Genomic DNA, 57,671 nt, shown 5'->3' on the forward strand with positions numbered 1-57,671 from the left:
CGGTCTGATCTCCATCGGCTCGAACCGCTTACTGTCGACATGGTTCATCAAGAACGGCAGCAATCCGCCGCAAGGCGCGCTGAGCCTGATCACCTACGATCCGGCCACGCATGCCGCAGTGGAACGCGATCTGCTGACGGGCCTCGGCAAACCGGTCGGCATCGCGACTTCGGGCGACACCGTTTATATCTCGGATCAGGCGAACAACAACATCGTCTCGGCAAATCTGAGCACGTTGCTTAGCGCACCCCAGCCCGTCACGCTGCGCACGGTGTTCGCGCAGATCGACGGGCCTGACCTGATGGCCGACGGACCCGACGGTGCGCTCTACACGAAATGCAACGCCACCGGTTTATGCCGCGTCGCGCGGGACGGCACCGTCAGCGTCCTCGCCAACGACTTGCAGAACGCGCGCGGCGTAGCCGTCGACGCATTGCGCGGCAGGCTGTACGTGATCGACCGCGCGAGCCATAGCGGCAACACCAGCACGCTGCGCATCTTCCCGCTCAAGTAATGCATCACGTGCCACATCGCCACCCAACCTGACGCAATGGCGTCGTAATATATCGCTCTTCATAACGTATCGGGGTTTTCGCATGATTCGCAAGCTGCTCGCCTCTCTCGTCGCTCCTGTCGTCGCTGTCACCTGTGTCGTGACGGCCGCGCCCGCCTTCGCGCAGGACAACACGGTCAACGTGCTGTACGCCGGCTCGCTCGTCAACCTGATGGAGCGCAGCATCGGCCCCGCGTTCGAGAAGGCCACCGGCCAGCATTTCCGCGGCTATGCGGCGGGTTCGAACAAGATCGCCAACGAGATCAAGGGCAAGCTGCGTCGCGGTGACGTGTTCATCAGCGCAAGTCCGAAGGTCAACACCGGCTTGATGGGCGAAGCGAATGGCGATCACGTCACGTGGTACGTGAATTTCGCCGAGTCGCCGTTGATGATCGGCTATAACCCGCAGAGCAAATTCGCGTCGCAATTCAAGAGCAAGCGTTGGGATCAGGTGTTGCAGGAGCCCGGTATCCGTATCGGCCGGACCGATCCGAAGCTCGATCCGAAGGGCGCGTTCACCGTCGAGATGATGACGAAGGCGGCGGACCTTTATCATCAGCCGGACCTGGTCGAGAAGACCCTCGGCGCGGCGGAAAATCCCGAACAGGTGCTGCCTGAGGAAACGCTGGTTGGCCGCCTGCAATCCGGTCAGCTCGATGCCGGCTTCTTCTACTCGACCGAAACCTCGGACCTGAAGATTCCGGCGATTCGCCCGGCGCCTGAATTGCAGGCCAAGGCCAGCTACACGCTGACGATTCTCAACGACGCGCCGAATCGCACCGGTGCGGTCAGCTTCGTCGATTTCCTGTTGAGCGAACAAGGCCGCACGCTGCTCAAGCAACACGGCGTGGACGTCGTCAAACCGACTGTAAGCGGTAGCGTGCAGGCGATCCCGCCGTCGGTGCAAGCCGTGATCGACGCCGCCAACCAGTAACGCAAGCTGCTGGTGAAACGCGCTGCCGCGCGACCGCTGCTGTGGCTGGCGGCGCTCCTCGCTGTCTATCTGTGCGCTCCGTTTATCGCGAGCGTGCCGCAACTCGGCACCGCCGACTGGGCGAACGTCGACTGGCGCGCGACGTGGTCGGCGGTCGGGGTATCGGCTGCGAGCGCGACGGTCGCGTCGTTCGTGATTCTGCTCGGCGGTGTGCCGCTCGGCTATTTCCTCGCGCGCTCGAACTCGCGGAAGATGGCGCTGCTCGGCTTCGTCGTGCAGTTGCCGCTTGCGCTACCGCCGCTGACCAGCGGCGTGCTGCTGCTGTTTCTGCTGGGACCGTATAGCTGGATTGGACGCCTCACCGGCGGCATGTTGACGGACTCGTTCGCGGGCATCGTGCTCGCGGAAGTCTTCGTGGCCGCGCCGTTTCTGATCATCGCCGCGAAGTCCGCGTTCGCCGCCGTCGATCCGGTTCTCGACGACGTCGCCGCCACGCTCGGCCATCACGCGAACAGCCGCTTCTTTCGCGTGATGCTGCCGGTGGCGTGGCCCGCGATCCGCGCCGGACTCGCGCTCGCGTGGCTGCGCGCGTTCGGCGAATTCGGCGCGACGGTGATGGTCGCCTATCACCCGTATTCGTTGCCGGTCTATACCTACGTGGTATTCGGCGGCCAGGGGCTGCCGGCGATGATGCCGCTGCTGCTGCCCACGCTGGCGATCGCCATTGTGTGCGCGGCGTTGTCGATTTACAGCTTGCGGCAAAAATCGGGCTCCGCCGACCTCACCGAAAACGGCGATGACGCGCTCGACGCGGCACGTTCCGCCGACCTCACCGCGAGCCGCGGCGACACCAGCGATCTGCGTCTCGCCTTTCACTTGCGCCGTCAATTGGGCGCATTCGACCTCGACCTTGCGTGGTCGCCCGCGACGCGACGCCTTGCGATCATCGGCCCGTCCGGCTCGGGAAAATCGTTGGCGCTGCGGCTGATCGCGGGCCTCGAATCGAATGAAGCGTGCCATGTGCGGCTAGGCCCGACCGACCTGCACACGCTGCCGCCAGAGCGTCGGCAAATCGGCTATATGCCGCAGGATTACGGGCTGTTCCCGCATATGAACGTCGCGCGGCAACTCGCTTTTCCCGCCGATGCCGACCCCGCCAGTGCACGTTACTGGCTCGATCACCTGGGCCTTTCGCCACTTGTCGCACGCTTGCCGCATCAGTTGTCGTTCGGTCAGCGGCAACGGGTTGCGCTTGCGCGCGCGTTGACGCGTCACAGCGAACTGCTGCTATTCGACGAGCCGTTCGCCGCGCTGGATACGCCACGGCGACGTCTGTTGCAGCAATCGCTCAGAGCGTTGCAGCGCGAGATTTCGGCGGTGACGATCATCGTCACGCACGATCCCGACGAGGCCGCGTTGCTCGCCGACGAAGTGCTGGTCGTCGAGCAAGGCCGTGTGTTGCAGGCAGGCGCAATCGATGCGGTATTCGAGCGCCCGGCGTCGATGCGGGTCGCTGCGCTGCTCGGTCTTCACAACGTTGGCGAAGGCTCGATCAGCGCGAATGGACAGGTTGAACTCGCGCGCGGCTTGACGATCGGCGCGGCAGAAAGCGAACCCGCACTCGGTGAAGGAGAGAAAGTGATGTGGCGCGTGTCATCGCGCGCGCTTCGGATTACACCGGACGGTGCTCACGCAGGCCACGTCGATTCAGTCGAATTGCGCCGTGGCGAGCGCTATGTCCGCTTGAATATCGCCGGAATCCGTTTCGATCTTGCCAGCGAGGACAGCCGTTTGCGCGAGGGTTCGGCGTGCCGGATCGATATCGATCCGGCAGGCGTAGCGGTATGGGCGATGTGAACGGTTGAAGGAAGCCTTCGGATCAGGCTTCGCCCGCGTGCGCCCTGCTTCTGATCTCGGCTAGCGACATATCGACCAGCAGCTTGCCGGAATCGAACACCGTCACCAGCGCATCTTCCCAGTCGGCTTCGAGCGTATCGGCGTCCCACGCGAGCGGCAGTGTCGCGGTTCGGTAGTCGCCCGTGCGGCGATTTTTGAGCAATGTCAGGCGCCCTTTCATCGACCGCTTCCCGGCATCGGTGACCGGGTCTTTGCGAACGTCGTGCCATTCGTCGCCGAGACGGATCGCCGAGCATTTCATCGCAAAGCGCTGCGTGTCGCGGTTGATCTGCTGCAACAGCGCGCCGCCCATGCCGAACACGATGTTGTCGGCGGCGAAACCGGCTTCGTCCATCGCGGCGAGAATCGCCTCGATCGAGTCGGGATTCACGCCGTCGCCCTGAATCACGCGCACGTTGTTGAGTACCCGCCGCCCTTTGCCGTTGAGCGCCGAACCGAACGACGCGTCCAGTTCTCGCAGCGTCTGCAACACGATGGTCAACGGATCGCCCGAATCGGGGCGAATCACGAGCATGCCGCCCGAGTCGATCACGGCCTGCTTCAACTCCGTGCCCCACACTTTCAACGCGGCGAACAGGTCGTACGAATCGGACACCACGGAGACGATCGCGCCCGGCTTGCCGAAGCGCGCGATCATGTTGCGGAACGCGTCGGTCTCGCGCTCGCGGCCCCACGACGTGATCGTGCTGTGCTCGGCAGCGGGCACGGAAAAAGCCGCCATCGTGTCGTTGTAATAGTGGTTCGCCGCTGCAACGCCGAGCACCGTGTCGGAGCCCATGAAGCTGACCAGATGCGCCGCGCCGCCAATCGCCGCCGACTCCGCGCTCGACACGCCGCGCGCGCCGAAGTCATGCAGTTTGAACGGCAGTTGCGTGAGATCGTCGCTGCTTTTCTGCAGCGCCGCGCGGATCGTCCCGCGCAAATGCCAGCTTTGCGTCGCCACCGTGATCGGGTACCACACGCGCAACAGCATGGTCTCGAGATACGACGCGAGCCAGAACACTTGCGGGTCGTCGCATTCGACGGTGACCAGCACGTTGTGCGTCGGTACGACCAAACCTTCCGGCACCGCGCGAATCCGCACCGGCAAATAGCCGCCGTACTGATCGACGATATGACGCCAGCCCGCTTCGTTGAACGGCTCGCCATGCGCGGTGAAAAATGCTTTGGCCTGATCGATCATGGCCGGCGTGATGGGCCGGCATAGATATTCCTTCAGCAGCATCTGCAAACCGAAAAACAGCGTGCGGTCGTAGCGGCCGCCGCGCGACTCGATGTATGAAAACATCGCCGACGCCTCGGGCGGATATTGCAGATAGTGCGAGGCCTTATACGAATCCGTATTGAGAATGGGATTGGACAGGATCGACGCGATGTCGTTGAGTCCGCTGACGGCGTTTTGCATGGACGGTGCTGCGCTCACGTAAGTCTCTCGAAGAATAGCCGGTGAGTATCCGGCGAGTAACCGGACGGGTCAGGCTTTTTAACATACACCATCCATCATGGCTGACGTCGACGCGTCGACTACCCGATCGGAACCGGGCCGTCGCGGCTCGTCAAAACACGCCCGGAATCACCCGGAAGCGCACTTTCCTTCGATAAGCGCAGTAGCTTTCGTCATCCGACAGAAGCCGCTCCTCGCGCACGATGCGCCCGATCTGCAACGCGAACTGGCAGCCGTAGACAATCATGTTTTGCACGCCAAAGTTCACCAGCAGAAATCCGACATCGGTGAGGAAATAGCCAAGATACATCGGGTGCCGGATAAAGCGGTACGCGCCGCGCGACACCACGCCGCGATTGGCCGGCAAAATTCCGAACGATCTGCGCAGCGACATCTTCGCGAACAGCTCCCAGAAAATCCCGAGCAGTTGCAGCGCGGCACCGACCGCTTCGGGAATCAGTTGAACGCCGGGCGAAAGCCGCACCGCGAGAAAATAGAATGTGCCGCCGATCGAGCAGATCAACGCAAACGGCGTCCAGTCGCGTCTGATCGGCACACGTGCGAACAGCGCGAGACCCATCGACATGAACACGCCGACTACCAGCAGCAGCAAAGTGATCCGCGTGGGGTCGGCGTGCCACCGCCTGACCGCAGCGTAGGCGAACAGGGCCAGCATCAACGCCGCACCGAGACGCGCGAGAATTTCGATCGACGCCTCGCGCCAGCCGACAGATCCGGGCGACACTTCTTCGCTAACTTTGTGGATTGGCACAGCAGATGTTTCGCCCCTGCTCTCTGCCTCGGCGGATGAGCGGCGTTCGCCGTCCGGTTGCGCGGGCGGATTGGTCCTGGTCATTGAAGACTCGCTTTTTCGATGCGAATTATTGTTTTTCCGGCCGCATCAGGGCAGCCGGACTCTCAGAATTCGCAGCGTAGCAGTCGGATCAGATCACTGTCCACAGCCGCCGGAGCAAGCCCGGCGTGAATGAATCGGCGCCTGATCACGCGTCGTCTTTAGAGGCTCAAACCCCAGGCTTCAGTTGTGGCGGCAAATTCGGCCACGTCGCCAGCAGCCGGCTCAGCATGCTGCCTTTGCGACGTTCGATCACCACCGGCCACAGCATGTCGCCGAGCAGACGGATGCCCTGCGCCAGTGCGCTGTCCCGCGCCGACGTCACGAGCGGCACGCCACGGCTCAGCGCATCGTTGACCTGGCGGTCGTCGCGCGGAAGCTGGTGCGCGACCTTCGCGCCGAGCGTCTTTTCGAGCGTCTGCAGATTGATCTGCGCGTTCTTGTCGTATTGATTCACCACCACGCGCACCTTGCTCGCCGGATAGCCCAACTCCCGGAAAATATCGAGCATGCGCCGCCCGCCGTGCATATAAAGCAGGTTTTGCCGCACGACCATGCAAATCGCATCGCTGTGATCGAGCGCGTGAATGGTCAGCGGATTCAGGCTCTGGCCGACGTCGATCAGCACCGCGTCGTATCGGTCGCGCACCAGCGTCAGAATCTGCTCGAATTGCGCGGGCAGCAGCCCGGCGGCCTTGAGCGGATCGCCCGCCCCTGCCAGCACGTCGAGATTCGGATGAACGTGCATCACGCAAGAGTCGAGCAGCGCGGCGTCGAGGCGCTCGACTTTCGAGCACAGATCAGCGAGCGTCGCGGGCGGCGGCTTGTCGGCCATCAACAGGCTGGCATCGCCGAATTGCTGGCTCAGGTCGATCAGCAATACGCGCCGGTCGCGCTGTGCGGCCAGCGAACAGGCCAGATTGACCGCGATCAGCGTCGTGCCGCTGCCGCCCTTGCTCGACGCCAGCGACACAATCCGGCCTGCGCGGCGCCCGGGTGCATTCTTCTTCGCGTCGATCTGGATCATCGCGTTGGAGATCGCCTGCGAATCGAGCGGCCACGACAGCACGTGCCGTACGCCAACGCGCATCGCCGCGCCGAGCAACGCGGTGGACGGCGACGGCGTCACCAGCACGCAGTGCAGCGACGGCGAACAGGCCAGCGCTTCTTCCACGCCGTCCAGTTCGCGTGCGTTCATTTCGTCGTCATCGATGATCAGAAGATCGGCGCTTTTGATGGCGCGTGCATGCGCGCGCATCTGCTGCGCGCTGCCGTAGGCCGTGCGCAGCCGGTAGCGCACACCGCTCTCTTCAAGACGCGCGACGATGAGTTGCGCGTGTTCGATGCTCGCGGAAATCAGGAAAATGGCGATCATGTCAGGTCTCCGCCGGGCTGAAACCGCCCGCTTGGCGAGGCCACGTCGACTGCGGCCGACGCTTGCGTGAGTTATTCGTCGAAATCGGCGGGATTGTTCCAGCCACCGCGTTCGTCGTTGCGTGTGTTGTTACGGTCGTCGTTGCGTTCCTGCTGGACCGGCATGTCGTACCGATACGCCGTGTCGCGAAGCACTTCGCGCTGAAGTTCCGCCTGCGCCTTGCGCTTGATCTCCTGCGCGATGACCAGCGTGGTCAGATCCACCGGCGGCGCAGCAAAAAGTCGCCGTGACGCGCCGACATGCGGCCGGTAGGAGAGCCCGCTATTACCGTTGAAACTCAGTCGATCCAACGCGCCGATGGCGCTGCCGGCTTCACTGGTTCTGTTAGTTCTGTTCATGACACCCCCCAAAAGATGAGTCCTGACCCTGCCGGGCCACGTCCAGGCGGCCGTGCCCGTGTGAATCCACGGACACGGCTCCCAGTTCACCTCGTATTTGCGCTTCTCTATGGAAGCTATGGCCTGGTTCTCCCCGCTTCTTCGCGCCGGCCGGTCCTGATCCGAGCGCTGAGCTTTCCCCGTCCGGCGCGTTGCCCGCCAACTGCGCGGACGGCGCCTGTCGTTATTACGCGTTATCGCTATTCACTTCGTCACCGTCCTTAAACGACGGAAAAATGGCGATTTAACGCTTTACATCGTCCAGCCGCGAATGATCGAAAATTTTTTACCGATCATTCGTGCCGTTTTATTCGACATTCTTTTTAAGTTGGCCCCGCCGCTTCCTCGCAAGACACATTGGCCTCCCGACCGTGCTTACGACATCCCGCGAATATCTATCGAATCTCCGTGCATTGAATTTCATGCATCGGATTCCGTGTTGGCCGCCGGTATGTTTCCCCGTATTACCCCGTGCTGTGGACCGGTCGGCAAACGCATCCGCTGTGAATCTCTTATTGCAACGGCTATGCCATGCGGCGCAAAACCTTATCCACCGTAAGCCTGGTTACGCCAGAGAGTTAAATCAGTCGATTGACGCCGCGCTTTGATTCGTCCGTGAGACGTGATCGCATCCGCCTTTAGCGCGCCGCAACATAAACGGGTGCTGCGCGTGCGGGCGGTGTAATCGACCGTCATCCCACTGGCTATGGATTACGCTGGGGCCAGGTCAAATGTGCCGGTGCTTGCGGATATCCGATAGCGCTTGCAAGGACGTGCCCAAGATGTCGCAAGCTTGAGACAAGCTGAATCGCAAGCGCCTTTAGACCGTCGCGATAATCCCGATTGAAATGCAAAACTATGTGGGATGCCCCGCATAAAAGGCTTGACGGGTTATTTTTAAACGAAATGCGCTGTATCATTCCGCGGCAATCCAGATCGCATTCATGACTCTTTGTATGGCGCTTCATGGCGCTTTCGCTTATCTTTAGACCATGCGCCAATTAGAGCGTATTACCAGGCCTTAGAGGCAGAAGCGATTGCCGTGATTCGGGGATGAAAAAGTCTGGCGGTTTCAGTCATGAACACTCTTCCGCTATCCGTCCATGTTGTAGCAAGCCGCGCGTCGCGCGGCCCGCTCCATGCCTCCGCTTTCCTGCTATCGTGAATGCGCCGCGTGTTCAGGAACGGCAGTCGCCGTGAGGCCTGAACACCGTGGCTTTGTGTCAGGCCCGCGAGGCCCGGTTCCGTGCAAATGGACCCGAGCCTGGTTGGCCGAAGGTCGGCGTTGCCTGCCGGTATGTTGAGTATGTCGAACTTGCAGTCCTGAGAGCAGCACCGAACCCGGGGGTTACATGACTACGATTTGCACGCCTGTCGACGCGGAACGCACCGTTCTGTACGTGTCGAGCTCGCCCGATCAGAAACTCGCCGACTTTCTGGCAGCCTCCGGGTGGCAAGCCGTGCATGCAAAAAGCACGGCGGTCGCCGAACGCATGCTCGAGCGCGGCAACATCAAGGTCGGCCTCGTCGAACTTCCCGGCGACTGCACGTCGCAACATCTGTCCGCGCTTGCGTCGTGCATGCGGCGCGTCGAAACCAACTGGGTCGCGCAGATCGTGCCGGGCCAGGCGGAAAACGAACTGGTCAGCCGTTTCATTCTCGATTACTGCTTCGACTTCGTTACCCGGCCATGGCTGAACGAGCGGCTCGTGTTCGCGCTCGGTCACGCACACGGGCTGTCGAGCTTGCGCCAGGCTCCGCCCGTCGCGCCGGAACCGTCGCTCGGACGGCACGGCATGGTCGGCCAGTGCGAGGCGATGCAGCAGCTTTACCGGCGTATCGACAAATGCGGCGTGACCGACGCGCCGGTGTTCGTCGCCGGCGAATCGGGCACGGGCAAGGAACTGACCGCGCGCGCGATTCACGAGCGCTCGCCGCGCGCCGGCCGCACTTTCGTCGCAATCAATTGCGCGGCGATTCCGCCGAGCCTGCTGCAAGCCGAACTGTTCGGCCATGAGCGCGGTGCGTTTACCGGCGCGTTGCAACGCAAGATTGGCCGAATCGAAAGCGCGCACGAAGGCACCCTTTTTCTCGATGAAATCGGCGACATGCCGCACGAGTGCCAGGCCGTTCTGCTGCGCTTTTTGCAGGAAGGCACGATCGAGCGTCTCGGCGGCAACGGGCCGATCAAGGTCGACGTGCGGGTCATTTCGGCGACTCACGTCGATCTGGATAAAGCGGTCGAAGACGGACGCTTCCGCTCCGACCTGTATCACCGGCTCTGCGTGCTGAGGCTGGTCGAGCCGCCGTTGCGCGAGCGCGGCGGCGACATCAAGCTGCTCGCCAACTATGCGCTGAGCATGTACAAACAGGACGGCGCGCGCAAACTGCGCGGGCTGTCGAGCGACGCGATCGTCGCCATGTCGAATTACCCGTGGCCGGGCAACGTGCGCGAGCTGATCAATTGCGTGCGGCGCGCGGTGGTGATGAGCGAGGGCCGCTTCATTACCGCGAGCGACCTCGGCTTACCGGAGACCGATCACGGGCCGGCGGTGACGCTGGCGGAAATCCGCAGCAAGGCCGAAAAGGACGCGATCGAAAACGCGTTGCAGCGGCACGGCTACAAGCTGTCCGAGGCAGCGGCGGAGCTGGGCATTTCGCGCGCCACGCTGTACCGGCTGATGCACGCGAACCGGCTGCATCAGGAACCGGCGGCGGCCGCGCGCGCGTCGAGCGCCAGCGGCGGCACCGATTCCGATGACGAGGCGGAGCAGCAGGCGTCGTCGGTGGTGTAAGTGGGATTGGGGGCGTGGTCACTAAGGCAAGTGCGGTGAGCGATCGGTAGTTTGCTGTGAGCCGATGCGTGGGGTGGTGGCGTGGAAGCGGTTTCGCAGTGCGTGGCCGCCGGCACTCCCCAATCAGCCCCGTCCAGCCCGGCGTCACTCGCGCCTGCAAACCACCTCCGGCGCTACCCGCCCGAGCGGCCCCGCCACCATCCTGAAAGCCCTTCAGCCGTAACGGAGTGGACTTGGCCGATCAGCACGTCGCGGACTCACCTCCAGATTCCCAGCGCCGCTCCGCTTCTACGCTGCCCGCTCAGGCTAGCCCTTGCGACGCGCTCGTCATCCGCGCGCAGCCGCTTAGCTCAAATCATCCCTGCCGACGTAAAAAGCTCGCGCTGGCCGCGACGATTCTCGGCTCCAGCATGGCGTTTATCGACGGCTCCGTCGTCAACGTCGCGCTGCCGTCCATTCAGACCGAACTCGATGCAAGCGTCGCCGCGATCCAGTGGATCGTCGATGCATACCTGCTGTTCCTCGGCTCACTGGTGCTGGTGGGCGGCTCGCTCGGCGACAAGCTCGGGCGGCGCACGGTGTTCCTCGCCGGGATCGTGCTGTTTACGCTGGCGTCGGTGGCTTGCGGGCTGGCTCCGGGCGCGGGCGCACTGATCGCGGCGCGCGCGGTGCAAGGCGTCGGCGCGGCGCTGCTGGTGCCAAGCAGCCTCGCGATCATCGGCGCGGTGTTCGACGACAAGGAGCGCGGCCAGGCGATCGGCACCTGGGCCGGTGTCGGCGCGATCACGTCGGCGCTGGGACCGGTTGCCGGAGGCTGGCTGGTCGACGCGTTTTCATGGCGCGCCATCTTCTTCCTGAACGTGCCGATTGCGTGCGCGACCGTCGCGCTGGCCATCGTCGCCGTGCCGGACAGCCGCGGCGACGACATCGGGCGAAACACAGCGCTTACGCCAGATCAACCGCTCAACCTCGACTGGGCCGGCGCGGCGATGGCAGCCACCGGACTCGCGGCGCTGACCTACGGCCTGACCCTCGCATCGACGCACGGATTCGACGACCGCTGGGTGCTCGCGTCGATGTTCGGCGGCCTGATCGTGCTGACCGGCTTCGTGCGGCTCGAAGCGAACACCCGTGACCCGATGATGCCGCTCGACGTGTTCCACTCGCGCGATTTCGTCGGCGCGAATCTGGTGACGCTGCTGATCTATTTCGGTCTGGGCGGGGCGCTGTTCTACCTGCCGTTCACGCTGATCCGCGCTTACGGTTACAGCGCGACTCAGGCGGGTGCGGCGCTGTTACCGGTGCCGGTGACCATCGGCCTGCTGTCGCGTTTTACCGGCGGATTGACGAGCCGTTACGGCGCGCGGGCCTTGCTGGTCGCAGGCCCCGTAATCGCAGCGGCGGGTTTCGCGATGCTCGCGTTGCCGTGGGTGCGCGGCGCTTACTGGAGCGGCTTTTTCCCGGCGCTCGTCGTACTGGGACTCGGCATGACCATCACCGTTGCACCGTTGACCACCACCGTGATGACCTCGGTGACCGCCGCGCGTACGGGCGTCGCGTCGGGCATCAATAACGCGGTCGCGCGGGTGGCGGGATTGCTGGCGATTGCAGTGCTGGGGATCGTGTTCATGTGGTCGCGCGAAGCGGCACTCGACGCGCGGCTCGATGCGTTGCATATCCCGCATACGGAACACGCGGCGGCGAATCTCGCGGAGGCGGACGGTGCCGCATCGTCGGACGCATCTGCGGGAAGCGCGCAGCAAGCCACCGTCAAGCAGGCTCAGGCCGAATCGCTGGGCGCTGCGCTGCGCGCGGTCGCGCTGGTCTCGGCGCTGTGCGCGCTGGCGGGTGGCGGGTTGGCGATGCTGACCATTCGTCCGCGACGCGAACCCTGATCGTAAGGACCATGCCAAGCATGGCCAGCACCGCTGTCACACAACTTCAAATGGTTTCGGCTTCCGCCCTCACCTCCGGCAAACCGTCTTTCACCTTGCCCAGCCCGACCCGCGCCAGATGCTCGGCCTCGCGCCATCCTTCGATCCGCTCGGTATCCAGCCCGAACAGATCCAGCGCGCGGCTCACCGAATGATCGACCAGATCGTCGATGCTGCCAGGTTTCGCGTAGAACGCGGGCACCGGCGGAAACACCACCGCGCCCGCTTCCGTCACCGTCAGCATGTTGCGCAGATGGATCAGGTTCAGCGGCGTCTCGCGCGCCATCAGCACGAGACGGTTGCGCTCCTTGAGCACCACATCGGCGGCCCGCGTGAGCAGCGTGCTGGTCACGCCCGACGCAATCTCGCCGACCGTGCGCATCGAGCACGGCACCACCAGCATGCCGAGCGTGCGGAACGAACCCGACGCGATCGACGCCCCCACGTCACCGATCGGATGAACCACATCAGCGAGATCGTGCAGCTCCTGACGGCTCAGCGACGACTCGTATTCGCGTGTCAGTTCGGCTGCGCGGCTCATCACCAGATGGGTTTCGATATCGAGTTCGCGCAACATCCTGAGCGCGCGCTCGGCGTAAATGATGCCCGTCGCACCCGTCACGCCGATAATCAGCCGGGGACGGCCATTTCCCATGCGCTTACTCATGATCGGCTCCTTCTTCAGCGTCCTGGTCGTCGAAAAGATGCGGCGCGAACGGACGCGGATCGACCTCCTTGAACTTCGCGCGGACGAACTCGTGGCGCAGCGCGAACGGCGCGGTGCAGTCGAAAATCGTCTTGCAGGTCACGCCGCGCGCGGGCAACGCGGGGTTGAACTCCGGCGTCTGCGACGGATCGAGCACGTGTCCGTTGACCTTCGGCAGAAAGACCGTGGACAGATCGCCCTGGAAACGCGTGGTCATCGCCCACAACACGTCGTCGCTATCGAACGGATCGACGTCGGCGTCCACCAGCATCACGTGCTTGAGTTCGGAGTACACGCCGAGCGCGATGATCGCGGCCTGGCGCGCGCGGCCGTCGTCGAATGCGCTTTGCTTGTTGACCTGCAAAATCGCGAGGAACTTGCCGCCGCCGGCGGTATGCGCGTTCACCTGGCTGACGAACCCGGGCATCGCGGCTTCGACGGCGTTGTGGATGCTCGCCTCGGTCGGGATACCGGCGAGGCTCGTGTGCTCTTCGCCGGGGCCGACCAGCGTTTGCAGAATTGCGCCATGGCGCATCGTGACGGCCTTGACCCTGATCACCGGGAGCGCCGGATTGGCCGGCCCGTTATAGCCGGGAAACTCGGGCATGGCGTGACCGGTGCCGGTGTTCTGATCTTCCGCGACGCGCACGTTCGGCAGAATCTCGCCTTCGATCACGATCTCGGCCCGCGCAATCGACTTCTGCGCGACGCTCACGCAATTCACCAGTTCGACCGGCTTGCCGCGCAGTCCGCCCGCAATCGACAACTCGTCGAACCCGAGCGGCGTGGTCGGCGCTTCGAAGCATGCGCCAATGTGGATCGCCGGATCGAGCCCCATGTTGATCGACACCGGCAGCGCTTCGCCGCGCGCTTCCGCCTTCTGACGGAACGTATCGATGTGACGGCCCGGCGCGAAGAAAATCGACAGTTCGTCGCGACCCTGCACGCACAGGCGGTGGATCGTCACATCCGTGTGACCTTCGTCGGGATCGCTGCCCAGCACGAGGCCGAGGCAAAAGAACGGGCCGGCGTCGCTTTCGGTGTTGGTCGGCGCGGGCAGCAGCGTGCGCAGATCGAACGCGGGATCGCTCGCCAGATGCACGACCTCCTGACACGGCGCGTGTTGCGCGTCGACCGTGACTGGCGCGATCGCGTTCTTGACGGCATCGCCCATCCGCTGCGTGAGCTTGCGCGGCTCCGATTCGAGCAGCAGACCGACGCGCTTGCGGCTTGCCATCAGCCCGACCAGCACGCGGCTTCCCGGATACCCCTTCACGTTGTTGAACATCATCGCCGGACCCGTGCGGGTCGGGCGCTCGACCGTGCCGCCTGCGCCGATGCGCTTGTAGACGCCCGCCAGTTCAGCGTGCGGGTCGACTTCGCGGTCGGTTTCGTGAAGCTGGCCGGGATAGGCCGCCAGCCGCGCGAGCGCGGAGCGCAGGTCGTTCACTTCGGCGCTGGCTGCGTCCGCTGCAGGAAGAAGCTGTTCGGGTTTGGCGTTTGCGTTCATTGATGGGCCTCGTCTGGTGTCGTATTGCATGGGTCGAACGTGCTTTTGTTCAACCGAGGCCCCTATTTGACGCGTCGCAGCATTAAGGATCAAGCAAGGAAAACCGGCGTTTTTGATAAGATAAACTTATTTCATAATCCTGGCGGGGCTTCGCGCCCCCTTTCATTCGATGGATTTTCGCCACTTCCGCACCTTCGTGATCGCCGCCGAAGAACTGCACCTTGGCCGTACCGCCGAGCGGCTGGGAATCGCCCAGCCGGCGGTCACCCAGCAGATCAAGGCGCTCGAAGCGTCGCTGGAATTCAAGGTGTTCCGCCGCGTACGTCGCGGGATCGAATTGACCGAAGCGGGTGCGGTTTTTCTCGAACACGCTAAAATCGCGCTCGACAATGCGTCGACCGCCGTGCTGGCGGGCCGTCGCGCGAGTCGTGGCGAACTCGGCAAGTTGTGCGTCGCCTACGCTCATTCGGCGATGCTGGAACCGGAATTGCCCGCGCTGCTGAAGCGCTTTTCGCTGGCGCGGCCGGATGTGGAACTCGAACTGATCGGCATTGGCGTGCAGGAGCAGTTGAGCGCGCTGGGCGAGGAGCGGATCGACGTGGCGTTCCTGCGCTCGCCGGCAGGCGTTGCGCCCGCGACGATCAGGATCACGCCGTTTTCGCACACGCCGCTCGATGCCGTGCTGCCGCGCGACCACCCCGCCTGCGCGGCCACGGAAGGAAGCGCGCTGTCGCTGCGCGAATTGGCGCGCGAACGGCTGGTCATCGTCGACGACCCCGCCGGGATCGGTATCGGTCATCGCGCGCTGGAGCTGTGCCGCGAGGCCGGTTTCGAGCCGCGCCGCGTGCTGCGTGTCGCCGATTCCGCGAGCGTCGTCGCGCTCGCGGCGGCCGGGCTTGGCTTCGGCCTCGTACCGCGCAACCTTGCCCGCTATGCAGCCGACGGCGCAGTGTTCAAATCGCTCGACATGGCAAACTGTTTCACCGAGATCGTCATCGCGACACGGGCGTTCGACCGCTCGGCGTCCACGCGCGAATTTTTGCGTCTCGCGGCCGGCGGTGCTGAAGGCGGCTCTGCTTGACGGGCAAGCTTCGTGCTACCTGAAGCGGGTCGGGCGTGCGGTTCGAGGTGGGCTATCGTTACCCATGAGTCGACCCACGAACCGACGCATCACACCAAGCCTGACACGCCGTGATGCGCCGCCCCGCCGCATTTCCGAGGAACTTGTACGACCTGACCCGTGTCGGTTCATGGTCACGCCGCCGAAGCCCCCTTTGTCCCGCCACCACTCTCGGCACAATCATCTGCACCTGGTACCTCGCTTTACACCCTATGCGCAAATTACTTCACGTCTGGTTACTTCTACTTTTCGCCTTCGGCGTGTCATCCGCCGATGCCGCCGTTGCCGCCACCGCTGCGGCCAAAGCAGCGTCCACGTCACCCGCTTCCGGCGAGGCCGTCAGCCTGACGCCCCAGCAGGCCCGCGCCGCGCTCGACGTGCTCAACGATCCGAAACGCCGCGCGCAGGTCGCCGACACCCTGCAGGCGATTGCCGCCGCCGGTGCGTTGAGCGCGCCGCCCGCATCCGCGCCGCAAGCCGCGTCGGCGCCCGCTGCGGCTCCGGCAAGCGGAGTGGCCGCGATTGTCCCCGACGCCTTCAAGTCCAACGGACTCGCGTCGCAACTTGCCCGTCAGGGCGCGCATTGGGCGGTCAAATTCGGCAAGTCGCTGCGCGGGTCGGTCGCGGCGCTGCTCGACGTGACCTCGGTCCACGCGTGGTGGAACTGGCAATCGAGCAACCCAGAAGCACGCGCGACGCTGCTGCGCGTCATCGGCTCGCTGCTCGCGGCACTCATTCCCGCGTTCGTGCTCGAATGGCTCGCGCGGCGGCTGTTGCGCCGCGCTTATCTGGCCTTGGCCGCACGCCGCGAGCGTAACGAACAGGACGAAGCGGCGCGCGCCGATCTCCCCGTCGATGTCGTGCCGCCGTCCGCCGATGCACCGAACGCCGCACCCGCGCTGCCGGTTTCACCCGCCGCGCCCGGCACCGCCGGCAAGTCGCCCGCCGACAGCAAGGTGATCGAAGCGAAAGGCAAGCAGAACGCGCGGCATCACTGGACGCTGCTGCAGCGTCTGCCGCGCGCGCTGTTCATCACCGTGTTGCGGTTGCTGCCGCTCGTGGTTTTCGTCGGCGCGGCGAGCGCGCTGATGTCGATCTACGCCGACAACGGCACGGCGCAAGACCGCGCCCTCGATTCGCTGATCGACATCTACGTGTTGTCGCGCGTCATCGTGATCGGTTTCGGGTTCTTCCTGCAACCCACCGCGCCGCGTCTGCGGCTGCTCAACATGAGCGATGCGTGGGCGATGTTCGTGCAGCGCTGGATCGTGCGGATCGTTGCCGTAGTCGGCAGCGGCGTCGCGCTCGCCGAAGTCGCGCAGTCGGTCGGCCTGAACGATGCCGCGCATCTCGCGTTGCTGAAGGTGGTCACGCTGGCGGGTCACGTCATGCTGTCGGTGCTGATACTGCAATGCGCACGGCCGGTCGGCGAGTTGATCCGCAAACGCTTTGCCGCGCACGCGTCGCTGCAGATGCTCGGCAACGCATTCGCCGACGCGTGGGCGTGGTTCGCGGTCGCGATCGTGATGGCGCTGTGGGTCGTCTGGGCGTTCGACGTGCAGAACGGTTATCACACGCTGCTGCATGTCGGCGGCCTGTCGATCGCGATCCTCGTCGGCGCGCGGGTCGTGTCGATCGTGATTTTCGGTGCGCTGGCGCGGCTCTTTCACGTGGAAGACGAGTCGCAGAAGTCGCTCGTGCATCAGCACGCGTACCGTTATTACCCGCTGTTGCGCCGCCTGATCGGCTGGCTGATCGGCATCGCGACCGCCCTCGGGCTGCTGCAGGTGTGGGGCGTCGATGTGGTCGATCTGTTCGGTGCGGGCACGGTCGGGCACCGGCTCGCGTCGGCGCTGGCGACCATCGGCGTGGCGGCGGTGATCGCGCTGGTCGTATGGGAAGCCGTCAACGTGTCGGTCGAACAGCGGCTGGACCGCTGGACCACCAGCGGCGATCTGGTGCGCGCCGCGCGCCTGCGCACATTGCTGCCGATGCTGCGCAGCGCGCTCTTCTGCGTGATCGCGCTGGTGGTCGTGCTCACCGGCCTCAGCGAACTCGGCGTGAACATCGGGCCGCTGCTGGCGGGCGCGAGTATCTTCGGCGTCGCGCTGGGCTTCGGCTCGCAAAAGCTCGTGCAGGATTTCATCACCGGCATTTTCCTGTTGATGGAAAACGCGATGCAGGTCGGCGACTGGGTCACGCTCGCGGGCGTGTCGGGCACCGTCGAATATCTGTCGATCCGCACGGTGCGGCTGCGCGGTAGCGACGGCTCGCTGTTCACGGTGCCGTTCAGTTCGGTATCGACGGTGAACAACACCAATCGCGGGCTGGGCAATGCGGCGGTGCGGGTCAATATCGTGTTCGGCCAGGACACCGATCTCGCGATCGACACGCTGAAGGAAATCGGCGCGGCGCTGCGTCAGGACGACAAGTTCAAGGACGGCATCCTGTCCGACTTCTCGTTCTGGGGCGTCGATGGCGTGGACGGCTCGGCTGTTACGCTCGCCGGTCAGATTCAATGCCGCGACACGACCCGCTGGGGCGTGCAGCGCGAATTCAACCGGCGCATTCTCGACCGGTTCCGTGAGTTGGGAATCGAGATTGCGAATCCGCAGCGCCATCTTCTGACGTGGGACCCGGAGAGCGTGCCCGCGCAGATCGGCGGAGGCGAAACGCGTGCGCCCGAGGTGAAGGATGACGCGGCACCCCCGCCGTCGCCAGCAGATGTACCGCGAAAAGACGACGACGGCGATGCGCCGGTCGAAGATCAGATTCCGGTCGATCCGCAACCGGCCGGTGGCCCGGGAACGCCTGCGAATCCAGGCACGCCCTCGCCTCACAAATAACGCAACGACGCACGGTGCGGTAGCGCGAACCTACCGCACCACCCACCAGCGCGGCAGCAGGCGCCGCACTTCGGGGCGCCGGTAGCGATCGTCGATCAGATGCACCACGCCACGGTCCTGCTCCGTGCGGATCACGCGCCCTGCCGCCTGCACCACTTTCCGCAAACCCGGGTACAGGTACATGTAGTCGTACCCGCTGCCAAACTTCGCGTCCATCGTGCGGCGCATCTGCTCGTTGACGTCGTTCATCTGCGGCAAGCCGAGCGTGGCGATGAACGCGCCGATCAACTGCTGGCCGACCAGATCGACACCCTCCGAAAACGCGCCGCCGAGCACCGCGAACCCCACGCCCTGATTCATGGTGCGGAATCGCGCAAGAAATGCATCGCGCGCGGCTTCGTCCATGCCGGGTTGCTGCGCCCACACGGGCAGATCGGGATGCCGCTCGCGCATCAATTCGACCACCTGTTGCAGATAATCGAAGCTGCTCAGGAACCCCAGGTAATTGCCTGGCCGGCTCGCGTACTGCGTGGCGATCAGATCGACGATCGGCGCGAGCGATTGTTCGCGGTCGCGCCAGCGAGTCGATACGTTGGCCGCCACGCGCACTTCGAGCTGCTCCGCGCGAAACGGCCCTTCGACATCGAGCCATTGCGTGTCGTCCGGCAAACCGAGCGTGTCGAGATAGAAATGATGCGGGTTGAGCGTGCCGGAAAACATCACCGTGGTACGGGCCGCCGCGTAACGCGGCGCCAGAAACGGCGCAGGGATCACGTTGCGCACGCACAGCGTGGCGCTGGTCTTGCCGCGCGGCGCGTAGCGGTCGGCGTTAAGCGTGATGTCGAAGATCGAATGCTCGCCGAACTGCTCGGCCAGCGCGACGAAATGCATCGCGTCGAAGAAAAACCGCAGCGACGCTTCGTCGATGGAAAGCGGTGCGTCGGCAAGCTGGTCGGTGACCGCGCCGATCAGATTCTGCGCGGCCTGTAGCAGTTGACCCGGCACCTCGGCGTAGACCTGATAGGTGTCGGTCTGCGCGCGTTTTACCGCGTTCCACGCGCGTTGCAGGCGTTCGAGCGGGCGGCGCAACGTAGTGGGTGCGCTCTTGCGCGCGACCCGGAACGCCGCCTGATCGAGCGACGCGCTGTACATGCCACGCGCGCGGTCGAGCAGGTTGTGCGCTTCGTCCACCAGCACGCCGACGCGCCACTGGTTGAGCTGCGTCAGCGCGTACAGCATCGCGCTGCCGTCGTAGTAGTAGTTGTAATCGCCGACCACCACGTCGGCCCAGCGCGCCAACTCCTGCGCCAGATAGTACGGACAGATTTCATGCGCCAGCGCCGCGTCGCGCACCGCTGCGCGATCCAGACGCGGGCCGGCCAGCGCCGTGGCGCGGGCCGCGTCGAGCCGGTCGTAGAACCCGTTCGCAAGCGGACAGGAATCGCCGTTACACGCCTTGTCGGGATGCTCGCAGGCTTTGTCGCGGGCGACCAGTTCGAGCGTTCTCAGCGGCAACGGTGCGGAAGACACCGCCGCGCTTCGATGCAGCGTGTCGATTGCATCGAGGGCCAGCGCGCGGCCCGGCGTCTTCGCGGTCAGAAAAAATACGCGGTCGATCTGATCCGACGCGCACGCTTTGAGCAGCGGAAAAATCGTCGCCAGCGTTTTGCCGATGCCGGTCGGCGCCTGTGCCATCAGCGGCTTACCGTCTCGCGCCGCCCGATATACCGACACCGCCAGTTCACGCTGCCCACTGCGAAACTGCCCATGCGGAAACTGCAACGCGCCGAGCGCGGCATTGCGTGCGACGCGATGCGCGTCTTCCTGCACGGCCCAATCGAGAAAACTTTCACACTGCTCGACGAAGAAAATTTCGAGTTCACGCGCCGTATGCGTTTGCGTCAGCACGGTTTCTTTCTGGCTGCCGATATCGAAGTAAACAAGCGCAACGTCCAGCCCGGCAAGCCCGCGCGCGCGACACAGCAGATGGCCGTACACCAGCGCCTGCGCCCAATGCAGCGCGCGGTGATTGGCGGGCATTCGCGCCAGATCGCCGCGATGCGTCTTGATCTCTTCGAGCCGGCGCGCCACCGGGTCGTGGCCGTCGGCGCGGCCGCGCACGGTCAGGCTGCGATGCGTGCCCGTCAGCGCGATTTCGGTTTCATAGCTGCTCGTGCGACGACCCGCGACGGTCAGGTGCCCCGCCATGCCTTCGAGCGAAGTCGGCGCGGGCGTGAAGCGCAGATCCAGATCGCCGCGTCTCGCAGTGAATTCGCACAGCGCGCGAACCGCGACTACATAGTTCATACGGCCGCTCCGCTGAATTCCGCTTCGCCGACGCTCTCTTCTCCGGCCCAGCGAATGTCGAGCACGCGCACCGGCATTGCATGCTGCGCGCAATACGCCAGCCAGCGAATCTGATTGTCCTGCAGGCGATCGCCCGGCCCTTTCACTTCGATCAATTCATAACGCCGCTCATCGGGCCAGAAGCGGATCAGATCGGGCAAGCCCGACCGGTTGCCGCGAATATCGCGCAGCAGCCGCTCGAACCACAGTTTCAGATGCGCGGCAGGCAGACAGTCGAGCGCAAGCGAAACGAGTTCCGCCGACAACAGTCCCCAGAATACGAACGGCGATTGCAAGCCCGCCTTCGCGTGCAAATGCCGTTGAATCGTCTCGCGATAAACGCCGCTGTCGAGTTGCGCGAGGCACGCGGCGAACTGATCCGCACGACGCGCGTGAAAATCCGGCGCATGCAGATCGGCCGGCCCGCGTTGAAACGGATGAAAAAAAGCGCCGGGCAGCGCCGCAAAAACCGGCTCCCAGCACAGCAGACCGAACAGCGAATTGATCAGCGCGTTCTCGACGTAATGCACTGGCGCGGCGTCGGTGCTCAGATAATCGCGCGCGACATATTCGACCGATTGCGGAACCTCGGGCTTCGGCAACACCAGCGTGCTGCGTTCGACCGGACGCGCGGCCGGCGTGCGCATGACCGGCTCACCGCGCTTGCGCCGCAAACGCGGCAACATCCGCGCAATACGCTGCGCTTCTTCTTCGCTTTCCGGCTCGGTTGCGGCTTGCAATGCCAACGCAAACGCGTCGTCGAAACGCTCGCTGCGTTCAAGCACACGCATACGCCGATGCCGCGCGCCGGGCCACGCGCAACTTTCATAAATCGCCAGCGCAGCAGCCCAATTGCGCCGACGTTCGCAATCGTAGCCAATTCGAAACAACAGTTTCGCGCGACGCGTTTCGAGCCACGGGTTCGCCGTTTCGATTGTGCCGATGGTGGCAATCAGTTCGTCCAGCGCGGCGTGATCGTCTGCGGGCAGCCATTCGAGCGCTTCGCGGCACGCATGCAACGCGAGATACACGTCGACGTCCGCGCGTTGCTGAAACGCGCGCGACGACGGCGCAAACGCGACCTTTTCATACTGGAACACGCCAAGGTCGGCGAGCACGAACTCGGACCAATCCTGCTGCAAGTTGCCGAAGAACATCAACCGCAGGCGTTCGCAAAGTGGCGCGATGGCAACGTGAAGAACGCAATCGGCAGTGTGTGGATGCCATGCAGCAAGTGGCTGCTGCTGGTCGTCGTCGCCTGGATAAAAAGGACGCAGCGTCTCCAGCAGATCGGGTTTGCGCAAAGCCTTCGCACCGGGGATCAACGCGATGGCGTCGGCGAAAATCTCGAGCAACTGGGGACGTGTGGAGAGCGCGAACAGGTCGTCGATAGAGAGCGCGGGTTCGGCGTCGATCCAGCCGGATGCAGCCAATGGAGCCGCCGCCTGCAAAGGGCAGCCGATCTCGTCATAGACCAGTCGGCTCGCGCGAAACAACGTGCCTTTGCGCATCAGCATGCGTACCAGCAATGCGCGCGATGCCTGCGGCAACCCGGCGAAATCGCGCAGAAACGCGTGCTCGTGCGCGTCCAGCAAGTCGTCATAACGCGCGGCAAGCCACGCGAGCGCGCGCTCGAAATTCAGCAGGTAGTAAGGAGTGTCAGACGGAAAATCTGACCGGACGTCAGTTGCCACGGACTTTGCGAACCCTGTATGTTTATACAGTGATGATAGCAAAGTCCATGGCGCGTTCAGTCGTGAAGCTTCAGGGCGCGAGCCACACCACGGTCAGCGAACGCACGCCTTGCGCGCCGCGAATCAGCACACCTTCGATATCCGCCGTGGCCGAGGGTCCCGTGACAAGCGCCGCATAACGCGCATCGCGGAAATCGTCGCGACGGTAAACATCCTGCAAGCCGTCGATCAACTGTGCGGGATCGAGCAGCACGACCAGGTGCTGGACAATGTATCCCAGCGCATTGACTACGTATTCGCGCTCGCTGAACCACACCGAGCCGGTTTCGGCGACGCCGAAGCGCGCCCGCACCACCCCGACATCGATGTCTTGCAACGACGCGGGCTCGGTGTCCGCTGTCAGTGCGCGCGTGCGCTGCACTTCAGCGGTGGCCGACGCAATCGACGCCGTATCGCCGAAGCGTTCGCGGATCATCGCGCTCACGTCGGCCGGGGCCGCCGCGTCGATACAGGTGCCGCCCATCGCCTGCAATGCGGACGAAAACCGCGCACGCAAATCGCCGCCGGCCGTGGTGAAAAGCGGCACGTCAGGACGCGGTCGCGCCGGCGGCTGCGCCTGCCGCACTTTCGCCAGAAAAGCGTCACGCGTTGTCATCGCTGCCTCCCCGATTCTTTTTGTACCAGGCATGGAAGGTTTCTTTCGGCGCCTCCGGCAACTCGCGCTGCTTGCCCCAGATATTCAGCGGGTTATACAGCACGAAATTCGGCAGACGCCGCAACGCGCTACCCATCGACGACACCGTCGCGCGATACAAGGTCGGACTCGCGAGCAAACGCCCCGCCATTTTTAGCACCTCCTGCTTCACGAACGGCACTTCATGATGCTCGGCAATCACCGTGCGCCATTTGTAGATCTGCTCGTGAATATTGATTTTCACCGGACACACGTTCGTGCAGCTACCGTTGAGCGTCGACGCAAACGGCAACGCGCTATATCGCTTCAGATCGAACGTCGGGTTGATGATCGCGCCGATCGGCCCCGAGTAAGTGCCGCCATACGACAGGCCGCCGCTGCGCCGGTACACCGGACACGTATTCATGCACGCACCGCAGCGGATGCACTTGAGCGAGTACCAGAAGTCCTCCATCGCGAGCCGCTCGGAGCGGCCGTGATCGACGAGGATGTAATGCATTTCGGTGCCGGGTCTCGGCGCGCGAAAATGCGACGTGTACTGCGTAATCGGCGAGCCGAGCGCACTACGCGACAGCATGCGGATAAACACGCCGAGATCCGATACTTTCGGAATCAGTTTCTCGATACCGATCGACGCGATATGCAACGGCGGCACATTCGCCGACAGATCCGCGTTGCCTTCATTCGTGCAGACCACGACCGTGCCCGTCTCGGCCACCGCGAAATTGCAGCCCGTCATGCCCGCTGTCTTCTCGCGCACGAAATAAGGCCGCGTGTTCATCCGCTGACTCTCTGCGAGATAGTGAATGTCGCTGTTCTTCGGATCGGTGCCGATGGTACGGCCAAAAAGCTCGGCCACATCCGCGCGCAATTTGTGCACGGCAGGCACCACCATATGACTCGGGTCCTGATGATCGAGTTGCTGGATGCGCTCGCCGAGGTCCGTTTCCATCACCGTGATGCCGCGCGGCTCGAGGTATTCGCGCATCTTGCATTCGTCGGTGAGCATCGACTTGCTTTTGACGAGTGTGGTCATGCCGCGTTCGGACATGATCTTGTGCACCAGTGCGTTGTGCTCTTCGGCGGTCGCGGCCCAATGCACGACGACACCGTTCGCTTCCGCTGCCGCCGCAAACTGCGCGAGATAGTCGGACAGATTCGACAGCGTGTGTTCCTTGATTCCCGACGCCAGTTCGCGCAGCGTTTCCCATTCGGCGATGCCATGCGCCTGCGCGTCGCGTTTCTCACGCAAATCCCACAGACGTTTGTCGTGAAACGCGACGTGTTCAGTCTTCTTGATGAACGCACCCGCCGCCTTCGCATGATCGATCCGGCTCATACGCGTGCTCCGTTGAGGACCTGCGCGATATGAATGAAGCGCGCGTCGGCTTTCATGCGTTCAGCGCAGCCTTGCTGGTGCATCAGACACGACATGTCGCCGGACACAATGTATTCGGCGCCCGCGTTCAAGTGATCGCGCACCTTGTCCTGTCCCATGCGCACCGACACCGGCTCTTCGGTGACGGAGAACGTGCCGCCGAATCCGCAGCATTCGTCGGGGCGTGCCGGTTTGACGAACTCGATCCCCTTCACGCCTTCGAGCAAAGCACGCGGTTTCGAAAACGGTGTGGCTGCAATCTCCGATACCGACGCTTCTTTCAGATGACGCAGCGCGCTACAACTGTTGTGCAACCCCACCCGATGCGGAAACTCGGCCCACGGAAATTCACGCGCGCCAACCACGTCATGCAGGAATTCGACCAGTTCGTACGCGCTCGCGCGGACCTTCTTCACTTCGTCGGTCTGCTCCAGCGCGGTGAGGTGCTCGCGCACATGATGGATGCAACTCGCCGAGGGTCCGACGATGTAGTCGTAGCCCGCGAAGTTGTTCGCAAACACGCGCTCGGTGCCGGCGGCTTCGGCATGCGCACCGCTGTTGGCCATCGGCTGACCGCAGCAGGTTTGCTGCTGCGGATAATCGACATCGATGCCGAAGCGTTCGAGCAATTCGAGCGTGGCGATGCCGACTTCAGGATAGAACGCGTCGATGAAGCAAGGGATAAACAGGGCGACTTTCATAAGCTCATTGAAAGAAAAGCAGCAGCCGCTGAGGCGTTCGCTCTATTGCGGAGACTGGCGGGCGGGCGACAAAGCGGGCTTTCCTCGACGGGGACGATGTGGGGTTGTGTCGGCCGTTTATCGACCAGTAAGACTGGTATGGTTGGTCTGACCAACGAAATATAGGGAAATCGTTGGTGGGTGTCAATCGGGAGATGGGTCGGGAATGGGTGCAGCGAAGGGCTTAAGCGACGCGATAAGGCGCGCGCGTTGGCGAGCTCAGGCATCGCCTTACAGCGTTTATTCGAATGCCGGAATCGGCGGGCGCAGTCAGTGATTAAAAGCAGGCGGCCGGACCATCAGCCGTTCAAACAGGTCTCACGAAACCTCGCTCGCCGACGGTTTCGCCGCATCGTCCTTATACATTTCGCGGACATAGGCGAGATGACGCTCGGCGGCTTTGCGCGCCTTTTGCGCGTCGCGAGCGATTACAGCGTCGTAGATCGCCTGATGCTGGTTCATCAACTGCTTTTCCATCGCGTCGTCGTAATCGATCAGCCGATGGTACTGGCGCATGCCTTCGCGAATCAGCGTGTGAATGCCATGCATCACATGCGCGAGTGCGACGTTATGCGTGGAGTCGGCGATTGCCAGGTGAAACGCGGCATCCAGTTCCGCAAGATTCACGCGATCCTGCGACTGCGAGCCTGCCTTCAATGCGTCGAACGCTTTGGTGATTTTTTTCAGGTCGGCGGCGGTCGCGCGCTGCGCGGCATAAACCGTTGAAATCGATTCGAGCCCCTGGCGCAACTCCAGAATATCGGCACTGGTACGCGGATTCTGCAACAGCAGTTCGGCAAGCGGCCGGGAAATAATCGGCGCGGTCATGTCGACGACGGTAAAACCGCCCCGCCCTGACGTTTCGATGTAGCCGTCCGCTTCCAGCCTGATCAGCGCCTCTCTCAGCGACGGCCGCGATACGCCGAGTTGCGTCGCCAGGTCGCGCTCGGCCGGCAAGCGGTCGCCGGGCATCAGCGTGCCCTCCGAGATCAGCTGCTTGATCTGGTCGGACACGACATCGGACAGCCGTTTGCGTGTGAAGGACTGGATCGGCTGAAATGGCATGGGCGGCGGATGGTGAGACGGGTTGAGGACGCAACTCGGGCAGCGGACTTAGGCAAGAAAGCCAGTTGATCGACTGCCCTTGAAGTGCGTGAATTATACCGTTCAGCCGCGCATGGCCTGATTACTCTTCAGCCCGTCGACAAACGCCGCAATCCGCTCGCACGCGTCGATCAACCGGGCTTCATCGACCACGAAGCCCAGCCGCACAAAACCGTTCGCCGTCTCGCCAAAAGCACTCGCGTCGAGCACCGACACGCCTTGCGCGCGAAAAAGCTGCCACGTGAAGTCCACCGTATCGAGTCCCGTACCGCTGACATCGACCATCATGAACATGCCGGCTTCCGGCAACAGACAACGCAAACCCGGTACGCGATGCAAACGCTCGAACACCACATCGCGCCGACGCCGGTAAATTTCGCGCATTTGCGCGGCAATCTCCGACTTGTTCTGCAAGGCCGTCAATGCCGCCTGCTGGATAAAGCCGGGCAAACCGTACAGCATCGCAAGCGCGAGCCGACCCATATGTTCGATCAGTTCAGCCGGGCCGATGGCCCAGCCCACGCGCCACCCCGCCATCGCGTGCGACTTCGACAGACTGCCGAGCGTCACCGTGCGCTCCGCCATACCCGGCAGCGACGCAATGCCCAGATGCTCACGCTCGAACGTCAGGTCCGCATAGACCTCGTCGGACAGCACCCACAGATCATGCTTGCACGCGAGTCGCGCTATCCGTTCGAGGTCCGCGCGCTGCATCACCACCCCGGTTGGATTGCACGGTGTCGCGAAGAAAATGGCCTTGGTGTGCGGTGTAATCGCGGCCTCCAGCGCGTCGCAATCGACGTGAAAGGCACGCGCCGGATCGACCGGCACCGGCACGAGTGTCGCGCCCGCCGCGCGCACGCAGGCTTCGTAGGTCAGGTACATCGGCTCGGGGACGATCACTTCGTCGCCCGCTTCAAGCAGACATAGCGACGTGGCGAACACGCCGTTCTGCGCGCCAGCAGTGAGGATCACATTAGCGGCGCTCACATCGCAGCCGGTCGTGCGCGCATGATCTTCTGCGATGGCGGCACGCACCGGCTCACGTCCGGACACCGCGCTGTAATGCGTATCGCCGCTGCGTAAAGCGTCGATTGCACGTTCGACGATCGGCGCGGGCGTCGCGAAATCGGGGTCGCCCACGCTCAAGACGATGACGTCTTCGCCATTGGCCGCCGCCTGTTGCGCGACCCGATGGATTTCCCACGCCGACGTGCGCCTGCCCTGCAAGCGCTCGACCAGACTCGAATACTTCATTGGACTCATCCGTTCCGATTGGACCCGCCAATGTAAAGGCGCGCGCACGAAACGTCCAGATACGAAAAAGGGCCACGCGAGCGGACAGCCTCGCATGACCCTTGACCGCCGCCCTTGGCAGGGGGCGTTTACGCTTAATGAAGCGGGTTCAAACCTGCCGACGTAGTTCAGCCGGGGGCACCTTCATCAGATGGCGGTACTTGGCGACCGTGCGGCGCGCGACCAGCACGCCCTGATCGGCGAGCATCTTCGCGAGCGTCACGTCCGACAGCGGATCGTGGGTATTTTCCGCCGCGATCATTTCCTTCAGCAGCGCGCGCACTGCGGCAGCCGAACAGGTGCCGCCGCTTTCCGTGCCGAGTTCGCGCGGGAAGAAATGCTTGAATTCGAAGATGCCGCGCGGCGTCGCCATATATTTGTTGCCCGTAGCGCGCGAGATCGTGGATTCATGCAGACCCAGTTCGTCGGCGACATCACGCAGCACCATCGGCTTGAGCGCGATTTCGCCGTACTGGAAGAACGCTTTCTGATGCGCGACGATACACTCGGCTACGCGCTGAATCGTGTCGAAACGCTGCTGCGCATTGCGGATCAGCCAGCGCGCTTCCTGCAATTGCTGCGCGAGCGGCGAGCGGCTCGCACCCGCCGACTGCGCAAACAATTCCGCATACATGCGATGGATACGCGCGCGCGGCTGCACAGCCGGATTGATCGCGACGGCCCATTTGTTGCGCACCTGACGCACGATCACGTCCGGCACCACGTAGTTATCTTCGCTGCGGCCGTAGCAATTGCCTGGCTTCGGATCGAGCTTGCGCACGAGTGCGCAGGCGACGCGCAGCTCATCTGCGCTGCAACCAATCTGCTTCTGCAACTCCGCCTGCTCGCGACGTGCGAGGCGCTCCAGATGATGCTCGACAATCTGCCGCGCAACGTCACGCCCCGGCGTATCGTCCGACAGCGCATTCACCTGCAGCAACAGACACTCCGACAGCGAACGCGCGCCCAGCCCCGGCCGGTCGAGCGACTGCACCAGACGCAACGCAACCAGCAATTCATCTTCAGTCAATTCGGGTTCGAGATCGACGCTATCTGCGAGATCCGAAAGCTCCTGCCGCAGATAGCCATCGTCGTCGAGTGCTTCGATGATGAAACGCGCCACCGCGCGATCGCGATCGTCGAGTCGATACAGGCGCAGCGAGTCGTGCAACTGCTCGCGCAAGGTCGGTTGCGAGCGGGCCCATTCGGCGGGATCGCTGCTGTCCGAATCGCCATTCTGACGGGCTGAACTACGCGAGCCGTAATCGCCGGAAAAGTCTCCGGGCATATCGTCCTGGCCCGAGCTTTCCAGCGTGTCGTTGCCGCCGGCTTCAGCGGGCATCGAATCGGGTTCGGCAGTGGCGACGGCATCCGTTGCCTGCATGACGCCCGCTTCTTCGCCCGGCGATGCCGTGGCGAGCGCGACATCCTCCGTATCCGACGAGTCGTATTCGAGGAACGGATTCGTATCTAGTGCGGTACGTAACTCCTGCTGGAACTCCAGAGACGACAACTGCAACAGACGCACCGATTGCTGCAGACGCGGCGTGAGTGCAAGAGACTGCCTTGTGCGTAGTTCAATTGAAGGCATTGTAGTGAGGTCCCATTAGTAGCTGGAAAGCAGCCGAAATTGATAAGTGACCTCACTAGAGCAACTGTCGTACCAGGTCGCGCAAGCTACTGTTTTTTCGACGCTTTGCCCTTTCAGGCCCGTCAATTGCGCAGGCCCCGCGCGCCCTTTTTTACAAGCACCCGGCAATTTCCGGGCCTCTGCCTGGCGGGCCTCAACTGCAGGCGCCAAGCGCGCCCGTCACGCGATTCGTCAGCCTAAATGGCTGTGCCGTAACGGCTTTTTCCCGTAGACGCTCCATCACGGCCACCCCGGGCACACCACTTGCGAATCAGCTCTATGTGGACGGACGTCAGTCTTTGCACGCCAGGCGCAACCGGCGTAACGCGTGCAGAGGCTGTCGCCCGGTGTCGATAACGGGCCGTGACGGAACCGTAGCGGCAACGACCCCACGCGAGTCATCGGCGGCATTTGCCGCGATCGACCGCAGGCAACAAGACCGCAATTTTCATCAACACCCGAAGGAGAAACCATGAAGACCATCCAACTTCTGAAGACCGCAGGTAGCATCGCTTGTGTCGCATTCGCACTGAACGCGACGGCGCAAACCACGACAACGGCTCCGTCGTCGGCATCGGAAACCATCGGCGAACACGTCGATGACGGCACGATCACCACCAAGGCCAAGGCTGACCTGCTGGCCGCGAAGAACGTGAAATCGACGCACGTCCACGTGAAGACCCGCAAGGGCGTGGTGTGGCTCACGGGCTCGGTCCCCTCGGCCGACGACAAGGCCGCTGCTGAAGAAGTCGTGCAGGGCGTAAAGGGCGTGTCGAGCGTGAAGAACCACCTGAAGGTGGCCGCTGAATAAGCGCTGGCGATAACATCGGGAAGTGCCGGCGACATAACCGGAGCTTCCCGGGCGTCAGGCTTCAGGGAGAAAAATGCGGTTCGCGAAAGCGGACCGCATTTTTTGTGCGTACGGATTTCGTCGATCGACGTTGATGGCACCAGCGTTATTTATTTCGATGCCGCACGCACAAAAGCAGAAGCCCAAATAAAAAAACTGGCGCTCTTCTAGTCGAGCGCCAGCCTTTACTTCTTTATTCCCACTTAAGCCTTAAAGGCTCTAAAGCAGGCGCTTAACGCCTAGCCGCATACTGATCGCGCAAATCGCGCACACGGTCATGATTTTGCAGCACGCCCTGATACTGCCTTTCGACAATCGCGCGCACGTCCACCGGCAAATCCTTTTCGAGCGCGTCGTGATAGCGTTTCTTCGCGACGTCCTCACCCTTTTCACACTCGGCGAGAATCTCGTGATCGCTGCGATCCGTCACAGCCGACTTCACGTCGACCCATCCGCGATGCAGCGCGCCGCTCATGCTCCCACCCGTTTCCGGCTTGCCGCCGAGCGTTTGCACGGCATCCTGCAACTCGCGCGCACCGCGTGTGCAGTCTTCGGCGCGGGACAGGAAGAGTGTTTTTAGCTGCGCGTCATGTGCATCTTCGGCAGCCTTGCGAAAGCCCTTTTCGCCATCCTTCGAGGTTTCGACCAGATCATTCAGCACGGAAACAACGTTCGTAGCCATTCAATACCTCCGGGGTTTCGTTAATCGTGGAATCCGCTGCCGGCCATTGCATGTCGTATCTGTACTCACGTCATTCATGGCCGTCCGGCAACGGGGTTCGCTTAACTGTTCGCACGGGCCGTGCCCGGCGTCGCACGAACATGCACGCAGGCGAATCGTGTGCCGACACACTGGGAATCTTGCCGACGCGCGTAAATGTTTCTTATGACGAAGCGTGCCATCAGGCGTGAAACCCCGTCCCGCAAGCCTTGAGCCGATGGCACGCCGGTTGCTTTATAAGCTCGCCCGAAGCGCGCTCTGCATGAACCGACAGACTGCAAACGTGCCAATGAATTGAAAACAATGGGCAGGCAACAACGACAGGGAGAATCACCATGAAGAAAATCAGAAGCGCGGAATTTCTCGCCGCCGTTGCGATCATCACGTCGGCTACCGTGATGCAGATTCGCGAACATATGCAGCCTCACGAAGCGCCTGCTGCGACGCCGGAAGCCGCGCAACTGTCGTGCGAAATGCCACGCAGCGGGCTGCTGCTTGCGGCCTGCGAGCCGACGCGTAGCGAAGTTCCGGCAGAGCAGGATCGCGCGACGCGGCATTTGCGCGGTGCGTCGAAGATCTGGGTGTAGACGTGCCCGTTGAAACTGGAGCCGAAGCTCGCGAGAGGCATCGCGATACCGCAAACGGAATGACGCGACACGGCCCGACGCAAAAAAGCCCGACATCTGCCGGGCTTTTTCGTTAGCCGCCTGAAGCGAACGACTCTTAAATCACGCGCGCTTCTCCGCAAACTCATTGAGCGGCACCGGTGTTTTCAACGGATCGAAATCAGCCCAACGCCCTTGTTGCCAACGCCCACTCGCCCTCTCAATCGCCACGCCCCCGGCCTCGCGCAACACGCGCGCGGCATCGAGTTGATTGTCCGGTGAAACATGCACGGCGACCAGCACGCCGGAATCGCGCGTTTCTTCATGAAAAGGTGACCTGTGCGCCGTTTTACCGCCTTCTCGCGTGCGCGACATTGCGCCCACTAGCGAGCCGATATACGCTCCAACGCCTGCCGCAATCAGCGACACGATCAATGGCGCGGAAAACGCTGCGAAGATCGCCACCCCAACTACCGCGCCGATCACAGCGCCAATCGTTACGCCCATTCCAGCACCCTTCGGCGCATTTTTTGCGGCCGGGTCGGTGCTGGTGTCGCCGCCAATCGGATAACGCGCGTGCTGACCGCGCGGATTGACAAAGAACAGCGTCACGTCTTCTTCGACGAAACCTGCATTGAAAAGCTTCTGCGCCGCGTCTTCGGCGGTCGGGAAAGTGGTGAATCTTGCTGCAACGATGACTGACATCACGCCTCCTTGCATCGTAGAAATAGCATGAGCGGATCGCGCCGGATTGCTGCCGCGCATCTATCCTGCCAACACGCAGCACTAGCGGAATCACGCGTTGCGCACTACGCCGTCGCGCCGCGATCGGGCTCCATGCCTTCGACCCGGAACAGTCCGCTATGCAACACTACGCCTTCGCCATTGTTCTGGTCGAGCGCTTCTGCGCAGACTGAACGGATGCGTTGACGGCCTTTATCGAAGGCCGCCATCAAAGCCGTTTCGAGTGCCGATTCTGCGCCGAAGTGGTCTTCCAGCGCCTCAGCCGTGATCGCGCAGATCACCGCCTCGCCCTCTACCCGAGCCATGAACCGCACCGTCAGATTGGCGCCGTCAAAGGCCGGTTTGTCGTCCGGAAAATTTATCTGCATAAGGGAATCCTCATAAGCCGGCCGCGGCATGACGATCGCGTTCATGACGAGCCCTTCATTGCACCGGCGAGTTGCTCGGCCATCTCTAGATGATGCTTGATGGTCGGCAAAGCGTGCGCGGCGGCGGCTTTCAATTGCGGATCAGTGCCGCTCTGACTTTGCTGCGTGAACAGGTCCACGGCCCGCTGATGCGCTTCCACCCCAACCTGCTCCACGTACGCCTGATCGAACTCCTTGCCCTTCAGCGTCTGCAGCTTGCCGACCAGCGCCGAATCCGCAGTGGGCGTCGTCGTAAAGCCTTTCTTCGACACCAGCGCCGCCATCCCATGCGAGAGTTTGGTGTGGTCGGTGATCATCTGCTGCGCGAATTTGCGCACGTGCGGGTCCTGCGAATTTTTCAGTGCGACCTTGCTGGCCGCGATTTCAGTTGCGTCGGACTGCGAGGCCGTCTGCACGAACTGTTCATCGGCGGGCGACAGCTTGCTGCCGCTCACTGGCGCATCGCTGGGCGCTGCATCGCTGGCTTGCGCATGGACTGCGCCGATCGACGCCGCGCTCAACCCCAGCGCGACAGTCATCACTTGTAGGGAATACCGGAATTTCATGCACTTTCTCCCTGTTCGACGATTCACCGGAAACGAAGCCGATTCGCAAAGCGCGTGGCGTAAATCACGCGTTGCGCTTCGCTGACCACCCTCGCTTACGCCGCCTTGCGCTTCGACAACTGCGCAATCAGCGTTTTGTTAAAAGCGGGCAAATCGTCGGGTTGACGGCTGGAAATCAGATTGCCGTCCTCGACTACTTCCTTGTCCACCCACGTGCCGCCCGCATTGCGAATATCGTCCTGCAGGCTGGGCCAACTCGTCACCGTGCGTCCCTTGATGATTCCCGCCGACACCGGCAACCACCCGCCATGACAGATCACCGCAATCGGCTTCTTTGCGTTGTTCGCGGCCTTGACGAAGGCCTGCGCCTGCGGCAGCAGGCGAATGGCGTCGCCATTCACCACACCGCCCGGCAACACGACCGCGTCGTAATCGTCCGGGTTGGCTTTATCGAAAGTCGAATCGACGGCGACCGTATCGCCTTTATCGACGTGTTTGAAACCCTGAATCTTGCCGGGCTTCGCTGAAATCACGTGGACCGTTGCGCCCGCTTCGGCGAGCGCGCGTTGCGGCTCGATCAGCTCGGCCTGTTCGAATCCATCTACCGCGAGGACCGCTACCTTGTAGCCATTCAACGTGCTGGACATGCATTTTCTCCTTGATGCAGGGCCCTGCTGCCTGGACCCTCGCCTTCGTTAAAGACCAATTGAGCAAAAGACGTGCCCATGGTTTTTGCCTCGATCGATCACGTGGTCAAACGGAATCGGAGTCATCGTCCGTAGATTCTTCAGACTCGTTCAGCGGATCGATAATCCGGTCGGGTTCGATATCGGCATCAGGGGTCAGCGTCGAATCGCCGTCTGCCGCCTGGCGCTCTCCGGTGCCCGCGCGATCCGTGTCGCTGCCCAACTCGCTGTCGCCGGTTTCGAGCGCATGGTTATCGAGTTCCGAGTCGATATCGAAGGCGTGGCGTTTCGCACCCGCGACATCGCTGCCGCTATCGGACGAATCGCTCGGACCGAGTGCGCCGGTCGTACCGGCTGTTTCCTTGACGACCTGTTGCGGCTCTTCATCGGGATTTAGCGTGCTGCTCATGGTGCTCTCCTGGGTTCGTGGGTCACGAGGTGTTCTGCGCAAGGACCGTTCCGCCGGTCAGAGCAGGGGCACACGAGTCCTCGTCAGTTGACGCGCGACGCCGGGCATCGGCTTTGCTTGAAGAAGCAGCGTCGGCGCCTCGCGCGCCCGGTGCCTAAAATTTTTACCTCCGACGATGGCTACTCCAACCAGTACAACTCAACGCCGTCCCGATTGTTCGGACGAGAGCGCGAAACAGGCAGAGCCCGCCGCCATGCCGCCGGGTCTGCGGCACGCGGACGACACCAAACCCGGCTACACCCGCAAGCGCGAAAAAGACGGCTTCGTTTATTTCGACACCACCGGCAAGCGCGTCGACGATGAAGACGACATCAAGCGCATCAACGCGCTCGCGATTCCTCCGGCTTATGAAGAGGTCTGGATCTGCGCCGATCCGCGCGGCCATATTCAGGCGACCGGACGCGACGCGCGCGGGCGCAAGCAGTATCGATATCACCCGCGCTGGCGCGAAACCCGCGACGCCACCAAATACGAACGCATGGCTGAGTTCGGCCGCGCGCTGCCGAGAATCCGCGCGCGCGTCGCCCGCGATCTGAAGCTGCCGGGCATGCCGTGCGACAAGGTGATTGCCGCCATCGTGCAATTGCTGGATACCACGCTGATCCGCATTGGCAGCGTCGAATATGCGCGCGACAACCAGTCGTACGGATTGACGACGCTGCGCAAGAAGCACGTGAAGATCGAGGCGGGACGGCTGCGATTCAGGTTTCGCGGCAAGAGCGGCATTGAACACGACGTCACGGTGGAAAACCCGCGAATCAAACGTATCGTGCGACGCTGTGCCGAGCTGCCGGGGCACGACCTGTTCCAGTATCTCGACGATGACGGCACGCGTCATACGGTCGGGTCGGCCGATATCAACGACTATCTGCGCCGCGCAAGCGACGCGGATTTCACCGCCAAGGACTACCGGACGTGGGCCGGCAGCGTCTATGCACTGGCCGCATTACGACGGCTGATTTGCAGCGACGCGGCACAGGCTCGCCACCATATCGTGGCGACCGTCAAGGACGTGGCGGCTTTATTGCGCAACACGCCTGCCGTGTGCCGGCGCTGCTACATCCATCCCGCGGTAATCAGCGCGTTCGAAGCGGATCAACTTCAGGGTATGTCGCCAGGACAATCACGCCGGGGACTTCGCGTCGATGAGGTGGCGTTCGCCGCGCTGCTCGCGCAGGCGGAAAAACGCGCGGCAAAACTGGCGCGACAGGCGGGCGCGAAGGGCCGCAAAGCAAGGGAGTCGGCGGAGGCCGATAGCATCGACGGATCGATTACAAGCCTGCTGAAGAAGTCCCGCGAGGCGCGCAAGAAGGCCGCGCAAAAAGAAGAGACGAAGGCCGGTCGTGCGAAAACAGCGAGGCGCACAGCGGCTGAGTCGCGTGAAATGAGTCGGGCCGCACATTGAGTTTTTTCAGGCTCTTAAGCGCATAGGTGTTCGCACGAACGCTGCATCGATTTGCAATGAGCGGCAACTGCGCTGACGCGAGGCACGCCGGTTGCTGGACTTAACGTACATTCATCCGTACAGGAGTCACATCATGCTGAACCAGTCACAGACGCAAAGCGGTATGCGCCAGGAACAGGGCGCGCGTATCGTCGGCAAGGGCAGCGCGACCGCCGACGGCCCCGGTCCCGACGTGATGGCGGCAGCTACGCTCGACGGCGACAAGGTCATCAGCAGCGATGGCGAAGATATCGGCAAGGTGAAGGACATCATGCTCGATGTCGGCTCGGGCCGTATCGCCTATGCGGTGTTGTCGAGCGGCGGCTTTCTCGGTATCGGCGACAAGCTGCTGGCTATTCCATGGCACGCGTTGACGCTCGACACGCAGAGAAAGTGCTTCGTTCTGGACATGACCGCCGAGCGCGTGAAGAACGCTCCGGGATTCGACAAGGACCACTGGCCGTCGATGGCCGATCAGACGTGGGCGACTTCCGTGCATCAGTATTACGGCAGCGAGCCGTACTGGGGCCGTGACCGCTACGATCGCCGGGACGATGTGGGTGTCGGCGACATTGCTGCGGGTTCGTCGGATGCGCCCGAAGCAGGCGGTCTGAAGTTGTAGTCGCCGCGATTTTTAATGTTCTTTGCGGGCTCAGGTGTGAAACTGCTCATGTCCGCTCCGATGCGCCGGCACGCCGCCATGCGGCAGCCGGCGCGTTTCTCATGGAGCTTCGACATGGCTATGTCCCGCCCGGCCTAGCACCCGCACGCGCAGCCACAAGCGGCTCCGAAAGATCAAAGCGACTTCCCCAGCAAGGAGGTGGAACCCATGCCTGCCAGAAAATCCACCCGCAAATCCCGCCATCCTGCCGCGCGGAGCAAAGCAGGCCGCCCGCCTCGTCAGCGGCACGCACAGGCGCACGCCGCCCATCGCGCTCAAGCAGCGAAAAAAGGCACCGCGCAAAATTCGCGTAAGTGGTCGCATCATGTGATGGAAACCAGCGATGCGATGGACATCGAGCACGACATCTTCAAAACGGGCAGCGCCGACTCGATTGCGCAATCGCTGAAGCAGTCGTCGACGCATAGCCGCCGACGCAAAGGCACGCCGTTTCAGTCGGCGATGTCGATGCTCAATTTCTACATCAATCGTGCGGGCAGGAACCTGCCGAAGGCGCGGCGCGATACGTTGCAACGGGCCAAGCGCAAGCTACGTGAAGCATTCGGACGCGATCCCTGACCGGACGATTCGGCGCGTGCCTTTGCAAACACGCTGGCGACCGCCCGAGCTAACCTCCTCAACGCACCCGCGCCGTTAGCGCTCTTTACAACCGGCCGGCAGCGATTACGCACTCGCCGGCCCTCACCGGAAGCTCATGCGCGAAACATTGTGGTTCCTGATCGTCGGTGCCGTCCTCGTTTTCATGGGGCTGGCGGCGACGACACTGCGGCGCCTGCCTATCAGCGCCGCGATGTTTTACCTCGCGATCGGCTACGGGCTGGCGCTGCCCGGCGTCGATCTGTTGCGCCTCGACATGGCCGGCGACGCGCATCTGCTGCGCGTCATCACCGAAATCGCGCTGCTGGTTTCGCTATTCGCGATCGGTCTGCGACTGCGCCTCGGCATGCTCGAAAAACTGTGGACCGTGCCGTTGCGTCTCGGCTTCCTCGCGATGCTGGCGACCATCCCCTTGCTCACGCTGTTCGGCGTGTACGTGCTGCATCTCGGCTGGGGACCGGCCTTGCTGCTCGCGTCGATCCTCGCCCCCACCGACCCGGTGCTCGCACACGATGTCCAGGTCCACAATCCCGGCGATCACGACCTGTTGCGCTTCGCGCTCTCCGGCGAAGGCGGATTGAACGACGGCATCGCACTGCCCTTCGCGATGCTCGGCCTCGCGCTCTGCGCCGCGCCGCCCGCGCTGGCCGGCGAACTGCTGAACCTGCAACTCGCCGCGAGCATGGTCTGGGGTGTGGCGGGCGCTATCGCCATCGGCGGCGCACTCGGCTGGGCCACCACCCATGCGATCGCGTGGCTGCGCATGCGGCACGCGCAGGCGCTCGGACTCGAAGGGTTCTTCGCGCTCGGCCTGATCGAACTGTCGTTCGGCGCTGCGCAAATCGCACATACGTACGGCTTTCTGGCGGTATTCGCGGCGGGCGTCGCGATGCGGCGCGTCGAACATCGCGCGAGTGGCGGCATATCGCCGCGCCAGGTGCTCGGCACCGTCGATGCCGACGATGTCGAGGCGACCGCAGCCAATCCGAGCAAAGCGCATGCGTACGTGACGGAGTCGGTGCTCGGTTTCACGATCGAACTCGAAAGCATCGCGGAAGTCGCGGTGATGGCGATGGTCGGCAACGTACTCGCCACGTTGCCGACTCCGATCTTCACGTGGCAAAGCGTCGCGCTGATCGTCGCGCTGTTCGTGATCGTGCGGCCCGTGTCGGTGGAATTGTCGCTGCTGGGATCGAGCGCGACCCCGACCCAGCGACGCCTGATGAGCTGGTTCGGCATCCGCGGCATCGGCTCGTTTTACTACCTCGCGTATGCGCTCGAACACGGCGCGGCGGCGGATGTCATGCCGCTCATGCCGCTGACGCTTGCCGTCATTACAGCGTCGGTGGTAATTCACGGCGTGTCGTCGACGCCGTTGATGAACTGGTATCGAAGGCCGCGCGACGACCGGAAGCGGTGAGCGCGACTACATCTCATGTGTAAAGTGGACTCGCTAAAATATGGCACCTTCATGCTGCAACCCGGCCGGCACGGCCAACAAGGCCCCTTCCTTTCGATGACCACAAGCGACAATCCAACACGCACAGCGCGGGCGAGCGCTGCCAATTCGCTGTTTGCATTCCTCAAGGCATTGCCGCTCGGCGAGCGCCTGATCGAAGGCGGCTTCATGGCGGTGCAGGCCGTCGCTGGAGCCAGCCTCGCATTCGCGATCGGCCGCGCGCTGCATACCGAGCAGGCGTTCTGGGCCGCGATCACGGCAATCGCGGTCAGCCAGCACAGCTATATCGACACACGCAATCTGTCGCGCGATCAGTTTATCGGCGCGATGGTCGGCGGTATGTGCGGACTCGCGGGCGCGTTGCTCGGCGGCGGACATTTCGCCGCTTATGCCGCGACGGTCGCCATCGCCATCGTGATCTGCTGGGTTGTGAACGTGGGCAGCGCGGCGCGTCTGGGCGGCATCACCGCGACGATCATGCTGCTGGTGCCGGGCATGGGACCAGCGTGGGACAAAGCGCTGCTGCGTCTGGGCGAAGTGACGATCGGCACGGTCTGCGCGCTGCTGGTGGCGTACCTGATGTCGCGCATTGAGCAGCGCTGGTTCGGCAAACCCGCCGACGCGCGCTAGCCGGCGGAAGCCTCACCTCGCATCACCCATCCTCGTCTTGCGGACGCCGCCGGTAACGCCCCGGCGTCACGCCCACGCTTTGCGCGAACGCCTTGCCGAACGCGGCTTCCGATTGATAGCCCACCGCTTCGCCGATCTCCGCCGCGCTGCGTTGCGTGCGGCGCAGCAGATCGCACGCAATGGACATGCGGATCTGCGTGAGGAAATCCATCACGGTGACACCCGCGCGCTCGTTGAAGCGGCGTGCATAAGTCGCGCGCGACATCGCCGCAAGATCGCCGAGTTCGGCGATGGTCCATGCCCGCTCGGGCTCGCCCAGCATCGCCTGAACCGACGCGCCCAGGCGGGGGTCGGCCAGCAATGCAAGCACCCCGGATTCGGCGGCGTTCTGCTCGCCATGCACGCGCAAGGCCATCGCGAATAACGCGTGGCTCAATGCAGTGACAATGGCGAGCGCGCCGGGTTGACGGTGCGCCGCTTCGGTACGCATCAGCGCGATCAGCGTTTGCAAAGCGCCCAATGTCTGCTCGCCGCCGAGCGATACGTGCAAAGGATCCGGCAACGCGTTGAGCAGCAATGCGGACGGACCCGGCGCATAGACGAAACGGCCGCAGAGGAGATCGACTTCGGCGGCGTTGACTGCTGGTTCGTTTGCACCGTTAGCGAGGCTTTCTCCGCTGCCTCCGCCCCCGTCATTGCGACGCAAAGGCAACATTCCGTCATGGCTCAACGTCAAAGGCGCACCACCCGCCGAGCGCTTCGCATCGCGCATCCGATGCGCCGCGCCACGCGGGAACAGCATGAAGTCACCGGCCTGCAACGGCACCTGTGCGCCGCCCGCGGTCTCGATCAGGCACGCGCCGCCGAGCACGAGATGGAATGGCGCGACGCCCGCTTCCATCGGCGCGTGGTCGACGTCGAACGGGCCCGATAGCAGGCAGCGCAAGTCGAGACTGGCTTGAGGGCGGGCAAGGTCGATTAATCGGCTGAGTGTATCCATGAGACGATCGCGCTAAAAGTTGAGCGAAACGAGTATTCAGGATATCGCAGCGCGGCGCAATACTTTGTCTCACGACGCCGGCAACCGCCGACGCGCAACAGACCAAGGAGCACTGCCATGTTGAACTGGATCGATTACCGCAAAGCGCTGTTCGGCCGTATCGGTGAAATTGCGAAGTTGTCGCCGGATACCGTGAAGGCTTATCAAACGATGTCGGGTGCAGGTCAGAAGGCCGACCTGCTTGGCGCGAAAACGCGCGAGCTGATTTCGCTGGCGGTCGCGGTCAGCCTGCGTTGTGACGGTTGTATTACCGTTCATACGGCCGAAGCGCTGAAGCACGGCGCGACGCGCGAGGAAATCGCCGAGGCGCTGGGCGTGGCCGTCGCGATGAACGCAGGAGCGACGATGGTGTACTCGGCCCGTACGATGGATGCGGTTGCCGCTTATACGGCAGAAACGGCGAAGGCTGCGCAAGCGGTGTGAGTGATGTTTGGACGGCGGCGACTGTGCCATGCGAATTTTGACGAGTCGTAGCCGCCGTTCGACTTTTGATCACGCGCGCCGGTTGCCAGTTGCAAAGTACGAAGGCCAGGTGCGCGGCGCAACTCGCGTGACGTGACATGAACCGCGTGTCACGTCACGCACCCGCGCCGGTTCGTTGCATCACCCGCCATTGCGCCTTTCGTCGAGTTGCTTGCGACGCCCTTCGCCCTGCCGCTCCAGCATCCACCCGGGATATTCGGCGGGCAGCGTGCTTACCTGATCGAGCTTCGCCAGGTCATCGGAAGAAAGCGTCACGGCGGTCGCGGCGATATTGTCGTCGAGCTGCTCGATTTTCTTCGCGCCGACGATCACCGAACTCACCACGCGCTGATGCAGCAGCCACGCCAGAGCAATCTGCGCGACCGACACTTTTTTGGCCTCGGCAATGCCGCGCATCACGTCGATACAGCTATACGCGCGCTCGCGATCGACCGGCGGAAAATCGAAACTGGTGCGGCGGCTGCCCGCTTCACCCTGCTGCTCGCGTCCATATTTGCCGCTCAGCAAACCGCCCGCCAGCGGACTCCACACCATCAGACCAAGCCCTTCGCTGTGCATCATCGGTACAAGTTCGCGTTCGAGATCGCGCCCGGCGAGCGTGTAATACGCCTGCAAAGTTTCAAAGCGCGCGAGCCCAAGACGCTCCGAAATGCCGAGTGCCTTGACGATCTGCCACGCGGCCCAGTTCGACACGCCGACATAGCGCACATGGCCGTGCTGCACCAGGGTGTCGAGCGCTCGCACGGTTTCCTCGATCGGCGTGGCCGGATCGAAACCGTGGATCTGGTACAGGTCGACGTGATCGAGTTGCAGCCGCTTCAGGCTCGCCTTGATGCCGTCGAGAATGTGATAGCGCGACGCGCCGCGTGCATTCGCAAAATCGCCGGTCTGACCGAATACCTTGGTCGCGACCACGACCTTGTCGCGCGGCACCTTGAGGTTTTTCAGCGCCTGGCCGGTGATCTGTTCGGAGACGCCGCCCGAATAGACGTCGGCGGTGTCGATGAAATTGATACCCGCGTCGAGCGCGCGGCCGACCAGCCGCTCGGCGTCGCTCTGCTGCAAATCGCCAATCTGCTTCCAGATGCCGTCGCCGCCGCCGAAGGTCATCGTCCCAAGGCAAAGCTCGGAAACAAACACGCCGGTACGGCCTAACTGGTTGTATCGCATCGTCGGGACTCCATCGTGAATTCGTGAAGGGTGAGCCGTAGAGAGTACTGCAATTGATCCGATCCGGCAGCGAGCGCGCCAACTCCGCGCCGGGCGTCGGTAAGCCAATATTCAGGTTGCCGGCGAAGCGCCGGAAAACCTGCCAGACTGGATTTTTATCCTGACCATGAGGCGGGTTTCGCGGTCCTCTGGATATGACGCGCGACGCCCCCATCTACGCCAGCATGAGTTTGGTCACTACGTCCCCTGCTTCAGAGAACGCGTCTGATCCCGCGCGCGGCACCGCCACGCCGGACGCCGCCGCGCGCGCGAACCGACAGGCGCTGGACGGTTTCCATCCCGCGGTCGCGGACTGGTTCATGAAAACGTTTCCAGCGCCGACCGACGCGCAGGCCGCCGCGTGGCCCCAAATCCGCGCGGGACGTTCGACACTGGTGGCCGCCCCGACCGGCTCGGGTAAAACGCTCACCGCCTTCCTTTCCGCGCTCGACGATCTGGTCCACCTGGGCCTTGCCAATAACGGCGCGCTGCCCGACGAAACGCTGGTGGTCTACGTATCGCCGCTCAAGGCGCTGTCGAACGACATCCGCCTGAATCTGCAGATTCCGCTGCAAGGCATCGCCGCCGAACTCGACGCGCGCGGCCTGCCGCCGCTCGATATCCGCACCGCCGTCCGTACCGGCGACACCACGCAGCAGGAGCGCAACGCGCTGAAAAAGCGCGCGCCGCACATTCTGGTAACTACGCCCGAATCGCTTTATGTATTGCTCGGCTCGGACTCCGGCCGCCGGATGCTGTCGACGGTACGCACGGTGATCGTCGACGAAATTCATGCGCTGGCCGGCAGCAAGCGCGGCAGTCATCTCGCGCTCAGCCTCGAACGGCTCGACGCGCTGTGCCAGCGGCGCCTGCCGCGCATCGGCCTGTCGGCGACGCAAAAGCCGGTGAGCGCGGTCGCGCGCTTTCTGGTCGGCGGAGCGGGTATCGACAGCGGCATTCCCGCCGATTGCGCGATCGTCGACGTGGGCCACGTTCGTGCGCGCGACCTCGCGCTGGAAATCCCGCCCGTGCCGCTCGAAGCGGTCATGCCCAACGAGGTGTGGGAGCGCGTGTACGACCGCCTCGCCGAACTGGTCGCGCTGCACCGGACCACGCTGATCTTCGTCAACACGCGGCGCATGGCGGAGCGCGCCGCGCGTCATCTGACCGAACGGCTCGGCAAGGACGCGGTCGCCGCGCACCACGGCAGCCTCGCGAAAGAGCACCGCTTCGACGCCGAACAGCGGCTCAAGCGTGGCGAATTGCGGGTGTTGATCGCGACTGCTTCGCTGGAACTCGGCATCGATATCGGCGATGTCGATCTGGTCTGCCAGATGGGTTCGCCGCGCGCAATCGCACCGTTTCTGCAGCGGGTCGGGCGCTCGGGCCACCATGTCGGCGGGATGCCGAAGGGCCGGCTGTTCCCCGTCTCGCGCGACGACCTGATCGAGTGCGCGGCGCTGCTCGATTGCGTACGGCGCGGCGAACTCGACGCGCTGCGGATTCCGCGTGCGCCGCTCGACGTGCTGGCCCAGCAGATCGTCGCCGAGGTATCGAGCGCCGAGTGGAACGAAGACGCGCTGTTCGACCTGCTGCGCCGTGCCGCGCCGTACGCCGAACTGGAGCGCGAGCAGTACGACGCCGTGCTGCGCATGCTCGCCGAGGGTTACACGAGCCGCAACGGACCGCGCGGCGCGTATGTTCATCGCGATGTCGTGAGCGGCACGCTGCGCGGCCGGCGCGGCGGCAAGCTGGTCGCCGTCACGTCGGGCGGCACGATTCCCGAGAACGCCGATTACGCGGTGGTGCTAGAACCGCAGGCCATCAACATCGGCACCGTCAACGAAGATTTCGCGGTCGAAAGCCTGGCCGGCGACGTGTTTCAGCTCGGCAACGCGTCGTACCGTATCTTGCGGATCGAGAGCGGCCGCGTGCGGGTCGAAGACGCGCAGGGACAGCCGCCGAACATTCCGTTCTGGCTCGGCGAAGCGCCGGGGCGAAGCGACGAGTTGTCGTTCGGCGTCGCGCGTTTGCGGGATCAGATCGAGCGTTTGCTCGCGGAACGGGAACCGTCTTTATCACACGAAGATGAAGCCGCCCACCTCGACCACGCGATTGCCTGGCTGGTCGACAACCTCGCTCTCGACGAAGCCGCCGCGCGTCAGATCGTCGACTACCTCGCCCGCGCGCGCGCCGCGCTCAGCGTGCTGCCGACGCAGGACACGCTGGTCATGGAGCGTTTCTTCGACGAATCCGGCGGCACGCAACTCGTGATTCACGCGCCGTTCGGCAGCCGCGTGAACCGCGCGTGGGGACTCGCGCTGCGCAAACGCTTCTGCCGGACGTTCAATTTCGAACTGCAGGCGGCCGCGACCGAAGATGCGATCGTGCTGTCGCTAACCGGCAGTCACTCGTTCGTTCTCGACGATGTATGGCGCTATCTGCATTCGAACAGCGCCGAACATCTGCTGATCCAGGCATTGCTCGACGCGCCGCTGTTCGGCGTGCGCTGGCGCTGGAACGCGACCACCGCGCTTGGCCTGCCGCGTTACACCGGCGGCCGCAAAACCGCGCCGCAATTGCAGCGCATGCGCAGCGAAGACCTGCTAAACAGCGTGTTTCCCGAGCAGGCCGCGTGTCTGGAGAACGTGGTCGGCGAGCGCGAACTGCCGCATCATCCGCTCGTGGATCAGACCGTCGACGACTGCCTGCACGAAGCCATGGATAGCGAGCAATGGCTCGCGGTGCTGCGCCGTATCGAGCGGCAGGAGGTGCGGCTGGTTGCGCGCGACTTGCCCGCACCGTCGCCGCTCGCCGCCGAAATCCTCAACGCGAAACCTTACGCGTATCTGGACGATGCGCCGATCGAGGAGCGCCGTACGCAAGCCGTGTTGAATCGCCGCTGGACCGAGCCGTCGAGCGCCGACGATCTCGGCGCGCTCGACGCGGACGCCATCGACAGCGTGCGCGACGAAGCGTGGCCGCAGGCGCGCAACACCGATGAAATGCACGAAGCGCTGACCGGTCTCGCCTGTATCACCGAGGCCGAGGCGCGGCGTCACGAAGGCTGGCCGGCGTGGCTTGCGTCGCTCGCGAAATCGGGACGTGCGACCCGCCTGCCCCTTTCCACCGATGCCGCGCTGTGGCTGCCCGCAGAGCGCGTCACCTGCTTCGAGGCGCTCTATCCCGGCATGAGCTTCACGCCGCCGCTCGCCGCACCGAAGGGCTACGCCGATGCATGGAGCGCCGACGACGCGCTCGTCGACGTATTGCGCGCGCGGCTGACCGGCTTCGGCCCGCTGACGGTCGAGGCGATCGCCGCGCCGCTGAAGCTGCAAAAGGAACCGGTCGAACAGGCGTTGGGCGCTCTTGAAGCGGAAGGCTACGTGATGCGCGGCCGCTTCACGCCGCAAGCCACGAGCCAGGCCGCCGGCGAAGAATGGTGCGAGCGTCACCTGCTGGCGCGCATCCACCGTTACACGGTGAAACGACTGCGGCGCGAGATCGAGCCGGTCGAACGCCACGACTTCATGCGCTTCCTGTTCGAGTGGCAGCATCTGACGCCGGATACGCGCAGCGAAGGCCGCGAAGCGCTGGCGGCGGTGCTCGATCAGCTGGAAGGTTTCCAGGCCGCGGCCGGTGCATGGGAAGAGGACATCCTGCCCGCTCGCGTCAAAGCGTATGTGAATGATTCGTTAGACGAATTATGCCGCGCCGGCAAGATTGTCTGGACCCGCCTGACAGAACGTGCGCGGGGCGGCGGCAGTCCGATCCGCAGCACACCGATCGTGCTGCTGCCCCGTTCGCACGTGCGCGCATGGAGCGCGTTGCTCGATCCGTCCAGTCCGTTGCAACTATCGGCGCTCGCGCAGAGCGTCTATGACGCGCTATCGCAACACGGCGCGATGTTCTTCGACGAATTGCTCGGCGAAGTCCATGTGCTCCGGATGGAACTGGAAAATGCGCTCGGCGAACTCGTGGCCGCAGGGCTCGCCAATTCCGACAGCTTCGCGGGTTTGCGCGCGCTACTGAAACCGGTCGCCAAACGCAGCGCTTTTTCCAGCAGCCGACGCGCGCGGTCGAGCGCGCTGATCGGCGGAATGGACGACGCCGGACGCTGGGCGCTCGTGAGCCGGCGCGCGGATGCCGTGCCGGAAGCGGCCGCCACGCCGCCGCGCCGTCGACAGTTGCCGCCAGAAATACTCGAACACGTCGCGATGTCTTTGCTGCGTCGTTACGGCGTGGTGTTCTGGCGTCTGCTGGAACGCGAGGCCGAATGGTTGCCGCCGTGGCGCGACCTGCTGCGTGTTTTTCAGCGTCTCGAAGCGCGCGGCGTGATTCGCGGCGGACGCTTCGTGAGCGGCCTGGCCGGCGAGCAGTTCGCGTTGCGCGAGGCAATTCCCGTGCTGCGCGAAGTGCGCCGGCATGCGAACGACGGTGCTTTTGTCTGCGTCGCCGGAACCGATCCATTGAATCTTGCGGGGACCTTGCTGGTCGGAGAACGCGTGCCCGCAGTCGCCGGAAATCGCGTTCTATACCGGGACGGCGTGGTGGCTGCAACACTCGTTGCAGGGAAATTCTGGTTCGACGTCGCGATAGAAAAAAATCCCGTGGATCGCGAGCAGGCGCGTGGTTTGCTGACGCGAAGGTTTTAATTAAGCATCTCGCGCGATAAGTCCGTGAATACATTGGCCGGTTCAAACTGCCCGCAAAGGCCTGGCGCAACTTGATGCAACCCGCTGAAACAGGCGTCGCCACCCGAAAAAACGCTAAAGCTCGAAGACCCGCGACCGTTAATGTTTATAAGCCCGAATGCCGTCGCTTCGCTACAATGGGTGCCTTAAGTATGATGAAGAATGTTTGCCACTCGCCGCATCGACGGCCCATATCGGCAAACGTCGCCCGGGGATCTAATGAACGACGACCAACACGAGCAGGTGCTTCATGCCCGGTTCGGCACGAGCAGCCCATGCTGGCGTCTGTCGACCGACAGCAACGCACTCGAACTCACGCCCTCAGGCGGTGAGTCGGCTCACGTCGCCATTTCGCTCGATCCTCAACAAGCCTCGCAAATCCGCAGTCTCACCGGCGTCACGTCGCACCTCGTGCTCGACGTGCAGCTTGCCGGCGAATCGTTGCGTCTGCATCTCGTCGGCAAGAAGGTGGCTCGCAATACGTGGGCCGGCACCGCGTCCGCTTATGACGACACCGACTCCGTCACGCGCGGTCTGGTGAACAGTCTCGCGTTCGCCGAACAGGTCGTCTCCGAAGTCAATTCCGTCGTCGTGATCGTCGACCGGCACGGTCGGATACAGCGCTTCAACCGGCTCGCCGAGCAATTGATGGGGGTGAAGGAAGAGGACATCATCGGTCGCGACGTGTCGGAGTTCTTCATGCCGTCCGCCGAAGGTGCGGCCTCCGCTCAGGACGTCGACGAATTTTTCCGACGCGGCGTAGCGTACGACGTCGAGCGGTGCATCCAAACGGTGCACGGCGAACGCCTGTTCGTGTTTCACAATAAGTTCGTGCGCAGCGGTAACGGGGTCGACGATCGGTTCATGCTCTGCTCGGGCACCGACATCACCGAACAACGGCTCGCGCAGGAACGGCTCACCGAGCTGGCCAATACCGACGCACTCACCGGTCTCATCAACCGCAACGCGATTCAGAACCGGATCCGCACTGCGATCGAACATGCCGCGCCGGACGAAGCGGTCGGCGTGCTGTTCCTCGATCTCGACAACTTCAAGAAGGTCAACGATCACTACGGCCATGTTTTCGGCGACCACCTGATTCGCGATGTGTCGGACACGATCCGCGCCTGCCTGAACGAAGGCGACATGCTGGCGCGGCTCGGCGGCGACGAATTCATCGTGCTCGCGGCCAAGGGCACCGCACACGGTCTCGAAGCCACCGCGCAACGCATTCTCGACCGCATGCGCACGCCGTTCGCGGTCGGACTGGTCGAGGTCTACACCGGCTGCTCGATCGGCATCGCGCGCTACCCGGAACATGGCGACAGCCTTGAAGCGCTGATCCGCTCGGCCGACACCGCGATGTATGTCGCCAAAGACGAAGGCAAGCGCACCCATCGCGTGTTCTCGCCGGACATGAACCGCCGGGTCGCCGAATACATGTGGCTCGACACGAACCTGCGGCGCGGCCTCGACGAAGGCCAGCTCACGCTGCACTACCAGCCCAAGCTGGCGCTCGCCACCGGCGTGGTGCAAGGCGCGGAAGCACTGGTGCGCTGGAATTCGCCGGAACGCGGGCAGATCATGCCATCGGAATTCATCCGTTATGCAGAAGAGTCCGGGCTGATCGGCGTGCTCGGCCGCTGGGTGATGGAAACCGCCGCCAAACAGGCGGCTCAATGGAAAGCCGACGGCTACAACCTGCGTATCGCGATCAACGTGTCGGCGCGGCAACTGGCCGACACCGCCGTGGTGCGGCATTTCACCGAGGCGCTGCAACGCGCGAATCTCGACCCGTGTCTGGTCGACGTGGAACTCACCGAAAGCTGCCTGATTGAAAACGAAGCTGCTGCAATCGACCTGATCAAGCAGTTCCGTCAGCTCGGCGCACAAGTGCATCTGGACGACTTCGGCACCGGCTATTCGTCGCTGTCGCAATTGGGCCGTATTCCGCTCGACATCATCAAGCTCGACCGCAGTTTCGTGCGCTCAATCAACGCGGACACCAAGGCTCAGGCGCTGGTGCGCTCGATGGTCGCGGTCGCGCAGGAACTCGATTTCAAGGTAGTCGCCGAAGGGATCGAAACCGAGTCGGAAGAAATGTTCATGAAAGGACTCGGCGTCGATTATGTGCAGGGCTTTTTGTACGGCCAGGCGATGCCCGCTGCCGAATTCGAACGGTGGTTGAAGGATCGCCAGAAGGTCCGGCTGATCGCGTGAGCGTCGCGGGCTTCCGTGTTTTAAGCGGCGGTATTCCGTCAATTTTCCCGCTGGCGTAACCGGTTGCAAACGCGCGTAGTTCAACGCGCTCAATCCCCGCTTACCGCCAGTGCGCGCTCCAGCGCGCAACCTCCTCCACACTCATCCCGACAGACAACGCCGCGTCGCGAATCTGCGCCCACGTCGCCGGATCGATGGGGATGCCCTCGGCTTCGCGCTGCGCGCGCGTCATGCGTTCGGGCTCGCCCGGTTCGTAGATTTGCGACACGCCAGCCGCGTGCGGCGACGCCTTCACCCAGTCGATGAACGCGTCGGCTTCGGCTTGCGCGTCGGGGGCGTCGAACGCCGCGGGGTCGACGATCACCGACAACATGTATGCGCAAGGAACGGCAATGGACCCTTGATGTGCAAGTCATTTTTAATGGACAAAGCACAGTGGTGTAGCAGGAAAATCTATGACGTCCAGTTGCGCTAAAAGCACTATCAGCCGGCTGTTGCGTACCTCTAGCCTCGACTGTGACAGCGCACAAACTTGCTTGTGTTTCCGCCGGAATGGATGCTGAACTGTTATCAGGCAAAGCCGTCAATCCACGCTGAAGTGCTCGCATGATTTCGTGATGACCTCGTGCCGTCCTGTTTGCATCATGGCACTCGTCTTCTATGTAGCAGCCCTCAGTCCTCGGCAGGACCGTCGACCTTCTTCTTTCTCCCACGTTTCAGCGCAGGCGGCAGCGCCTCCTCTCGCTCTACAAGCAATTCCATCTCGTCGACTCCCAGAGCGGCGGCCAGAGCAACAAGCGTATCCATCCGAGCGCTCGTAACCCCCTTTTCAATCAGGCCTACGTGCGTGCGATGCAAGCCGGCCCGGTCGGCAAGAAGCTCTTGTGACATGCCAAGCTTGCCTCGGAACAGCTTCAGATTTTTCGCGATGCGGTCGCGCAGGAGGGCCTGACGTGGGGTGATGTTCTCTGCCATATGGGGCTGGAGCATTACGCAACGCGGGCATGAAATCTACAGCCATATAAATGCCATTAAATATAATGGCAGTATTTACACGACATAATTACTTGGTTACACTCCGGTCGTATACGACCACGCGCGTTTTGATTGGTATGCCTCGCTGGCATCGAATGTCAACAAACCGCGATGACAATTTCCATTTTCACTATCGCTCACTGCGAGGGACATACTCGTCCCAATGCAGCCCGATGACGGAGACTCTCTTTGACTGCTCCAAGAGTGCAGCGTCGAACGCTTTCAATTGAGAACTCAGCGGCAGCACGTCGATTGGCCGAATCAATCGACGCAGAACTGCATCCTACGAGCCGCTCGTGGATGTTTAAGGATTGGCAAAACGACCTGTTCTTGAAATTCCCACTGTTCTTTCGAGCGGTGCATCACCCAGATGCCTACCCCGCCAACATTGCGCACTTAGGCATTCAGTGCGGGGCTGGTTGGCATTCAATCATTGAGGCACTTGCGAGCGATGTCGAGCTTGAGATGCGCACCCTGTGGCGCGAGCAGTTGCAGTTCCCGGAGAAGCTCGCGGAACTGGACACTGCACTGGCATACGGCCGAGCGACTTACCCGCTCTTGCCCATCTGCACTGATATCGAACAAGTTCATGGCAAGTTCATGGTCGTCATGAGAAACGGTAACTTGTGTCCAAAGGACATGTGGTCACGTATAGGACAGCACATTGGAATTGCGGAAGATAAGGCTCAGCGCACTTGCGAAAGCTGTGGCAAACCCGGCGCCTTCCGTGAAGATTACTGGCGAAAGGTCTACTGCGACGATTGCATTATTCCGGAAGCCGAGAAAAGACAATCAGCTACCGCATGAACGGAGCGACCATGCAAACTAATCTCGTTCCCGATGACTTTCCACGCGATAGCTCGAGCGGCGTAGTAGCCGGCGCGCAGCCGAAAATCTGCGTCGTCCTGTCTGATGGCAAATACGTCGCTGGGCAGACCGATTCTGAGCGTGAAGAGCGTTGGGATATATGCGAAGACTTGGCTCACCAACTGATACCCAAGGCGCGCAAAGATGCGACCGAATATCCAGAACACAGTCGCGATGTCACTCTCGAGCGGGTGCGCGTAGCTGTCGCACGAAAGAACTGGGTGTCCTCGTCCGAGTTGACTTGGCTCATATCCCGCTTGCGAGTTTTGCTGAACTGGTAATCGCCTCTGGAATACGGCCACCTCACGCGCCGTGTAACGCACCATGCCATCAACTTCGACAATGCCCCACAGCCCGCTTGCGCAAGACCGGCGCGTACTCGGCGACCTAGTCCGCGAATCAAGGCAACGATGCCAGCTCAACCTTCTCGACGCGGCAGACTACCTCTATGTTGACATCACTGATTTGAGCCATGTCGAAGATGGGCTACCCGTCAGTACCGAAACGCTCTTCAAAGTGCTTGCGGGCTATGGGCTAGAGATGCTCGTCATGAATCGCAACGACGCGAGCGATGCGCTTCATGCAGTCGGCCACAGCGTAAACTGGTATGAGGTAATGGAGCGACGCTCACCCAGCAAACCAAGGACTCCCCCTGCTCCACTTCTGCTGGACAATCTGGCGCCCACACTGTTCGTTGATTTCGACGGCACGCTACACGTTGGCAACGCCTACATCGACGACGCCGAGGAGATAACGCTCGACACTGGTCGGCAGTTACTCGAATTCGCTCCATTGCTCAGCGAACTGCTAGCCCCGTTCCCCGACGTGCAAATTGTGCTGACGACGTCGTGGGCGCGTCGCTTACCAGAGGACCGCGTTATTGGCTACCTTCCGCTCGAACTGCGGGCCCGGGTCATCGGAACGACCGGCAGCATTAAGCCGCGGCGCAGCTATGTGCTCGACGGCACCGAGCGAACCGATGTCATCACGAGCTACGCGTATGGAAAGCGTTTGAAGCATTGGCTCGCACTTGACGATTCGGTGTTCGGAGTTGAGCGATTCGGGCGCGAACCAGGAGAACTTGTCGACAACTTCCTTCTGCTCAAGTCATCTGTGGGTATCAGCGACGGCGCCATACTCACACGCATAGCGAAGTGGCTCGCGGACGTGCATGCCTCACCCGACAACTAAAGGACGCCGTCCCGTCCCCTGCATTGATTCTGTCAAAGCTAGCAAACGCCTCATGAATCTCTATCGTCGTTTCTGCGATTGGCTCTTCAGATTCACGTCATCTCAGAAGAACATCGACCGTGTAGCGGGTCGCCTAATATGCACTACGTTTGTTCTCATTGCTGCCACGATTGCTCTACTCATCGCTTGCCTAACGGGCATGTAGCTCGAACGTGGGCCCTCCAGAGCTAACAGAACAACATCTATCTGCCGAAGGACACTCAATGACCACACGGTACGAGCGGACCTTAGCTCTGTTTCAGACCCGTGACCTTCTCGAAGCGCTGGTTGTCGCGCCTGACGAAATAGCGCATCCGGCGGTCCGTGAAGAGGCGCTGCGCTTGCTCGAGCACTACCCGCTGAACGCACACATACAGCTGACAGCTATGGCACTACCAGACATGCGAGACCTCATGAGGAAATGAGGCTGCGGTCTGACATGAATGGGAATATCCGGCAACTATTTTCCGATTACGGCCAGTCTCAGCATTAACCGGCAACGTTCTTCTCGTTGTTGCAGATGCCCTTCCAACAGAGATGAGCAAGCCATTCAGCCATATCACGCCGACAATGAAAATACAAACGCCCCACGAAATCGCGGCCGACGTCGGCCAGAGTCTGAGGAAACTACGAGTCCACAAAAACCTCGACCAAGCAACCGTAGCTGCTCGCGCAGGCATCAGCGTGCGCTCGCTTCACAATCTGGAGAGCGGCAGTGGTTCGACGCTGCACACACTCATTCTGGTACTTCGTGTTCTTGGCCGCGAGGCATGGCTTGATACCATTGCACCGGTGCCGACCATCAATCCAGTGATGATGACGCGTAAGGCAGTGCCAAGGCAGCGAGCTAGTAAGCCACATCGCAAAAACATCGGCTGAAACTGCTGCTATCTACCTAGGAGTTAAGCCATGGCGCGCAAGGAAGGACGGCTTTCCGCCGCTCGCATATGATTATCGAGGTCGCGCCCGACTGACCCGCACCCATGCACTCCGACCACTGGATGACCGCGCTTAGAATGATGCGCGGCCAGTGATGGATTCATCCTGTGCACGTGTTTTGGCCGAATTCGCCCACGCTTTGTGACGACGTCGCGCTTGTACCGAGCTATCTACCTTCGACAGAAGCGCGTTACAAAGGGCCGCCGAATCGAGGGTACGCGTGCTGAACTTACGGTCGAATGCCGCTATCACAGCAGGCAAATCCTCGAGGGTGACAACGTTCGAGATTCCACCATCTATAGTTACTCCGATGTCTGAGATGATGACGACAACGGGAATAGGTGCAACACCCGGCGCCACAAAACGTTCGAACTGCCTGCACGTGTTTTTCACCTGAAGCAGTGCGTTTCGCATGCTCGATTCACCGTGGCGGCTTTGAACTCTCCATTCCGATGCGTCTGGACTCACATATACGGTTCCGCTTTTGTACTTGGTCTCGAGGATAAAGACGTTTCGCTCGGTCACCAACACATGGTCCATCTCCAGCGAGAACTCGGACGCTGCGCCTTTATTAACGACAACGAGAAGGTTGTGAAAATCCCGGCCGGTTGTAGCTCTCGCGATTTTCGCAACGAGACTTTTCACAATGCGCTCAGCCCTATGGCCCGCCGCTAAGGCGCGACCCGCTGGCGATTCGCAAAACCTTATTGCGCTTGCAACTAGCTCAAGGACGAATGACGCCGCGTAAAGAAAAATCCAGGTTGATAGCAGCTGTACGACGTGGGCGCTGTTGCGATAAAACGCTAAGACTGACAGCATCATCATCAACGCGAACATCAAATATAGGAAGGTCAGCAGTGTGAGGAGCTTTTCCCCCGCCGATACTATGCCGCCTAGCCAACGCCAATGAGGCACCAGTGCTTCCATAAATTCCTGACCTCTCTCACTTCCTGCGAGCACTCGAGTGCTTCTGACGACAGGCCAGCAAATGAGAGAAATAGAACGATTTAAACCTTCAAACAAACTCATAAGGCCCCTTTGCTATCTCGATATTCGTTTTTTTTAGTTTGCGCGGAGCAAGCGTCCGGCTCAATTTTTCTATATGCTAATCGTCGCGAGACGTTGCATTTAATTTGATGCCTATCAAGATAACGGAAGTCGCAATCGCATCTTTATCTGGTAACGGTCGACGACTGCAGCCCGGTGCGTCGCCGGGACCATGGGCGCCAATGCCCCTTGTCCGTCTGGATGCTGCGGTGGAGAAACATCCGTGCCACCAGCTCTGCCCACCAAGCACTCGGCCGGCGGCCGATGGACAGGAAATAAGCAATTCCCAACGACTGACCGCGTACGTAAAACGTGCCCTAGTCGGAGAAAGTCATTTGCTCCTCATGTGCTGCAACCAAGGCCGCCTGTGCCACGGTAAAATTGCGCACAACGCGATGGTCTCGCGCAACGACACTTGCGCACTAAATCGAACCCCACGTTTGTATGCGGAAGCGGTACTTGTCGGCACCTCGGATTACATGGTCATCACCATGTCCGACTGCGAGGCTATAAGTTTGGGAGCCGGGTCACATTTACATAGGCAAATGTCATCTTCGAGCGCGACCTGCTTGCCGCCGCAAAACGTCATCGGCATATAAGGCATCACGTTCGCAATTTTTCCCGTCGAATTGCAAGCGGGACAACTCACCTCGGCACCTACGAAGGCCAGAGGTTTTCCGCCGCAGGTCATCGTTGGGTCTCCAGTTGTGACGACACCATTCTTGGTGGTCTTGTCGCCCTGAACAATCATCTTTCTATGCATTTCCTGTCTCCGTTCGCGCCTCAAGACTGCATCCGGCAAGGTAAGCAGTTCAGGTTCAAGAAATGACGGAAAGCCATGCGCGCGAAACGTCAGAGGCTATCTGACGAAATAAACCAGACGCGTTTCTGTAGGCTAATGTGTGGCCTACCAGCTCGACGGCTCTGCCTGCGACTAATATCCAACGTGCTTCTAACGCAAGCCTCATAACAAGGCGTCTGAAGCCTGAACGACTTGCTCAAGTCGCATTCGCCACATTTGTGCAACGCTTTGAGCCAGGCGTGATGGTGATGTGCTTTGCCATCGCGGAGGACTGGCCGCAGACCTGCGAAATCTCCAGACTCGAAAAATCAAAAACGAAGGAATCGCCCGTTTTCGTCACGGTGACCTTACCGGCGGAAGTGGAGTACGACTGTACCCCGACCGAATCCGTTTCCCGACCGTCTGTGGATGCGACGGAGCATGTGGTCGAACTGTCTCCGCCAGGGGTTGCCGCGATATAGGTCCATGCGCCCAACTTGTCTCCGTCAATCTTGATGTGAAGAATGTGATTGACCGTGTTTTTCGTTGCAGAGCACCTGTACGACTGTTGTTCAGCCTGCGCGGTGGCACAAAACAGGCTCACGAGAATTACCGCAGTGGTGGCGGCTTTTTTCATTAGACGTTGGCTCATAGCAGCATAGATTCGATTTTATCCATCAGGATTGGCTCCTCGATTTTACTCGGGTCACAAGCGAAATACTTCGGGTTAATCTTTTTGTCGACGTAATCAAAAATCCACTTCCGGTACGCGGCGGCCCCATGGACATTGTTGGCGGCCATATAAGCGTCGGCCTCAGCGGTGCCGTCGGAGCCGGAAGATTTTAGCTGGGTGCACAGAAGGTCATATGCGGTGTCAGCATCGAGTGTGCGACGGACGATGCGCGTCGCGCCATAAGTGCCCTCGTGGTGGAGGAAATATCCGAGCTTTGCACGGTTTGGCCCGGTAATGGCATCGACGTGAAATCCCGCATTTCCAAAAACCTGGATGTTATGCGCAGCGTAGTCTGCGGCTGTGATGATGGATAGTTCCGCGTTGAGCCGCAGATGAAGAATCTGCGACTCCGAGAGGTGATGGACGCCCTGTTGAGCCGCCAACTCTGTGCAGCGCTGATGCAGTACAGAGTCGGGATAATGCGCAACCTCTTTCCACGCCGCAGGAAGGAATTGCGTCAGCCCCGCAGCCCCAATGGAATTGACGATACTCGGATTCCACTCTGGATTCGGCTTCCGAATGGTCCTCATGACAGGCTTGCCGTGCTTGTCGATTACAGGTTTCCCGGTTTTCTTTGAGATGACCGGCACCTGCTCGTGGATAGGCGGCATCTTACCGGCCTCCGCCTCGATGAGCGCGGCGACGCCCTGCGGCATTATCCTGCTGCGCTCTGCGGCCTTGAGAATGTAGTCACGGTACTTGATGTTTGCGCCGAGGCGCAGGTTGTTGCTGTTCGGGCATTCCACGCCAACGTTGACGACTGGGTTGCCGGCGGTGTCACGGTTATGCTGAATCTCCGCCGGCGGAAGCGGTAGCGGCGCGCTCGGCTGATGGTCGGCCCCGCCTTCGTGGACGCGCAGCGGTATATTGACCTTCACCTTGGGACTTCGCACGATGGCTTGATGTGTACCTGACGGTGGCTTCAACTCAGCAACCTTCTTCTTGCCGCCGTCGAGTTTGAACACGTAGACGTGCACCTTTTCGTCGGGCGTTAGCGTATGAATCGCCGGGATGTCTCCATTCTTGTTTGTGACGTGTTCATGCTCCCCGGACGCAGTCACCACTGTCGTCTTGAGGTTTGGTATCGGCTTGTCGTTTGCGTCCGACACCCGTATCCACAATTCGCTGAAGAATTTCTCCGAATCGTCAACCTGCGCCCCCGTGTCGGTGGCCTTCAGCTTCAACTGCTGGCCAGGATAGATGAGCCGCGGATTGTCGATTTTGTTCAGCCCGACGAGCTGGCTGACAGTGGTGTTGTTCTTCGCAGCAATACCGCTCAGCGTGTCACCGGGTTGAACGGTGTAATCGGCTTGGTCTGCCATTTCAAGCAACTCCAGATTCGGCATTGTTCGTGACGCTCGAGACGAGACCGCCGTCGTCACGGTCAATGTTCAGGTTCCACGCGGTTTCCCATTCGCCTTGCCCATAAAGTGCGGTGAGATGCTCGCTTTCTTCGGGGTTGAGGTGACGAGCGGCCCCGTCCTCCGCTGATGTGCCAGAGAGGACCTTCTGCGCGTTCCCGTCCGGTTCGCCTTGATACGGGTAGAGCGCGTACTTCACTTCGCTCGCTGGTGTCCCGTCTTCGGATGAGCGGAAGACCAGCTTCTGGCTGAACGGAATCGGCGACGAGGTTGGAAGGTCGGGCAGCGCGTAGTTAGTGCTGTCAGGTCCCGCGAAAGCCTTGGTCGCTCCCTTCACGGAAACCGAGTTCGGAGCGTGAATCTCGATGTTCCCGTTGGTGATACGCAGGTAGGCGCCTCCACTGGTAAGCAGGATTTCTTTGGCGGACGCAACCTCGACCTTCGCGGTGGTCGATAGAATCTTTATGGTCTGCTGCGCGGTCAGCTCAATGTTGTCGGAGTGCGACTGCAACTCTACCTTTCCCTTCGCGGCGAAGAATTTCATTCCGGCATTCTGGGAGAAGAGACTGAGCTTTTCCTTGACGCTTGCGATGAACGACTTGCCTGTTGCCAGGTGGGTGCTCTGACCGCTTACGAGATTGAGATGCTCGTCCGGTGACAGGTGCACAGACTTCTCACTGGACAGGGCGATGCCGGCCGGACTCGAAAAGAGCATGACTGGGTCCTTGAAACCCTTCGCGCTGCCAATACCGCCGCCCCCGGTCTGGCCACCTAGCGTTCCACCTTTAAGGTCATGCTCTGTTGCTGCCGTGAAGTTCTTTAGGGCATCCTTGCCCTCCAGCAAGC

General features: G+C 62.1%; 50 protein-coding genes and 1 pseudogene (2 of these 51 cut by a window edge). 22 read left to right on the forward strand and 29 right to left on the reverse strand.

From position 1 onward, the window contains the following. The 3 genes from BLS41_RS22580 to BLS41_RS22590 all read left to right on the forward strand — a co-directional run. Positions 1-514, forward strand: the 3' portion of a protein-coding gene (locus BLS41_RS22580; RefSeq protein ID WP_074768861.1) for an NHL repeat-containing protein. It extends 413 nt beyond the left edge of the window; 514 of the gene's 927 nt are visible here — the last part of the coding sequence; its start codon lies beyond the left edge, outside the window; its stop codon occupies positions 512-514. Positions 515-596: 82 nt separating this feature from the next. Further along, positions 597-1,487 (forward strand): extracellular solute-binding protein, encoded by an 891-nt coding sequence (locus BLS41_RS22585; RefSeq protein ID WP_074768863.1) that lies wholly within the window; start codon positions 597-599, stop codon positions 1,485-1,487. A 12-nt stretch (positions 1,488-1,499) separates the two neighbouring features. After that, positions 1,500-3,344 carry an ABC transporter ATP-binding protein/permease gene (locus BLS41_RS22590; protein ID WP_074768865.1) on the forward strand — a complete coding sequence of 615 codons (1,845 nt, stop codon included), beginning with the start codon at positions 1,500-1,502 and terminating at the stop codon, positions 3,342-3,344. 22 nt (positions 3,345-3,366) lie between these two features. On the opposite strand, the gene BLS41_RS22595 is transcribed toward BLS41_RS22590, so the two are convergent. From BLS41_RS22595 to BLS41_RS22610, 4 genes are all read right to left on the reverse strand, one after another. Continuing rightward, complete coding sequence (locus BLS41_RS22595; protein WP_074768867.1) at positions 3,367-4,809, reverse strand: nicotinate phosphoribosyltransferase; 1,443 nt, start codon at positions 4,807-4,809, stop codon at positions 3,367-3,369. Between the two features lie 151 nt (positions 4,810-4,960). Then, positions 4,961-5,524 (reverse strand): methyltransferase family protein, encoded by a 564-nt coding sequence (locus tag BLS41_RS22600; RefSeq protein ID WP_253189807.1) that lies wholly within the window; start codon positions 5,522-5,524, stop codon positions 4,961-4,963. A 346-nt stretch (positions 5,525-5,870) separates the two neighbouring features. Beyond that, entirely contained in the window at positions 5,871-7,076 is a 1,206-nt protein-coding gene (locus BLS41_RS22605; RefSeq protein WP_074768871.1) for a CpaE/TadZ family protein, read from the reverse strand. A gap of 71 nt (positions 7,077-7,147) precedes the next feature. Beyond that, a complete protein-coding gene (locus BLS41_RS22610) occupies positions 7,148-7,474 on the reverse strand; it encodes a hypothetical protein (RefSeq protein WP_216350615.1) in 327 nt (108 codons plus the stop codon). Between the two features lie 1,391 nt (positions 7,475-8,865). Between BLS41_RS22610 and BLS41_RS22615 the strand changes: the two genes are divergently transcribed. Both BLS41_RS22615 and BLS41_RS22620 read left to right on the forward strand, forming a co-directional pair. After that, on the forward strand, positions 8,866-10,308 hold the full coding sequence (locus BLS41_RS22615; protein WP_074768875.1) for a sigma-54-dependent transcriptional regulator: 1,443 nt from the start codon (positions 8,866-8,868) through the stop codon (positions 10,306-10,308). Between the two features lie 233 nt (positions 10,309-10,541). After that, the gene (locus tag BLS41_RS22620) at positions 10,542-12,203 is read left to right on the forward strand and encodes an MFS transporter (RefSeq protein WP_074768877.1); all 1,662 of its coding nucleotides are present in this window, start codon (positions 10,542-10,544) and stop codon (positions 12,201-12,203) included. A 46-nt stretch (positions 12,204-12,249) separates the two neighbouring features. Here the strand turns inward: BLS41_RS22620 and BLS41_RS22625 are convergent, their stop codons facing one another. Both BLS41_RS22625 and BLS41_RS22630 read right to left on the reverse strand, forming a co-directional pair. Next, entirely contained in the window at positions 12,250-12,909 is a 660-nt protein-coding gene (locus BLS41_RS22625) for a UbiX family flavin prenyltransferase (protein WP_083380047.1), read from the reverse strand. Continuing rightward, on the reverse strand, positions 12,902-14,458 hold the full coding sequence (locus BLS41_RS22630) for a UbiD family decarboxylase (RefSeq protein WP_074768879.1): 1,557 nt from the start codon (positions 14,456-14,458) through the stop codon (positions 12,902-12,904). Before BLS41_RS22630 ends, BLS41_RS22625 begins: the two co-directional genes overlap by 8 nt. 169 nt (positions 14,459-14,627) lie before the next feature. Here BLS41_RS22630 and BLS41_RS22635 point away from each other — a divergent pair, with 169 nt between their 5' ends. Both BLS41_RS22635 and BLS41_RS22640 read left to right on the forward strand, forming a co-directional pair. Beyond that, entirely contained in the window at positions 14,628-15,539 is a 912-nt protein-coding gene (locus BLS41_RS22635) for a LysR family transcriptional regulator (RefSeq protein WP_074768881.1), read from the forward strand. 251 nt (positions 15,540-15,790) lie between these two features. After that, entirely contained in the window at positions 15,791-18,424 is a 2,634-nt protein-coding gene (locus BLS41_RS22640; protein ID WP_074768884.1) for a mechanosensitive ion channel family protein, read from the forward strand. Positions 18,425-18,454: 30 nt separating this feature from the next. On the opposite strand, the gene BLS41_RS22645 is transcribed toward BLS41_RS22640, so the two are convergent. From BLS41_RS22645 to BLS41_RS22680, 8 genes are all read right to left on the reverse strand, one after another. After that, on the reverse strand, positions 18,455-20,731 hold the full coding sequence (locus BLS41_RS22645; RefSeq protein ID WP_074768886.1) for an ATP-dependent DNA helicase: 2,277 nt from the start codon (positions 20,729-20,731) through the stop codon (positions 18,455-18,457). After that, positions 20,728-22,464 carry a VRR-NUC domain-containing protein gene (locus BLS41_RS22650; protein ID WP_074768888.1) on the reverse strand — a complete coding sequence of 579 codons (1,737 nt, stop codon included), beginning with the start codon at positions 22,462-22,464 and terminating at the stop codon, positions 20,728-20,730. Before BLS41_RS22650 ends, BLS41_RS22645 begins: the two co-directional genes overlap by 4 nt. 70 nt (positions 22,465-22,534) lie before the next feature. After that, a complete protein-coding gene (locus BLS41_RS22655) occupies positions 22,535-23,119 on the reverse strand; it encodes a LutC/YkgG family protein (RefSeq protein WP_074768890.1) in 585 nt (194 codons plus the stop codon). Further along, positions 23,106-24,497, reverse strand: a complete 1,392-nt coding sequence (locus tag BLS41_RS22660; RefSeq protein ID WP_074768892.1) for a lactate utilization protein B — start codon at positions 24,495-24,497, stop codon at positions 23,106-23,108. Before BLS41_RS22660 ends, BLS41_RS22655 begins: the two co-directional genes overlap by 14 nt. After that, positions 24,494-25,237 (reverse strand): (Fe-S)-binding protein, encoded by a 744-nt coding sequence (locus BLS41_RS22665; protein ID WP_074768894.1) that lies wholly within the window; start codon positions 25,235-25,237, stop codon positions 24,494-24,496. Before BLS41_RS22665 ends, BLS41_RS22660 begins: the two co-directional genes overlap by 4 nt. A gap of 357 nt (positions 25,238-25,594) precedes the next feature. After that, entirely contained in the window at positions 25,595-26,341 is a 747-nt protein-coding gene (locus BLS41_RS22670; RefSeq protein ID WP_074768896.1) for a FadR/GntR family transcriptional regulator, read from the reverse strand. A gap of 102 nt (positions 26,342-26,443) precedes the next feature. Continuing rightward, positions 26,444-27,637 carry a pyridoxal phosphate-dependent aminotransferase gene (locus tag BLS41_RS22675; RefSeq protein ID WP_074768898.1) on the reverse strand — a complete coding sequence of 398 codons (1,194 nt, stop codon included), beginning with the start codon at positions 27,635-27,637 and terminating at the stop codon, positions 26,444-26,446. Positions 27,638-27,785: 148 nt separating this feature from the next. After that, positions 27,786-29,267, reverse strand: a complete 1,482-nt coding sequence (locus BLS41_RS22680; protein ID WP_074768900.1) for an RNA polymerase factor sigma-54 — start codon at positions 29,265-29,267, stop codon at positions 27,786-27,788. Positions 29,268-29,778: 511 nt separating this feature from the next. Between BLS41_RS22680 and BLS41_RS22685 the strand changes: the two genes are divergently transcribed. Then, entirely contained in the window at positions 29,779-30,117 is a 339-nt protein-coding gene (locus BLS41_RS22685) for a BON domain-containing protein (protein ID WP_074768902.1), read from the forward strand. A gap of 271 nt (positions 30,118-30,388) precedes the next feature. Here the strand turns inward: BLS41_RS22685 and BLS41_RS22690 are convergent, their stop codons facing one another. Continuing rightward, entirely contained in the window at positions 30,389-30,838 is a 450-nt protein-coding gene (locus BLS41_RS22690) for a PA2169 family four-helix-bundle protein (RefSeq protein WP_074768904.1), read from the reverse strand. A 374-nt stretch (positions 30,839-31,212) separates the two neighbouring features. On the opposite strand from BLS41_RS22690, the gene BLS41_RS22695 reads away from it, so the two are divergent. Further along, positions 31,213-31,464 carry a hypothetical protein gene (locus BLS41_RS22695; protein ID WP_074768906.1) on the forward strand — a complete coding sequence of 84 codons (252 nt, stop codon included), beginning with the start codon at positions 31,213-31,215 and terminating at the stop codon, positions 31,462-31,464. Between the two features lie 141 nt (positions 31,465-31,605). Here BLS41_RS22695 and BLS41_RS22700 read toward each other — a convergent pair whose 3' ends face one another. The 5 genes from BLS41_RS22700 to BLS41_RS22720 all read right to left on the reverse strand — a co-directional run bounded on the left by BLS41_RS22700 (position 31,606) and on the right by BLS41_RS22720 (position 34,294). Next, positions 31,606-32,187: a hypothetical protein gene (locus BLS41_RS22700; RefSeq protein WP_074768908.1), complete on the reverse strand. Its 582-nt coding sequence runs from the start codon at positions 32,185-32,187 to the stop codon at positions 31,606-31,608. A 104-nt stretch (positions 32,188-32,291) separates the two neighbouring features. Continuing rightward, positions 32,292-32,639 carry a DUF1488 family protein gene (locus tag BLS41_RS22705; RefSeq protein WP_074768910.1) on the reverse strand — a complete coding sequence of 116 codons (348 nt, stop codon included), beginning with the start codon at positions 32,637-32,639 and terminating at the stop codon, positions 32,292-32,294. After that, a complete protein-coding gene (locus BLS41_RS22710; protein ID WP_074768912.1) occupies positions 32,636-33,199 on the reverse strand; it encodes a DUF4142 domain-containing protein in 564 nt (187 codons plus the stop codon). Before BLS41_RS22710 ends, BLS41_RS22705 begins: the two co-directional genes overlap by 4 nt. Positions 33,200-33,294: 95 nt before the next feature. Beyond that, the gene (locus tag BLS41_RS22715) at positions 33,295-33,846 is read right to left on the reverse strand and encodes a type 1 glutamine amidotransferase domain-containing protein (protein WP_074768914.1); all 552 of its coding nucleotides are present in this window, start codon (positions 33,844-33,846) and stop codon (positions 33,295-33,297) included. Positions 33,847-33,952: 106 nt separating this feature from the next. Beyond that, positions 33,953-34,294, reverse strand: coding sequence for a chemotaxis protein (locus BLS41_RS22720; RefSeq protein ID WP_074768916.1), 342 nt, complete (start codon positions 34,292-34,294; stop codon positions 33,953-33,955). 175 nt (positions 34,295-34,469) lie between these two features. Between BLS41_RS22720 and BLS41_RS22725 the strand changes: the two genes are divergently transcribed. The 5 genes from BLS41_RS22725 to BLS41_RS22745 all read left to right on the forward strand — a co-directional run bounded on the left by BLS41_RS22725 (position 34,470) and on the right by BLS41_RS22745 (position 39,166). Continuing rightward, on the forward strand, positions 34,470-35,759 hold the full coding sequence (locus BLS41_RS22725) for a DNA topoisomerase IB (protein WP_074768918.1): 1,290 nt from the start codon (positions 34,470-34,472) through the stop codon (positions 35,757-35,759). 133 nt (positions 35,760-35,892) lie between these two features. Further along, complete coding sequence (locus BLS41_RS22730; protein WP_074768920.1) at positions 35,893-36,420, forward strand: PRC-barrel domain-containing protein; 528 nt, start codon at positions 35,893-35,895, stop codon at positions 36,418-36,420. A 207-nt stretch (positions 36,421-36,627) separates the two neighbouring features. Then, a complete protein-coding gene (locus tag BLS41_RS22735) occupies positions 36,628-37,038 on the forward strand; it encodes a DUF3175 domain-containing protein (RefSeq protein ID WP_074768922.1) in 411 nt (136 codons plus the stop codon). Positions 37,039-37,174: 136 nt separating this feature from the next. After that, positions 37,175-38,497, forward strand: coding sequence for a cation:proton antiporter (locus tag BLS41_RS22740; RefSeq protein ID WP_074768924.1), 1,323 nt, complete (start codon positions 37,175-37,177; stop codon positions 38,495-38,497). Positions 38,498-38,593: 96 nt separating this feature from the next. Then, positions 38,594-39,166 (forward strand): FUSC family protein, encoded by a 573-nt coding sequence (locus BLS41_RS22745; protein ID WP_074771122.1) that lies wholly within the window; start codon positions 38,594-38,596, stop codon positions 39,164-39,166. A gap of 22 nt (positions 39,167-39,188) precedes the next feature. Here BLS41_RS22745 and BLS41_RS22750 read toward each other — a convergent pair whose 3' ends face one another. Then, a complete protein-coding gene (locus BLS41_RS22750) occupies positions 39,189-40,166 on the reverse strand; it encodes a cupin domain-containing protein (protein ID WP_074768926.1) in 978 nt (325 codons plus the stop codon). 117 nt (positions 40,167-40,283) lie between these two features. Here BLS41_RS22750 and BLS41_RS22755 point away from each other — a divergent pair, with 117 nt between their 5' ends. Next, entirely contained in the window at positions 40,284-40,649 is a 366-nt protein-coding gene (locus BLS41_RS22755; RefSeq protein WP_074768928.1) for a carboxymuconolactone decarboxylase family protein, read from the forward strand. 180 nt (positions 40,650-40,829) lie between these two features. Here the strand turns inward: BLS41_RS22755 and BLS41_RS22760 are convergent, their stop codons facing one another. Beyond that, positions 40,830-41,879 carry an aldo/keto reductase gene (locus BLS41_RS22760; RefSeq protein WP_074768930.1) on the reverse strand — a complete coding sequence of 350 codons (1,050 nt, stop codon included), beginning with the start codon at positions 41,877-41,879 and terminating at the stop codon, positions 40,830-40,832. Positions 41,880-42,103: 224 nt separating this feature from the next. On the opposite strand from BLS41_RS22760, the gene BLS41_RS22765 reads away from it, so the two are divergent. Together BLS41_RS22765 and pdeR are read left to right on the forward strand one after the other, a co-directional pair. Then, positions 42,104-46,573, forward strand: coding sequence for a DEAD/DEAH box helicase (locus tag BLS41_RS22765; protein WP_436972018.1), 4,470 nt, complete (start codon positions 42,104-42,106; stop codon positions 46,571-46,573). A gap of 258 nt (positions 46,574-46,831) precedes the next feature. Then, on the forward strand, positions 46,832-48,832 hold the full coding sequence (gene pdeR / locus BLS41_RS22770; protein ID WP_074768934.1) for a cyclic di-GMP phosphodiesterase: 2,001 nt from the start codon (positions 46,832-46,834) through the stop codon (positions 48,830-48,832). Between the two features lie 100 nt (positions 48,833-48,932). Here the strand turns inward: pdeR and BLS41_RS22775 are convergent. Both BLS41_RS22775 and BLS41_RS22780 read right to left on the reverse strand, forming a co-directional pair. Then, a pseudogene (locus BLS41_RS22775) lies at positions 48,933-49,205 on the reverse strand (Ldh family oxidoreductase); the annotation flags it as partial. Between the two features lie 299 nt (positions 49,206-49,504). After that, positions 49,505-49,807 carry a helix-turn-helix domain-containing protein gene (locus BLS41_RS22780; RefSeq protein WP_074771123.1) on the reverse strand — a complete coding sequence of 101 codons (303 nt, stop codon included), beginning with the start codon at positions 49,805-49,807 and terminating at the stop codon, positions 49,505-49,507. A 312-nt stretch (positions 49,808-50,119) separates the two neighbouring features. Between BLS41_RS22780 and BLS41_RS22785 the strand changes: the two genes are divergently transcribed. The 5 genes from BLS41_RS22785 (at position 50,120) to BLS41_RS22805 (ending at position 52,843) form a co-directional block, all read left to right on the forward strand. After that, on the forward strand, positions 50,120-50,674 hold the full coding sequence (locus BLS41_RS22785; protein ID WP_143026341.1) for a hypothetical protein: 555 nt from the start codon (positions 50,120-50,122) through the stop codon (positions 50,672-50,674). An 11-nt stretch (positions 50,675-50,685) separates the two neighbouring features. Beyond that, on the forward strand, positions 50,686-51,015 hold the full coding sequence (locus tag BLS41_RS39120; RefSeq protein ID WP_074771124.1) for a hypothetical protein: 330 nt from the start codon (positions 50,686-50,688) through the stop codon (positions 51,013-51,015). A gap of 61 nt (positions 51,016-51,076) precedes the next feature. After that, positions 51,077-51,925, forward strand: a complete 849-nt coding sequence (locus tag BLS41_RS22795) for an HAD domain-containing protein (protein ID WP_253189737.1) — start codon at positions 51,077-51,079, stop codon at positions 51,923-51,925. 263 nt (positions 51,926-52,188) lie between these two features. Continuing rightward, complete coding sequence (locus tag BLS41_RS40120) at positions 52,189-52,389, forward strand: BPSL0761 family protein (protein WP_074768942.1); 201 nt, start codon at positions 52,189-52,191, stop codon at positions 52,387-52,389. A 112-nt stretch (positions 52,390-52,501) separates the two neighbouring features. Continuing rightward, entirely contained in the window at positions 52,502-52,843 is a 342-nt protein-coding gene (locus BLS41_RS22805; protein WP_253189738.1) for a helix-turn-helix domain-containing protein, read from the forward strand. 132 nt (positions 52,844-52,975) lie between these two features. Here BLS41_RS22805 and BLS41_RS22810 read toward each other — a convergent pair whose 3' ends face one another. The 5 genes from BLS41_RS22810 to BLS41_RS22830 all read right to left on the reverse strand — a co-directional run. Next, entirely contained in the window at positions 52,976-53,830 is an 855-nt protein-coding gene (locus BLS41_RS22810) for a nuclease-related domain-containing protein (RefSeq protein WP_074768944.1), read from the reverse strand. Positions 53,831-54,425: 595 nt separating this feature from the next. Beyond that, positions 54,426-54,713, reverse strand: a complete 288-nt coding sequence (locus BLS41_RS22815) for a PAAR domain-containing protein (RefSeq protein ID WP_074768946.1) — start codon at positions 54,711-54,713, stop codon at positions 54,426-54,428. 235 nt (positions 54,714-54,948) lie between these two features. Next, positions 54,949-55,368: a hypothetical protein gene (locus BLS41_RS22820; RefSeq protein ID WP_143026342.1), complete on the reverse strand. Its 420-nt coding sequence runs from the start codon at positions 55,366-55,368 to the stop codon at positions 54,949-54,951. An 11-nt stretch (positions 55,369-55,379) separates the two neighbouring features. Further along, complete coding sequence (locus BLS41_RS22825; protein ID WP_074768950.1) at positions 55,380-56,786, reverse strand: LysM peptidoglycan-binding domain-containing protein; 1,407 nt, start codon at positions 56,784-56,786, stop codon at positions 55,380-55,382. Position 56,787: 1 nt separating this feature from the next. After that, positions 56,788-57,671, reverse strand: the 3' portion of a protein-coding gene (locus tag BLS41_RS22830) for a type VI secretion system Vgr family protein (protein WP_074768952.1). It continues 1,906 nt past the right edge of the window; the window shows 884 of its 2,790 coding nt (coding positions 1,907-2,790); its start codon lies beyond the right edge, outside the window — the gene reads right to left on this strand; its stop codon occupies positions 56,788-56,790.

The organism is Paraburkholderia fungorum, from assembly GCF_900099835.1.
Classification (GTDB): Bacteria; Pseudomonadota; Gammaproteobacteria; order Burkholderiales; family Burkholderiaceae; genus Paraburkholderia; species Paraburkholderia fungorum_A.

Coding starts and splice junctions, on each gene's coding strand:
- BLS41_RS22780 (WP_074771123.1), bottom strand. CDS start 49,807: ATGGCAGAGAACATCACCCCACGTCAGGCCCTCCTGCGCGACCGCATC.
- BLS41_RS22685 (WP_074768902.1), top strand. CDS start 29,779: ATGAAGACCATCCAACTTCTGAAGACCGCAGGTAGCATCGCTTGTGTC.
- BLS41_RS22645 (WP_074768886.1), bottom strand. CDS start 20,731: ATGAACTATGTAGTCGCGGTTCGCGCGCTGTGCGAATTCACTGCGAGA.
- BLS41_RS39120 (WP_074771124.1), top strand. CDS start 50,686: ATGCAAACTAATCTCGTTCCCGATGACTTTCCACGCGATAGCTCGAGC.
- BLS41_RS22715 (WP_074768914.1), bottom strand. CDS start 33,846: ATGTCCAGCACGTTGAATGGCTACAAGGTAGCGGTCCTCGCGGTAGAT.
- BLS41_RS22725 (WP_074768918.1), top strand. CDS start 34,470: ATGGCTACTCCAACCAGTACAACTCAACGCCGTCCCGATTGTTCGGAC.
- BLS41_RS22825 (WP_074768950.1), bottom strand. CDS start 56,786: ATGGCAGACCAAGCCGATTACACCGTTCAACCCGGTGACACGCTGAGC.
- BLS41_RS40120 (WP_074768942.1), top strand. CDS start 52,189: ATGACCACACGGTACGAGCGGACCTTAGCTCTGTTTCAGACCCGTGAC.
- BLS41_RS22600 (WP_253189807.1), bottom strand. CDS start 5,524: ATGCTGGCCCTGTTCGCCTACGCTGCGGTCAGGCGGTGGCACGCCGAC.
- BLS41_RS22695 (WP_074768906.1), top strand. CDS start 31,213: ATGAAGAAAATCAGAAGCGCGGAATTTCTCGCCGCCGTTGCGATCATC.
- pdeR (WP_074768934.1), top strand. CDS start 46,832: ATGAACGACGACCAACACGAGCAGGTGCTTCATGCCCGGTTCGGCACG.
- BLS41_RS22670 (WP_074768896.1), bottom strand. CDS start 26,341: ATGCCATTTCAGCCGATCCAGTCCTTCACACGCAAACGGCTGTCCGAT.
- BLS41_RS22720 (WP_074768916.1), bottom strand. CDS start 34,294: ATGAGCAGCACGCTAAATCCCGATGAAGAGCCGCAACAGGTCGTCAAG.
- BLS41_RS22750 (WP_074768926.1), bottom strand. CDS start 40,166: ATGGATACACTCAGCCGATTAATCGACCTTGCCCGCCCTCAAGCCAGT.
- BLS41_RS22690 (WP_074768904.1), bottom strand. CDS start 30,838: ATGGCTACGAACGTTGTTTCCGTGCTGAATGATCTGGTCGAAACCTCG.
- BLS41_RS22610 (WP_216350615.1), bottom strand. CDS start 7,474: ATGAACAGAACTAACAGAACCAGTGAAGCCGGCAGCGCCATCGGCGCG.
- BLS41_RS22730 (WP_074768920.1), top strand. CDS start 35,893: ATGCTGAACCAGTCACAGACGCAAAGCGGTATGCGCCAGGAACAGGGC.
- BLS41_RS22745 (WP_074771122.1), top strand. CDS start 38,594: ATGACCACAAGCGACAATCCAACACGCACAGCGCGGGCGAGCGCTGCC.
- BLS41_RS22625 (WP_083380047.1), bottom strand. CDS start 12,909: ATGAGTAAGCGCATGGGAAATGGCCGTCCCCGGCTGATTATCGGCGTG.
- BLS41_RS22765 (WP_436972018.1), top strand. CDS start 42,104: ATGAGTTTGGTCACTACGTCCCCTGCTTCAGAGAACGCGTCTGATCCC.
- BLS41_RS22805 (WP_253189738.1), top strand. CDS start 52,502: ATGAGCAAGCCATTCAGCCATATCACGCCGACAATGAAAATACAAACG.
- BLS41_RS22595 (WP_074768867.1), bottom strand. CDS start 4,809: ATGCAAAACGCCGTCAGCGGACTCAACGACATCGCGTCGATCCTGTCC.
- BLS41_RS22735 (WP_074768922.1), top strand. CDS start 36,628: ATGCCTGCCAGAAAATCCACCCGCAAATCCCGCCATCCTGCCGCGCGG.
- BLS41_RS22810 (WP_074768944.1), bottom strand. CDS start 53,830: ATGGAAGCACTGGTGCCTCATTGGCGTTGGCTAGGCGGCATAGTATCG.
- BLS41_RS22635 (WP_074768881.1), top strand. CDS start 14,628: ATGGATTTTCGCCACTTCCGCACCTTCGTGATCGCCGCCGAAGAACTG.
- BLS41_RS22680 (WP_074768900.1), bottom strand. CDS start 29,267: ATGCCTTCAATTGAACTACGCACAAGGCAGTCTCTTGCACTCACGCCG.
- BLS41_RS22675 (WP_074768898.1), bottom strand. CDS start 27,637: ATGAAGTATTCGAGTCTGGTCGAGCGCTTGCAGGGCAGGCGCACGTCG.
- BLS41_RS22630 (WP_074768879.1), bottom strand. CDS start 14,458: ATGAACGCAAACGCCAAACCCGAACAGCTTCTTCCTGCAGCGGACGCA.
- BLS41_RS22795 (WP_253189737.1), top strand. CDS start 51,077: ATGCCCCACAGCCCGCTTGCGCAAGACCGGCGCGTACTCGGCGACCTA.
- BLS41_RS22655 (WP_074768890.1), bottom strand. CDS start 23,119: ATGACAACGCGTGACGCTTTTCTGGCGAAAGTGCGGCAGGCGCAGCCG.
- BLS41_RS22700 (WP_074768908.1), bottom strand. CDS start 32,187: ATGTCAGTCATCGTTGCAGCAAGATTCACCACTTTCCCGACCGCCGAA.
- BLS41_RS22705 (WP_074768910.1), bottom strand. CDS start 32,639: ATGAACGCGATCGTCATGCCGCGGCCGGCTTATGAGGATTCCCTTATG.
- BLS41_RS22665 (WP_074768894.1), bottom strand. CDS start 25,237: ATGAAAGTCGCCCTGTTTATCCCTTGCTTCATCGACGCGTTCTATCCT.
- BLS41_RS22740 (WP_074768924.1), top strand. CDS start 37,175: ATGCGCGAAACATTGTGGTTCCTGATCGTCGGTGCCGTCCTCGTTTTC.
- BLS41_RS22615 (WP_074768875.1), top strand. CDS start 8,866: ATGACTACGATTTGCACGCCTGTCGACGCGGAACGCACCGTTCTGTAC.
- BLS41_RS22640 (WP_074768884.1), top strand. CDS start 15,791: ATGCGCAAATTACTTCACGTCTGGTTACTTCTACTTTTCGCCTTCGGC.
- BLS41_RS22755 (WP_074768928.1), top strand. CDS start 40,284: ATGTTGAACTGGATCGATTACCGCAAAGCGCTGTTCGGCCGTATCGGT.
- BLS41_RS22660 (WP_074768892.1), bottom strand. CDS start 24,497: ATGAGCCGGATCGATCATGCGAAGGCGGCGGGTGCGTTCATCAAGAAG.
- BLS41_RS22820 (WP_143026342.1), bottom strand. CDS start 55,368: ATGAAAAAAGCCGCCACCACTGCGGTAATTCTCGTGAGCCTGTTTTGT.
- BLS41_RS22815 (WP_074768946.1), bottom strand. CDS start 54,713: ATGCATAGAAAGATGATTGTTCAGGGCGACAAGACCACCAAGAATGGT.
- BLS41_RS22585 (WP_074768863.1), top strand. CDS start 597: ATGATTCGCAAGCTGCTCGCCTCTCTCGTCGCTCCTGTCGTCGCTGTC.
- BLS41_RS22605 (WP_074768871.1), bottom strand. CDS start 7,076: ATGATCGCCATTTTCCTGATTTCCGCGAGCATCGAACACGCGCAACTC.
- BLS41_RS22760 (WP_074768930.1), bottom strand. CDS start 41,879: ATGCGATACAACCAGTTAGGCCGTACCGGCGTGTTTGTTTCCGAGCTT.
- BLS41_RS22710 (WP_074768912.1), bottom strand. CDS start 33,199: ATGAAATTCCGGTATTCCCTACAAGTGATGACTGTCGCGCTGGGGTTG.